Origin of the sequence: Parapedobacter sp. 2B3, from assembly GCF_041925275.1 — a bacterium.
GTDB classification, from domain to species: domain Bacteria; phylum Bacteroidota; class Bacteroidia; order Sphingobacteriales; family Sphingobacteriaceae; genus Parapedobacter; species Parapedobacter pyrenivorans_A.
Genome location: NZ_JBHEUZ010000017.1, coordinates 57672 through 112373 on the forward strand (window position 1 = coordinate 57672; position 54702 = coordinate 112373).

Here is a 54702-nt window from a genome sequence, read left to right on the forward strand (position 1 = left end):
AATCAGCACTTCCGTCGCCGTCGGTATCTTTCAGGAAAATAAAGTCGGGCGCCTGGGTGACGTACACCCCGCCATCGCCCAGCTCGAAACCCAGGGGGAGGTACAGACTATCGGCAAATACCGTGTGCTTATCGGCCCTGCCGTCGCCATCCGTGTCTTCCAGTACGATGATCTTGTCGTTGGGTGGGTTGCCGGGCGTATAATGCGGATAGGATGGCATGGTAGCCACCCATAGGCGACCCTGTGCATCGAACGCAATCGACACCGGGTTGGCCAACGGGAAGTCCACTTCGGAGGCAAACAGCTCAATCTGGTAGCCATCCTGCAACACGAACTGCGATTTGGCGACCTCCAGGTCTTTCGGGGTAGTGGCGGGCACGGCCGCATGTAGGCCTTGCGCATGGCCGAAGGATACTACCCGCTCCAGGGCTTGCTTGTCGACGGTCGTCTTTTCACCGGCGCCAGCCCATACGAGGCTATCCAGCAGCACGACCATACGGTCAATCTCCTGCAGTTCGGTGGGGAGCGCCCCGCCCCCCGCCCAGTCGCGCCGACGACCGTAGATGTACTCGCCATTCTGCGCCTTATGGCGGTAAAAAAAATGTTGGTTCTTGGTAGCCACAAGCTCCTGCAACCCGGCCGCGTGCGCATCGGCCGGCCAACGGGCAACGGGCAGGTCCAGTGCACTGGCCATGAGCTCACTGGCGATGCGATACCCGCGGTCCGTGAGATAGATACCATTGCTCGTCAGCGAATCGCTGCCCGCTTCCATCAGCTTCTTAGTGGGTGTATAAAGATCGATGAACGGGATGTCGAGCGACTGTGCCACTTGGTGCATGCCGCGGGTATACGCTTTCAGCGACTTATTGTGTTCGGTTGGGTCGAGCAGGAAACCACCCAGTGCCTCATGGGCAACGGGCGATACAAGGATAATCTGCGGGGGCGTCTTGCCGTCATAGCTGTGCCCCTGCAGGTCGGAGAGGAAGGCCCGCAGGTCGTCCTTAAATGCCGCCAGGCTATCCGGTCCTTTGAACGATTCGTTCATGCCGAAGCAGGCGATGATTACGTTGGCACCCTGTTGATGCAGGTGCTCCTGCAGTGTACCAAAATTCAACGGACGCGGACGGAGGTTCACTTCGTCGGCACTCCATCCCAGGTTACGCACCCGTAGGTGATGTTCCGGGAAACTCCGGTGTAGGAGCGTCTCGAAATAATTGCTTCGCTGCAGACCTTCGGCAAACGAATTGCCCACAACAACGATGCTACTTCCGGGAGCAGGTTTGAAAGGCCAAACTTCCGTCTGCTTCCGGCAGGATAAAACAAAAGTGATGACCGCTAATACTAAGCCGCCGTATAAGATTTTATTCATTGTCGCACACCGATAATAATAGTAAATAATCCAAGCTAAATGGCCAAAAAGGCCTACGGGGCGGTGCCCATACTGTCGATACCAAAGAAAGTAAAACGATTGGATTTCCGCGTCCTGTGCTTACCTGAAGTAAGCAAACTCAGCCCAACTTAGTTATTTGAAATAGCCGCTAAAGGGTTGTCGCCATGGCCGGATCGCTGACGCCATGTTTACCCGTCTCTACCCGTCCGGCAAAACGGCATGAAAACCCATCTGCCGCTTGCACCGTAAAGTCATACCAGTTCGCGCTATTTTTCAACGGTATATGCTTCTTCAGCCGCCGCCCCGCCGCAACGGTTAACGTCTCCGATGCAGGGTACCCGTAAGCGTTGGCGATGAGCTTTACCGCTAGCGATGTTTGCAATGGATGTTTCAACTGTATGGAAATCCCCCCTTTGCGTTGATCGTAATCCAATTGTACCTCCGGTTCAACCGCATGGATGTTTCCGGCAAACTTGCGGAAATAACCATTGGGCCCATACACTTCGAGATCATATGCGCCACCCGTTTCGGCGGCATCCCACTCGTCGGCCAGTGATTTAGCGGCCTCTACCGTGTATCGGCGCGGTATCTGCTCAAGCCGGTTCAGATCATATACGTGATAAACCGCCCCCTTCGCTCCTTTATTTTCGAAAACCAGTCGCACCTGCCGTTCTTCGCGTAGGTAGTGAAGTGTGCAATGCAAGGCATAGGGTAGCGCCCGCGATAACCGGGTTCCTTTTTCCTGATAGAGCTGCGATGGCTTTTCGGGGGCGACCGCTTTGGGTAACGTCTTCGAAGCAGCATCGATGGCTTCAAATCCAGACGTATCTGGCATAACGGGAAATTTCGGGTCATTGGGCGTGACAAAATCAAATGCCGATGTGAGATCACTACTTACGGCACGGTGCCAGGGCGATATGGCCGGCACCGTTACGCCAAACCGTTTCTCGATAAATTGCGCCACCGAGGTGTGGTCGGCTACGGCCGAGTCTACCCATCCCCCTTTACTCCAGGGCGACAGGATATACATCGGCACCCGGGGTCCCATACCCCACGGCCGCAGGTTGCCGGAGATGGTGTCCCGCTTGTCAATGTAGACACGATTGGTCTCCGTATCCGCCAAGTTATCCTTGTCGTTGTGGAAATACATACCTGCCAGCTCCATTGTTGACTTACCCGCAAGGGTGTTATCGAGGTTGTAAGAAGGCACAGCGGGCGCCGGCAGGTGATCAAAAAGGCCATCATTCTCATCAAATGTTAGAAAGAATACGGTCTTACTCCACACCTCGGGGTTGGCCGTGATGGCCGCGAGCACCTCGTGCGTGAAATCAGCCGCCCGGTAAGGGCTAGACGGTGCTCCCGGGTGTTCTGAATTGCTTTGGGAGGGCAACACCCAACTCACTTGTGGCAAAGTACCGTTTTTCACATCATTGGTAAGGTCCTCTATCGACCAATGCCTCATGCCGTTTTCATAAATCGGCGATCCCGGTTTCGCGTTCCGGAAACTCTCAAATGCCAGACAACCATGCATGGCCCCCGTCCAATTATCGTTGGGGTCCTGGTAAATACGCCAGCTGATGCCCGCCTTTTGCAATACGTCCGGTATGGTGGGCCAGGTGAAGGCACTTCCCTGATAAGTATAGCCCGGTTCGGGCATATGGCCCTTAATCCAGCAACGCAGGTTTACCGGTTCCGAATCGGCATCGGTACAGTTGATACCCGCCGCCCGCATTTCAGGATCGTGCACCGATCCCGACCAAAACACGATCCGGTTGGGGTCGGTGCCTGTGGCTATGGAGCAATGATACGCATCGCAGATGGTGAAATATTCGGCCATGGCATATTGGAACGGGATCTCTTCGCGTGTATAATAGGCCATGGAATAAGGGGTTTTGAACAGCGGCCAAAACCCGTATTTACCCTGGTTCCAGGCAGCCTGCGTATCCGGAAAATTGTGTGGGGTTCCATTGATTAACGCGGCATTGGAAGTGTTTTTATTCGCCCGGTAAGGCGGTACAACCTGCTTCCCATCCGATTGGTGGAATGCCCGATGGCCGCTTGCCAGCGGGATAGGGAAACGGTCGCCAAACCCACGCACACCGCGCATAGTTCCGAAATAATGATCGAACGACCGGTTTTCCTGCATGAGGATAACGATGTGCTCCACGTCATTGATAGACCGGGTTGCATTATGCGCTTCCACTGCCAAGGCCCGTTGCAGCAGTGGCTCCCACAGTGCACCGGTAAGCCCGGCAGTAGCTGATAGCTTGATGAAATCTCTCCGATGTAATTTTCCCATGGTTATTCTCGCGTCAATGGTTCATATACTGTTCGATATACGGATATAGGTGGTTGGCGTACCGCATAAATCCTAAATCGGTGAAATGGACGCCGTCCACCGTGGCTTCATTGTCGGTGCCGAGCATCCCCAATGCCGGAACAATGTGGATGTGCTGCTCACCACTGGCGATTAGCCGATGGAACACGGTGTGTAGCGCGGCATTCTTATCGGCTATGGTCTGCCGTACGCGGCGGTCGAACGCTGCCTGCGGATAGAGTGGGTTTTCCACAAACAATATGGTGGTGTGGGGGGCCTTCTGCCGCACAATACGATAAAATTTTTCCAATCGCTCTTCAATCAGTTCCACGCCTACGTTGGGCATAAAATCGAGCACGATCAACGAAGCCTCCCGATGGCCGATAAGCTCCGCTATTTCGTAGTCGAGCTTTGCATTGCCACTAAACCCGAGATTGACGAACTCGCGATTAAACCGACGGCTCAATATATTAAGGTGGGCCATCCCTGGGCGGGAAGCACATCCGCCCTGCTGGATGCTGGTGCCGTAACATACTACAGGCTTATCAGCAACCGGAAGGCCTGCCAAGGGCGGAGCGATGGTAGCCGACGAATCAGCGCCGAGCTGCAAATCCACCACACCATCGTATAACGGAAAATAAAGCATGAATTCCTTGAAAGTGGTATCCATGTTGGCAACGATCCTGGCCTCATTGGTTAGGCTGTTTACCTGCGGGCGGGCGGAATTGACGAATACCCATTTTCCCTCATCCAGGCAATACAGATCAAACCCTTTGATGCCGGTTTCTGTCATATGGTTCATCATGCGGTTTTGGTACAGCGTCCATTTCAACCCCATGGCGGTGGTGTTCGACCGGAACCGCAGGTACAATCCGGCCGTATTTTTACCGAGTCCCCACACCGGTTCGCGCGACTGCGTTTTCAGCGCTGCGGGCAACCGCTCATAGCGGGTCTCGGTTTGGTCGGTCATCTTTCCGAACAAGGGCAGTGACTCGACGCTATGGTACTTTAGTTGGCCTAATACAGGTAGCCAGCATCCTAAGAAGCCGATGATGGAGGCTAGTTTAACGACGTTCATAATCAGTTGATGTGTCTACTCGCCCTCAAAAATGGCAAAAAATGGTGACTATCCGGCCAACGTACCCGGAAAATCGTCTATCTTCTCGCAGCACACCTGCTCCATCACCTGTTTCAGTTGGGCTTTCAGCAATGCAATGGTATGGTCTCCCCCACGCTTACCCAGCGCGGCAACGCCATACATAAATGGCCTTCCCATGAATGTAAAATCCGCTCCACAGGCCAATGAACGGCCAATATCCGGACCAGAGCGCAGCCCGCTATCGATCATTACCTTTATCCGGTCGCCATATGTATCAGCCAAACCCTTCAATGGCTTGATGGTTGACTCTCCAGCATCAATCTGCCGACCGCCGTGGTTGGATACAATCACGCCATCTGCCCCCAAACCTATGCTCGCTTCCATGTCTTCATCACATACGACCCCTTTGATGACCAGTTTGCCTTTCCACAGGTCCCGGATGGCTTTCACCTTATCAACATCGACCCTGCCGGTAAAAGTGGCGTTCATGAACTTACCTAGTTGACTAAGGTTGAGGCTCTTGTCCATATAAGGCTTCAACGTAGCAAACTCGGGTATGCCCACCCGGAGGGTCTCAAATGCCCACGTAGGCCGTATGGCCGCCTGGAGGAAGTTGTTGATCGTCATCTTGGGCGGCATGGAAAGGCCCGCCTTGATTTCGCGATAGCGCAATCCGAACGAAGGCACATCGACCAATACCACCAAAACCGGGCATTGCACGGCCTCGAGACGGCGAAGGATATCGTCGCGCAGCCTGTTTTCGGTGGGATGGTATAACTGGAACCAAAACCGGGACTCCGACACTTCCGCAATGCGTTCGATGCTGCTCGTAGATACGGTGCTCAAGGTGTAGGGCACGTTGTGCTTCAATGCGGCCTTGGCCAATATTTCCGGAGCATTGGGCCACATCAGGCCTTGTAGGCCGATAGGCGATATGCCGAAGGGTGCATCGTAGACGTGGCCGAATAATTCTGTCCGCATATCGACCCCGTGATGCTTTTTGAGATACCGGGGGATCAGCTGGATATCACGGAAATCAGCCTCGTTGCGCCACAGATTCAGCTCATCGTTGCATCCCCCTTCGAGGTAGTCGAACGCAAACTTGGGAATACGTTTTTTTGCTTTCCTTTTCAGGTCTTGTACCGATGGATATTGGGGATTGTATTTCAATAGCTCAGGATTCATTGCTGTTCTTTGTTTTCATTCGAATGTGCGTAAAAACGCAGTTCTATCAGATCATTTGGCAACGGTTGCTTATTCCATGCAGCGTGGATGGCCAAAGCGGCCCCTACCGCGGTGGCTTGTGCCATGGAAGCGGCAAAAACCTCCATCTCCGGAAAAGCGTTGGCCAGCAAATTCATGAAGATAGCGTTCTTGCTGAATCCACCATCCACAAAAATACGCTTTACTTCGGAACCCTTTATCGCCAGTCCGGTGGAAATCACCTGCAGGTCGATCAAGTCCATGATCAATCGATGGTAGGCTTCCTCATAGGAGGCGTAATCTGACAGGCTGCGTTGGGCGAAAGCAGACACCTTGCTGCCGATAGGTGCCGGACCGGAAGTCTCCTGACGGAGCTTGGCCACAGTACGGGGGTTGTATGCCATATTGCGGTAGCGGCTGGTAGGCTGGCCAAAATGCTCCGCAATGCGCTTCACCTGTTGCTCGTGTTCATAACCGGCAAAAAGGCGCGACGCTTTCACGGGGGTACCCTGGTAATGCATATAGCAAAGGCAATCGGCCTCCAATTCTACCTTGGTGAGCGGTGTATGGTTAAACGGATTGAGACTGATGCACCACGTACCCGTCGATATCAGCACAAACGGCTCGTGGAAACTCACCAAGTAAGGTATCAGGGCAGCCGAGCTATCGTGCAGCCCTACCCCCACGCCATATCCGTTGCCCGGAAACGAGGCTGGGAAAATGTCGTCACCCGCAACGATGGGTGCCAGCTTCTCATCGAGCGCCTCGCTACGCACCCATTCGTGGTATTCGTCCTTGCCGAAGTCCCAAAGCTGTGTGTGGCAGCCAATGCTCGTCATGTCAGAGTACATGCGGCCCGACACCAGGAAACTCAGGTATTGTGGTAGATGTAGGGCGTAACGGATCCGTTCGAACAGCGCCGGCTTCTCATACTTGATCCGATAGAGTTGCATACCCGAGTTGAGGCTTCCCAGTACGGGCGAGGCAGTGGAATACGCCATTTTCTCCTCGCCGCCGTAAGTTTCGTAAAAATGCCGCTGCAATTGTTCCGGATAAGGTTTCAGGTAGTTATATAGCGGGGCGAGCGGTTTCCCGTTCTCGTCCACATACACCAAACTGGCGCCATATGCCGCAAAATTAATGGCCCGCACGTCAAACTCGGGCCTCCGGAACACTTCGTGCAAGGAATCGAACACCGATAACCGCAGGCTTTCCAAGTTTTCACAGGGGTCGCCATCCTCGTCCTCCGTCTCGGTAAACCGCGCCGACCGCTCGAACACGATTTTATAACGCTCATCGAACAGAAAGAGCTTTTTGTTGGTCTTCCCAACGTCAAATATCGCTATGACTTGTTTCTTCATCTATAACCCCGTCGCTACCGTCTTTGCTCCTCTTTCCTTGACCAATTCGCCGCGCACGTTCAATTCCCTGTAGAGTTCAATCGGATTCAAGGCCGCTCCAGCACGCAGGCGCGCCTCGGCAACCAATGGGCGCACGTCGGTGCGGAATGCCTGTTGCAGCACTTCTTGTGCGCGGGCAACGTCATTTGTCGCCTGCGCTTCGTGTAGCGCATCGCGATCGATAAGCAACGCCTGTGCGTAAGCGATCAAAATCGCCTCGACTGATTGGATTAAATCTTCTAACGGATCTTTCAGATTGTGCGAGGCATCGATCATCCATCCCAAATCCTTCGCATGGTCCATACCGCGTGCATCCATTCCTTCTACCAATTCGCTGAATATCAGGAACAGTTGGTAAGGTTTGATGCTACCGGTGGTGAGGTCGTCATCCCCGTATTTGGAATCATTGAAGTGGAAGCCTCCTAGTTTACCTTCCATCAACAGCAAGGATACAATCTGCTCAATATTGGCGTTGGGCAGGTGGTGGCCCAAATCGACCAAGGTATAGGCTTTGTCGCCCAATTTGCTGGCATAAAGCAATGACTGCCCCCAGTCGCCCACCGTCGTCGAATAGAAGTTGGGTTCAAATGCCTTGTACTCCACAAATATCTTCCAGTCGGCGGGCAGCGCCGCGTATACCTCCTGCAAGCTTTCGAGGGTGTTTTGGAAAGCCTGGCGGAAGTTTAGTTGACCCGGGAAACTTGAACCGTCAGCCAGCCATACCGTCAATGACTTCGACCCCAGCTCTACACCGTGTTTGATGACCTCGATGTTATGGTCGACGGCCTGCTTGCGCACGGCGCGGTCTACGTGCTGCATGGAACCGAATTTGTAACTGTGCGCTTGGCCGGGCTGGTCCTGGAAGGTGTTGGAATTCATGGCGTCAAACGCCAATCCATGTTGGTCGGCGAGGGTACGTATCGCTTCGTAGTCTTCGGGAATATCCCATGGGATATGCAATGAAATGGCACCGCTCGACCGATTTAGGGCATGCAACAACCCGATATCGGCTATTTTCTCTTCCAAGTTACGCGGTTCGCCACCTCCGGAAAAACGGCCGAAACGTGTACCTCCTGTCCCTAAAGCCCAACTCGGGATGGCCACCTGGAAATCAACCAATTTGCTTACGATGTCCGGCGCATTGGGCAGTTCTTCTGCCAACCGCTCAAAACGGCGTTGCTGCGCCTTTATCAATCGTTGGTTATGCGTTGCTACTTGATTTTTATCGATATTCATAATAGTTCCTTAACAAAAGTAAGCAGAATTGTCAACCAATCACCTAGGGAGTCAATTGAGCTGACAATACTGCGAAAAAAAGATAATTACCTTACAAATGCCATCGCTACGCCCCCATCGACATTCAGCACGTTGCCGGTCGACTTATTCAACAGACCACTCGCAAAGGCAAAGCACGCATTGGCGATGTCATCTGGTAGGATGATTTCGTTAAGCAGCGTACGCTTCGCATAGTAAGCGGGAAGTTCCGCCACCGTGACGCCGTATGCTTTGGCACGGCCTTCCGCCCATCCGCCAGCCCAGATATTACTGTCGCTGATCACGGCATCCGGGTTCACCACGTTCACGCGGATGCGGTCGATTCCGAGTTCGGCTGCATTCAACCGGCTCAAGTGCAACTGGGCGGCCTTAGCCGAGCCATAGCCCGCGTTGTTGGGGCCGCTTACCAGTGCGTTCTTACTAACGATATTGATGATATCGCCGCCGATTGCCTGCTTCTTCAATACAGCCACTGCTGCTTGCGTAACCAAGAATTGGCCCTTTACCAACACATCATACAGCAAATCCCAATCCTTTTGCGTGTGGTCCCCGATCGATTTCGATATGGAAAGACCCGCGTTATTCACCACGATATCGACACCACCGAACGCAAGCGCCGCGGTGTCAAACGCTTGTTGTATCTGGTCTGCATGGGTTACATCCAGCAACGCCGTGGCATAGGCATCTTTGCCGAATGCGCCTTGAAATTCCTTACCTGCTTCTTCCAACCGCTCCGCATTGAGGTCGTTGAGCACCACAACAGCTCCCTCCTGCACAAACTTTTTGGCAATGGCTTTGCCGATACCGCCCGCGCTCCCTGTTATCAGGGCAATCTTGCCAGAGAGGGGCTTGGGTTTGGGCATACGCTGCAATTTCGCTTCTTCCAACAGCCAATACTCGATGTCAAACGCTTCCTGCCGGGGCAACGAGGTATATTCGGAGATAGCCTCGGCACCCTTCATCACGTTGATGGCATTGGTATAAAATTCGGCAGCCACGCGTGCCGTCTGCTTGTCTTTTGAAAACGAAAACATACCGATGCCCGGATAAAGGATAATCACCGGATTGGGATCACGCATGGCGGGGCTATTGGGATGCTTACAGGTCTCGTAGTACGCTTTGTACATGGACCGGTAAGCTTCAAACGCCGGTGCAAGCTGTATTTTCAGCGCTTCAGCGTCCGACAGGTCGGCATCGGGTGCCAAATCAAGAACCAGCGGACTGATCTTCGTGCGTAGAAAGTGATCGGGGCAACTGGTACCTAGCGGCGCCAAGCGGCCGAGGTCGTTGGAGTTGATAAATTCCAGCACCCGCGGGTCATCGGTGAAATGTCCTACCATACTGCGTTCGGACGAACAGAACCCGCGAAGGATCGGAGCCAATGCTGCGGCCTGCTTTTTCCGGTTGTCGGCATCGACATCCGCAATCTTGGCACCGCCGAAGACGGGCCGCTGCTTGCCGTAGTTGGCCTCCAGGTATTCGGCACAACGCTCGATGACCGTCAATGTATTCACATAGCTCTCGTATGCCGTATCGCCCCACGTAAACAAGCCGTGCGACCCGAGCATGATGCCCCGGATACCTGGACTATCATCCAGGCATTGCTTTAGTTGCAACCCCAAGTCGAATCCCGGCCGCTGCCATTCAACCCAACCGATTTCGCCATTAAACAGTTCTTGGGTGATGCGCTTGCCATCTTTGGCGGCAGCAATAGCGATCGCCGCATCGGGGTGGAGGTGGTCGATGTGCTTAAACGGGAGGAAACCATGCAGGGGCGTGTCTATGGATGGAGCCTTTGACTGTAAATCATAAATACAGTGGTTGAAAAGCTCCACCATCTCATCCTCATGGTCGATGCCGCGGTATACCTGCTTGAGGCTCCGTAAGCGGTCCACATACAAGGCCGCAAGGCCGCTGCGCGTGAGTGTACCAATATCACCACCCGAACCCTTGATCCACATCACCTCGGTATCGGCTCCCGTAAGCGGGTCTTTGGCAACAGCCTTACAGGAAGTATTGCCGCCACCGTAGTTCGTCAGACGTAAATCCGCGCCCAGTAGGTTGGATCGGTAGAGCAAAAGCGCCACCTCGTCTCCCTCCAATTCAGCGGCCTCCGCGTGATCCCATAAATAACTTACATGTTTGAATGCGTCTTTCTCAATGATATTTGACATCTTACTTATTGTTTATTCGTTTTTTGAATGATTCTTTTCTTGCTCTTGTGTTTTCTTCTTACCCTACGGGCGTCAGGCTTATCATCTATAACCGGAACCTACGACTTACGACTCCAATGTCCTCGCAAACCCCACCAATATGATGGATAGGATAATGGTGGCGATACCACCTATAATGGTCGCATACGTTTTCTTACCGACCCCTTTCCATTCGCGCAAAATGACACCCCACGCGTTGGCGATGAGGATGATGAACGCCATGTGCAGTATCCACGAGCTTGGTCCATTGCCCAAGCGGCTTTCGCCCATTCCGTAAAAGAAAAACTGCAAGTACCACGTGGTTCCGGCCAATGCGCAGAACAAGATATTGCGCGCGATGGGTGTCTTGGTATTGACATAATCGCCGAACGTTTTGTTGCGTGCGTTCAGGAACATGCACCAAAGGAAATTAGTGGTAAGCCCGCCCCAAAGGACAACTACATAGGTCACATTATTCTGGAAAAGAAATTCCCCCTGCCCGGGATTGGCTGCTTTCCAAAGGTCGTTGGCTACATTGGCCATCGGCTTACCCGCCTCCAACCCAAAATTGAAACAAGCACTGAGTACGCCCGATACGATACCAACGATCAACCCCAGCCCGAATTTATAGTCCTTATTCCCGCTGGCATCGGCTGTACCCACCGTCAGCTCCTTTTCTTTCAGCACGCCCGCCTTACCGCAGAGATAGATACCAAAGATACAGACTGCAAGACCGATCAATACCGTCCGGCCCGATGTCGTGGTGAAAAACAAATCAATGGTTTCTTTTCCTTCACTGCCGGCAAAATAGTAATAAATAGAAGGCACCAGCGAACCGAATACCATCGTAAGGCCCAGGATGATACTACTACCTAATGACACGCCCAGGTACCGCACACCCAATCCGTAGGTGAGGCCACCGACGCCCCAAAGAAGGCCAAACAGGAACGAGTAGCCCAAGGTGCTGCTGTCTGCTTGCCTAATGATATCGGCAAACCCCGGAATGGTAATGTAAGCCGCCAACGGCGGTACGATCAACCACGAAAATAGCCCCCCCACAATCCAGAAGCTCTCCCAGGCCCAACCTTTTACCTTCTTATAAGGCACGTAAAAGCTACCGGAAGCGAAACCGCCAACAAAATGAAAAAAAACGCCTGCTAGTGCTTGCATATCAATACGGTTAAATTTATGGTCATTTAGTTATAAAAACAGCGCAAGATAGAAAAGATGAAAATACGAACTGTTATGGGCTGTCATGTTTAAGATCGGCGGACCACTTTTTTGCCTTCGGATTTCCATTTAGACAATAAAACCCGTAATATCGTGTTCTTAAAATTAAAAAACAATACAACTGACGAACATGAGAAACTTTACATTGCTAGTTATCCTGATGGCTGTTTTTTCAATTGGAAACGTTTTTGGCCAAGCTACGGCAACGCGCGTGCCACCGAAGGGCTCGCTCACCAGCGGCACCCTCGATAGCCAATTCGTTTACCTTTATGCGATTTCACGGACGCAGAATGGCATTGAGCATGTTCGCCGGCCCAACCTGGAGCAGATTCGGAAAAATGTGGCCGACACGATCCGTGCACTCACGAAGGAAATAACGGATTTGAAGTCAAAAGACGGCAATCAACAGGCCATGGTGGATGCCATGACCGATTCGCTGGTGCTCGTGCGGCAGGAGCTCCAGACCGCCCAACAGGAGAAAGACAGCTTTTCCTTTATCGGCATTTCACTTAAAAAGGCTACCTATAGCCTCATTATGTGGGGAATTGTACTGCTGCTGGCTGCGGCGCTGGCCGTTTTTATTTACCGCTTCAACCAAAGCCACGTGGTTACACGGGATACCAAGAAAGCCATCGGGGATCTGCAAGACGAATTTGAACAACACCGCAAAAAAGCCATGGAAAAAGAACAGAAACTGAAGCGCCAATTGCAAGACGAAATCAATAAGCGGATGTGACCGTAAACAACCGAATATTTGTTTGAATTTATATTTGCTTTTAATTCTTTAAAGCGTATTTTTGCAGACCAAAATCGAGGCGCCTGATTTGCCTTTATTAGATTGGTTTATAAAATTTTAGTTCCTGATAGTATGTCCAATATTGGAAAAATAGCCCAAATCATCGGCCCGGTGGTCGACGTCAGTTTCTCCGAAAATGCCAAGCTCCCCAAGATCTACGATGCGTTGGAAATCGAGAAAGAGAATGGTCAGCGTATTGTTTTAGAGGTGCAGCAGCACCTCGGTGAAGAGCGCGTGCGCACCATCGCCATGGATGCCACCGAAGGCCTCACCCGTGGGATGAAGGTGGTAGACACAGGGGCTCCCATCAAAATGCCTGTCGGCGAAAGCATCAAAGGGCGGGTATTCAATGTGGTGGGTGACGCGATTGACGGGATCCAGGAACTTGACAAATCAAGTGGCCGCAGTATCCACAACGACCCACCGAAATTCGAGGACCTTTCTACAGAAACTGAAGTATTGCTTACGGGCATCAAGGTGATTGATTTGTTGGAGCCTTATGCAAAAGGTGGTAAAATCGGCCTCTTTGGCGGTGCCGGTGTTGGGAAAACCGTACTCATCCAGGAATTGATCAATAATATCGCCAAGGCATACGCCGGCCTTTCCGTATTTGCCGGTGTCGGCGAGCGTACCCGTGAAGGTAACGACCTGCTCCGCGAAATGCTTGAATCGGGCATCATCAAATACGGTGATGAATTCCTCGAGGGCATGGAAAAGGGCGAATGGCCATTGGAAAAAGTGAACACCGAAGAAATGAAGGACTCTAAAGCGACCTTCGTATTCGGACAAATGAACGAGCCTCCCGGTGCACGTGCCCGGGTAGCCCTTTCGGGGCTAACCATCGCCGAATACTTCCGCGATGGCGACGGCGAAGGTGCAGGCCGCGACATCCTATTCTTTATCGACAATATTTTCCGTTTTACACAAGCAGGTTCTGAAGTGTCGGCACTTTTGGGCCGGATGCCATCAGCGGTTGGTTATCAGCCTACGTTGGCGACCGAAATGGGCCTTATGCAAGAGCGTATCACGTCCACCAAGCGCGGCTCAATCACATCGGTACAGGCCGTATACGTGCCGGCCGATGACTTGACGGACCCCGCGCCGGCAACAACGTTTGCCCACTTGGATGCCACTACGGTACTTTCCCGTAAAATCGCTGAGTTGGGTATCTACCCCGCCGTGGATCCGCTGGACTCTACCTCGCGGATATTAAGCCCGGCTATTTTGGGCGAAGAGCACTACAATACCGCACAACGGGTGAAGGAAATCCTTCAGCGTTACAAAGAATTGCAAGACATTATCGCCATCCTTGGTATGGATGAACTGTCTGAAGAGGATAAGTTAACCGTACATCGCGCCCGCCGTGTACAGCGTTTCCTGTCACAGCCATTCCACGTGGCAGAGCAATTCACTGGTTTAAAAGGCGTATTGGTAGACATCAAAGATACCATCAAAGGGTTCAACATGATCATCGATGGCGAGGTAGATGAGTATCCCGAAGCGGCCTTCAACTTGGTGGGTTCCATCGACGACGCAATCGAAAAAGGCAAGAAACTGTTGGCAGAAGCTGTATAAACGTAAATCGACGTGAAACTTACCATCATTACCCCAGACCAGCCGGTTTTTGAAGGCGATATCATATCGGTGACCGTACCGGGTACCGCAGGTGCTTTCGAAGTACTGGAAAACCACGCGCCAATTGTTTCTACATTAGAGCGCGGCAAGGTCATCGTACGCACCGGGAAAGGGGAAGAGGTCATTGATATTATCGGCGGAGTCGTGGAAGTGATCCACAACAACGTCACCGTACTCGCCGAAGGGATATCAGAAAAGCCAAAAGCCAGCAATTAAAACGCAAGAGAAAACATAGCAGGAGCCCCCCGGTACGTACGTTACCGGGGGGCTTGTTTTTTGGCAACTCTTCCCGGTGCCGCACCGATTTTACGCAGAATTTCGGTACGTATTGACAAGCACGAAAAAATTGTACTGAATACCGAAATTGGATTTGGTATATATATGTCAAATATAAATATCAATAATACAAAACAAAACAAAATAATATTTTGATTTGTCTAACAATATAAAATTATGTTCTGTTTCAAAAAACACACAGTTTACTATTGCCAATAATAAATAAAGGTCATACCTTGATGAAGTTAAAAGTCAAGCGTAGTAATTGATAGAATTTGGTTGGGAAGTAATGGAGTACTTCGATAAAAATGCATGGGTTTATTTGGACGGCCAGTTCGTCAAAGCCGAAGCCGCAAGCACCGATCTGTTCGGCCAATCGGTTCACTACGGATTTTCGGCTATCGAGGGTATCCGGGCGTACAATACGCACAACGGCACACGCCTGTTCAGGGCCGAGCAGCATTATGAGCGCCTCCGTCGCTCCTGCGAGGAAGTCGGCATTGGCTTCCGATGGGAAACCGACGTACTGGTAGACAAGACCTACGAACTGCTCGAACGGAACAACCTGCGGAGTGCCTACATCCGCCCATTGGTTACCAGTGGGCCCAACATGTACCTTACCCCGGCGAGCAATTCGAGCATCGTCATTACCGCATGGGAATGGGGACCTTTCTTAGGCACTGACCTGATCCGAACCACGCTATCGCCCTACCGGCGGCCTTCGCCATACTCCGTACCGATGGCGGCTAAGGTAGCTGGCCAATACGTCGCTTCCATCCTAGCGACCACCGAGGCCACCAAGCGCGGTTTTGACGAGGCCATCCTATTGGACCACGAGGGGTATGTAGCACAGGCATCGAGCAACAACCTGTTCATTGAAAAAGGCACCACCCTATACACGCCGGCCGCGGGCCATATCTTCCCCGGTATTACGAGGCAGGCGGTCATCGAGCTCGCGGGTATATTCAATATCGACGTGGTGGAAAAACAATTGACACCCGATGAACTGAAAGCGGCTGATAGTGCGTTCCTAACCGGTACGGCTACCGGCATCGTGGGTATTGCAGCGGTAGACGAGGTAACATTCCCTGAAACATGGAGCGACACGCTGGGCGCTACGATACAACGTGCTTACAAGAATTTAACATTAGAGAAAGAGAATTACGAAGTGATTATATAATTATGCTAACTAATCAAACAACAGAACTAAACAAATACAGTAAAGTATTTACGCAGGATAAAACCCAGCCTGCTGCCCAAGCGATGCTCTATGGCATCGGGCTAACGGACGACGACATGCAGAAGGCGCAGGTTGGCATCGGTAGCATGGGCTACGATGGGAATACCTGCAACATGCACCTCAACGACCTAGCCCAAGTGGTAAAGGAAGGCGTTTGGGGGAACGATTTGGTGGGCCTTGTTTTCAACACCATTGGGGTGAGCGACGGCATGAGCAACGGCACGGATGGCATGCGGTACTCGTTGGTGAGCCGCGACATCATCGCTGACAGCATCGAGGCGATCTGTGGTGGCCAGTATTACGACGGCGTCATCACCATCCCCGGCTGCGACAAAAATATGCCCGGCTCCATCATGGCCATGGCACGGCTCGACCGCCCATCCATCATGGTATATGGGGGCACCATCGCACCGGGCCACTACAAAGGGCAGGACCTGAACATCGTATCGGCCTTCGAGGCATTGGGGCAAAAGATCGCGGGCGAGCTCACCGACGAGGATTTCCTGGGCATTGTTAAGCACACCTGCCCGGGTGCAGGGGCCTGTGGGGGCATGTATACCGCCAACACCATGGCGGCGGCCATCGAGGCACTGGGCATGAGCCTCCCCTACTCGTCTTCCAACCCGGCGGTAAGCGAGGAAAAGAAACAAGAATGCCGCGAGGCTGGCAAGTACATCCGTATCCTGCTCGAACGCGACATCAAACCATCGGACATCATGACGCGCGAAGCGTTCGAAAACGCACTGCGGGTCATCATCGTTCTCGGTGGGAGCACCAACGCCGTGCTCCATTTCATCGCCATCGGCAAAAGCGTGGGCATCAACATCACCCAAGACGATTTCCAGCAGATGAGTGATAAGACACCCGTACTTGCCGATTTCAAGCCGAGCGGTAAGTACCTTATGCAAGACCTGCACAACTATGGCGGCGTACCGGCGGTAATGAAATACCTGCTCAACGAAGGATTGCTGCATGGCGATTGCCTCACCGTAACCGGACAGACGTTGGCCGAGAACCTATCGAACGTGACTCCCATCAATGAAATAGACCAACAAATCGTGCATACGCTCGACCGGCCCATCAAACCGACGGGCCACCTTCAGATCCTGTACGGCAACCTGGCCGAAAAAGGCAGTGTAGCCAAGATTTCGGGCAAGGAAGGGGAACGTTTCGAAGGACCGGCCCGTGTGTTTGACGGCGAAAAGGACCTGATTGCCGGGCTGGCGTCAAAACGGGTGCGGCCGGGGGATGTGATCGTCATCAAAAACGAAGGCCCCAAGGGAGCGCCGGGCATGCCCGAAATGCTGAAACCGACATCGGCCATCATCGGGGCGGGACTCGGCAAAAGCGTGGCGCTGATTACCGATGGCCGCTTCAGCGGCGGTACCCATGGGTTTGTGGTGGGCCACATTACGCCCGAAGCTTACGAAGGCGGCCTAATCGGCCTGGTGGAGGATGACGATACCATCGTTATCGATGCGGTCAGCAATACCATCAACCTACTGGTGGCAGACAATGTCATCGCTGAGCGCCGGGCAAAATGGGAAAAACCCAGCCTGAAAGTAACAAAAGGGGTATTATATAAATATGCAAAGACAGTGGCCGACGCAGCATCGGGTTGCGTAACGGATGAATGTTGATTGTAAGTCGTTAGTCATAAGTCGTTAGTACGGAAGCAAAAAACAAAAAACTATGAACACGTTGGAAATCACGAAAGACAATTCCCAGAGCGATTCGAACCGCAACGTCGAAACCATCCAATTGAGTGGTTCACAGGCCGTGCTCGAAGCGCTGCTGGCAGAAGGTGTGGATACCATATTTGGCTACCCCGGCGGTGCGATCATGCCCATCTATGATGCGCTATACGATTACAGCGAAAAGCTGAAGCATATCCTGGTACGCCACGAGCAAGGCGGCATCCATGCCGCGCAGGGTTATGCCCGTACGTCTGGCCGTGTGGGGGTTGTTTTCGCTACCAGCGGCCCGGGTGCCACCAACCTGGTGACCGGCCTTGCCGATGCCATGATCGATAGTAACCCCGTCGTCTGCATCACCGGCCAAGTATTTGCACACCTGTTGGGCACCGATGCTTTCCAAGAAACCGACGTGATCAACATCACCGCCCCGGTTACCAAATGGAATTACCAGGTTACAGACGCCTGCGAAATACCCACTGCACTGGCCAAGGCCTTCCACGTAGCCCGTACCGGCCGGCCCGGCCCGGTCCTGATCGATATCACGAAGAATGCCCAGATCCAGTTGTTCGACTATGCCGGCTACCAGGTGTGCAATCATATCCGTAGCTACCGCCCCAAGCCCATCGTGCGCCGGGAATATGTGCAGCAAGCCGCTGAACTGATCAACGCGGCCCAAAAGCCGTTTATCCTGTTTGGCCAGGGCGTCATCCTCGGCAAGGCGGAGAACGAATTTAAGGCATTCATCGAAAAAGCAGGTATCCCCGCAGCGGCTACCGTGATGGGGCTCAGTGCGCTGGAAACCGACCACCCACTACATGTCGGTATGCTGGGCATGCATGGCAACTATGCTCCCAACGTACTCACCAACGATTGCGATGTGCTCATCGCGATCGGTATGCGCTTTGATGACCGTGTAACGGGCAGGTTAGACAAATATGCCAAACAGGCCAAAGTGGTTCACCTCGACATCGATCCCGCCGAAATCGATAAAAACGTTAAAGCGACCGTGCCGGTTTGGGGCGATTGCAAAGAAACCTTACCGTTGCTTACCGAACTGGTAACCCAGCGTGAGCACAAAGAGTGGTTAACGCGTTTCCGCGAGTTGGAACAGGAGGAGATCAAGGAAGTCATCCACAACGAGCTCAACCCCACCACGGATATCATGACCATGGGCGAAGTCATCAAGACGGTCAATGAGCTGACCGGTGGTGATGCGGTCATCGTTACCGACGTAGGCCAGCACCAGATGGTGGCCTGCCGCTATGCGAAATTCAACCAGTCCAAAAGCAACGTTACTTCCGGCGGACTGGGCACGATGGGATTCGGGCTCCCCGCTGCTATCGGCGCTTGGTACGGTGCACCCGACCGCACGGTGGTCGCCGTCATCGGCGACGGCGGTATCCAGATGACCATCCAGGAGTTCGGTACCATCATGCAGTTCGGTGCCAAGGTAAAAATCCTCGTCCTCAACAATGAATTTCTAGGGATGGTACGCCAGTGGCAGCAGCTCTTCCACGATAAGCGGTACTCGTTTGTAAACATTACCAGCCCCGATTTCGTCACCGTAGCGAAAGGTTACGGCATACCGGGCCGCAGCATCAATGACCGTACGAACCTGAAACAGGCATTGCAGGAAATGATCGATTACGATGGATCGTACTTCCTCGAGGTGATGGTAGGCAAGGAAAACAACGTGTTCCCCATGGTGCCCCAAGGTAGCAGCGTAAGTGAAATCAGGTTGAAATAATTGAATTTTCGACGCTGGGTTTTTAACTTTTGATTTACTAAAACATGGAAAAGCAAGAATATACCATCACCTTATATACGGAAAACAGCATCGGGATGATCGGCCGTATATCCATTATCTTCTCGCGGCGCAAAATCAACATCGAGAGCCTCAACACGTCACCATCGGAAGCCGAAGGCATCCACCGGTTTACCATCGTCATCAACGAAACGGAAGAGGTGGTACGCAAGTTATGCCGGCAGATCGAAAAACAGGTAGAAGTGCTGAAAGCGTACTACAACACCAACGACGAGGTGATTTGGCAGGAGCAGGCGCTATATAAAGTACCTACCGATGTGGTTACCGAGAAAGCGCCCGTGGAACGGCTTTTGCGCCAATACGGTGCCAGTGCGGTGGTGATACGCAACGACTATACGGTGTTTGAGACCGCCGGGCACCGTGAAGAAATCGATGCCCTAACGGAAGCATTGGCCGAATATAACCTCATCGAGTTTGTGCGGAGCGCCCGCATTGCGATCATCAAGGACAGCGAAGGCTTCCATAAAAAACTCAAAGAATTTGAAGAAGCAGAGCCTGCCAGTGAGGTAGTCGAAAACAAGTACCTCAACAAGCAGGATAAGGTATTTACGATGTAGCATGATGGAAAGTGTATTCAAATTTATCATCGACAGCCGCAAGGCTTTCGCCGAATTGGTAGATGGGCTGTCCGCAGACGAATTGAACCAGGTTCCTGATGGCTTCAACAACAACATCATCTGGAACTTTGGGCATATCGTGGTCAGTACACCGCTGTTGTGTTATGTACGCACCGGCATCTGGCCGGATGCCGCCAAGATCAAGTATGTGGAAGCCTACAAAAAAGGGACGAAACCCACCTATGAGGTCAATGCATCCGAGCTCGCTGATCTGAAAGGGTTGGCCATCTCAACCATCCACACGTTGGAAGAAGACTATAAAAACGGGTTGTTCAAGCAAATGGAGCCTTTCAGCACCATAACGTTCGGTGCCGTGATCAATACGATCGAAGAGCTATTGGCTACCACCGTTGGCCATGACAACACGCATTACGGCTATGCCATCGCACAAAGAAGAATCATCAAAAACAGCAAATAAAAACAAAGAAGTCAAACGATAAAAACAATGGCAAATTATTTCAACACCCTACCCCTCAGAGAACAATTGAACCAATTAGGCGTTGCCGAATTTATGGATATCAGCGAATTTGCTGACGGCGTTAGCGCTTTGAAAGGTAAAAAAATCGTTATCGTGGGCTGTGGTGCGCAGGGCCTCAACCAAGGGCTTAATTTAAGAGACAGCGGACTGGATGTTTCGTATGCCCTCCGGAAGGAAGCCATCGAACAAAAACGCGACTCGTGGAAGAATGCTACCGACAACCACTTTACGGTAGGTACTTACGAAGAGCTGATCCCCACGGCAGACCTGGTTAGCAACCTGACGCCCGACAAGCAGCACTCATCGGTAATCGACGCCGTGATGCCGCTGATGAAAGAGGGTGCTACCTTATCCTATTCCCACGGTTTCAATATTGTGGAAGTAGGAAAGCAGATCCGTAAAGACATTACCGTCATCATGATCGCTCCCAAATGCCCCGGCTCGGAAGTAAGGGCAGAATACCTGCGTGGCTTTGGCGTACCCACACTCATCGCCGTCCACCCCGAAAACGACCCCCAAGGAAAAGGGCTTGCCGAAGCAAAAGCTTACTGCGTGGGAACCGGCGGCCATAAAGCAGGCGTATTGCGTTCTTCCTTCGTAGCGGAGGTCAAATCTGACTTGATGGGCGAACAAACCATTTTATGCGGGCTGCTGCAGACCGGATCCATCCTTTCATTCGATAAAATGGTCGAAAAAGGCATCGATCCGGGCTACGCCTCCAAATTGGTACAATACGGCGTTGAGGTCATTACCGAAGCGTTGAAACAAGGCGGGATTACCGCGATGATGGACCGCCTTAGCAATGTGGCCAAAATAAAAGCCTTCGAGGTTTCCGAAGAACTGAAAACAATCATGCGGCCTTTATTCCAAAAACACCAGGACGACATCATGAGCGGCGAATTTAGCCGCACGATGATGGAAGACTGGGCGAATGGTGACAAGCAACTGCTGGGCTGGCGTGCCGCCACCGGCGAGACCGCCTTTGAAAAAACACCTGCCGGCGACGTGAAGATCAGTGAGCAAGCATATTTTGACAATGCCGTGTTTATGGTTTCCTATATCAAAGCAGGCGTTGAACTCGCTTTTGAAACCATGGTCGAAGCAGGCATCAAACCAGAATCGGCATATTATGAATCGTTACATGAAACGCCGTTGATTGCCAACACCATCGCCCGTAAAAAACTGTTCGAGATGAACCGCGTTATTTCCGATACCGCTGAATACGGGTGTTACCTGTTTGACCATGCATGTAAGCCGTTGTTGGCCGACTTCATGAAAACCGTGGATACGGACATCATTGGCCGGGATTTCAACGAAGGGAAAGACCTCGCGGTCGACAACCAGGCATTGATTGCTGTGAACGAGGCCATACGCACCCATCCCGTTGAAAAAGTGGGTGCTGTATTGCGCAAAGCCATGACGGCCATGAAGGCGATAAAAACAGTGTAGAAAGCCCCCTTCCAAGCCGGCAGACACTGTGACCGCCGGGGCCGGCTTGGATGGCTTTATCCACCAAAAAAGGGCATAATTGCATATCATTCGCATTTTGCATAAATTTGTAACGTACTATAATGACTGACCCCGTCGTCCATATCGACCAATTGAACCTGCAATATGCGGGATGTGTGGTATTGGATCGATTGGACTGGCAAATCCACCGTGGAGAACACTGGCTCGTCGGGGGCAAAAGCGGCTCGGGCAAAAGTACGCTTGCAAAAGCCTTGGCTGGTCTTGAAAAAACAAGCGGCACCGTCAAAATAAACGTTGACCACGGGTCTCCGCTGCCTCCGCGTGTCTTGTATGTATCCAATTGGTATGCGTTTACCAACCTCGAAGGAGATCGCAATTTTTATTACCAACAGCGATATAACAAGCAACAAAAGGACGACACGCTAACCGTATACGCCGAGTTAGCGGCCTATGCCGAGTCCGAGAACCTGTCATTTGCAGACCTCGAGCAGTACCTCACCCTGTTTGAATTTACCGACCTGAAGGGCACCCAATTGATCGAGCTCTCTAGCGGTGAGCACAAGAAGTTGCAATTGATCAAAGCTTTGTGGCTCAAACCCCAGCTACTGATTGTTGACGAACCTTATACCGGATTGGACAAAGCGTCGCGTGGAAAGCTGAACGGTTTTTTTGACGAGCTTGCCGAAGGAGGGGCGCATCTCGTACTCGTTACGAATGAAGCCGATTTGCCACGCTGCATCAACCGGTTTGCTGAAATCAGTCAAGGCAAGATAAGGCAGGTGGACTCGCCAAACGCGTTTTCGACGGACTTGGGCCGTACGCGCCAACCACTACCCCTATTCCTTAGGGAGGCTCCCGTGTCGCCCTCCGATAGCATGGTAAAAATGGAAGACATCCATGTACGGTATGGCGAGAAGGTGGTATTGAAAGGAATCAATTGGACCGTCCTTGCAGGTGAGAAGTGGTTGCTACAGGGGCACAACGGTTCCGGAAAATCGACCCTGCTAAGCTTACTAACGGGCGACCATCCGCAAGCGTATGCCAATCGCATCAGCCTCTTCGGCCAACCACGTGGTAGTGGCGAGAGCATCTGGGAAATCAAAGAACGTATCGGCATTATCTCGCCAGAATTGCATTGGTATTTTGATAAAACCGCCCGTGTATGGCAAGCAATCGCTTCCGGCTTTTACGACAGTATCGGTTTGTTCAGACAGGTGAGTTACGAGAAACAGCAGAAAATCAATGAGCTATTAGCCTTCTTTGAACTCACCGAGGTCAAAGACCGGCTAATTACCACGCTGCCCCTGGGAAAACAACGCTTGGTATTGCTGGCCCGTACCATTATCAAAAACCCGCCGCTGCTGATCCTGGATGAACCGTGCCAAGGGCTCGACCACACGCAGACCGCGCTTTTCAACGCCGTGGTGGATGAACTCTGCAATTTCGGGAAAACGCTGATCTATGTGGGCCATTACGAAACACAACTACCCAATTGTTTGGAAAAGAAAATGATACTAGAAAAGGGCGAAGTACAGGTAATAGAAGAGATGAACGAACTTGCTTGTTAAGCAGGTACCAACACACATAACAAAAAAACAGCTTACTATGTTGCACGATCCTAACCGCATATATGTTTTTGACACCACCCTCCGGGATGGGGAGCAGGTGCCGGGCTCGCAGTTGACCACCCCTGAGAAACTCATCATTGCCGAAGCATTGGAAACCCTGGGTGTGGATGTTATCGAAGCCGGATTCCCGATTTCGAGCCCGGGCGACTTCAACAGCGTCGTAGAGATTTCCAAATTGGTGACCGACCCCACCGTTTGCGCACTCACACGTGCCGTGAAAGGCGATATCGACTGCGCCGCGGACGCACTGAAGTACGCGAAGCACCCCCGTATCCACACCGGCATCGGCTCGTCCGATATGCACATCAAATATAAATTCAACAGTACACGGGAAGCGATTCTGGAACGGGCTGTCGAGGCGGTGAAATACGCTAAAAGCTTCGTCGAAGACATCGAATTTTATGCGGAAGACGCCGGCCGGGCAGACAACGAATACCTCGCCCGTATGATCGAGGCGGTGATTGCCGCTGGCGCAACCGTGGTAAACATACCGGATACCAACGGCTATTGTCTCCCCGAGCAATACGGTGCTAAAATCAAGTACCTCAAGGAGCATGTAAAAAATATCGACCAAGCCATTATTTCTGTCCACTGCCACAATGACCTCGGACTGGCAACAGCCAACAGCTTGGCTGGTTTACAAAATGGTGCCCGTCAAGTAGAATGTACCATCAACGGCATCGGTGAGCGCGCGGGCAACACCTCGCTCGAAGAGATCGTTATGGCATTGAAAGTGCACCAATCCCTTGATCTGCATACGAACATCAACACGAAACAACTGTACCCGCTAAGTGGCACGGTAAGCCGGATGATGCGCATGCCGGTACAACCCAACAAAGCAATCGTAGGGAAAAATGCCTTCGCGCATAGCTCTGGCATACACCAGGACGGGGTACTCAAGCACCGTGAAAATTACGAGATCATGAACCCGGAGGATGTCGGTATCGACCAATCGGAGATTATATTGACCGCCCGGAGCGGCAGACATGCGCTAAAGCACCATCTGGTGCGCCTGGGATATGCCAGCGACCGGATTGACCTCGACCAGGTTTACCAGCGCTTCTTGGAACTCGCCGATGCGAAAAAGGAATTGAACGACGACGACCTGCTCCAACTGATGGGTGCGAAGGCGGAAGAAAATTTCAAGAATGGCTTAGCCATCAATGCATTGCAGGTGACAACCGGCGACCAGGACACCCCGATAGCAACCATCAAACTTGGTCATAACGGCGAAGAATACACAGCCACGTCAACCGGTAACGGCCCGGTAAGTGCAACTATTAAAGCCATCGAGGAGATCACGGGCAAACACATCGAAATCAAGGAATTTAACATCCACTCGATTCATGGCGGCAGCGACGACGTCAGTAAAGTGGATATGCGCGTAGTGTATGAAGACAAATCTTACATGGGCTACGGGTTCAGTACGGATATCGTTCGAGCTTCGGCAAATGCGTACCTCGATGCGTTGAATAAGTTTATTTAGCTATTAGTCGTAAGTCATTAGTCGCTAGTGAGGAAGTTTGGAAGCAAACGGCAAAAAAGCAAACAGCAAAAAAACAACAACTATAAAAATGAGTAAGACATTATTTGACAAAGTGTGGGATGCACACGTCGTGCATAAGATCGAAGGGGGGCCAGATGTGTTGTTTATTGATCGGCATTTAATCCACGAGGTGACCAGCCCGGTTGCATTTCTGGGGCTCAGGAACCGGGGTATCAGTGTACTGTATCCGGAGCGTACCTTTGCGACGGCCGACCACAACACACCGACAATAAATCAAGACAAACCCGTGGCAGACCCCTTATCTGCCAACCAACTGAAGGCGTTGGAAGAAAACACGAAGGCATATGGTATCCGGCATTGGGGCTTAGGCCACTACAAGAATGGTATCGTCCACGTAATCGGTCCGGAAAACGGCATTACGCAGCCCGGTGCCACCATCGTGTGCGGCGATTCACACACCTCTACCCACGGTGCCTTCGGTGCCATCGCTTTCGGTATCGGCACTTCCGAAGTGGAGATGGTGCTTTCTACCCAGTGCATCATGCAGCCGAAACCCAAAAAAATGCGCATCACCATCAACGGCGAGTTGGGCCGTGGCGTGTTGCCCAAAGATGTGGCCCTTTTCATTATCTCTAAACTCACGACGTCGGGTGCTACCGGCTATTTCGTCGAATATGCCGGCTCGGTATTCGAGCAGATGAGTATGGAAGGCCGCATGACCGTGTGTAACCTCAGCATCGAGATGGGGGCCCGCGGTGGAATGATTGCCCCCGACCAAACTACGTTTGACTACATCGAAGGCCGTGAATTTAGCCCGAAAGGTGCAGACTGGGACAAAGCGATGGCCTATTGGAAAACGCTGAAAAGCGATGCCGACGCCCAATTCGACAAGGAACTAACGTTTGATGGTGCGGACATCGAACCGATGATTACCTATGGTACCAATCCGGGCATGGGCATTGGAATTACCCAAGATATCCCCGATGCCAAGCAGGTAGAAGAGGCAAAAGCCACCTTTGAAAAATCACTCGGTTACATGGGTTTCCATGAGGGCGAAGCGATGGTGGGCAAGAAAATAGATTACGTATTCTTAGGTAGTTGCACCAACGGCCGCATTGAAGACTTCCGCGCCTTTGCATCCTTGGTTAAAGGTAAACGGAAGGCCGAAGATGTCACGGTGTGGCTGGTGCCCGGCTCGCACGTTGTGGAAAAACAGATCCGTGAAGAGGGCATCCTCGATACGCTCACCGAAGCCGGCTTTACCTTGCGGCAACCCGGTTGTTCGGCATGCTTGGCAATGAACGACGATAAAATACCCGCCGGAAAATACGCGGTGAGTACGTCAAACCGCAACTTCGAAGGCCGGCAGGGCCCCGGCGCCCGTACCTTGCTAGCCAGCCCCCTAGTAGCGGCGGCGGCGGCTGTAACCGGCAGAGTAACCGATCCGCGAACACTTCTGAAGTAAAAAATCAAAATTAAAAAGTGAAAATTGACATACGACTTTTAACTTTTGACTTTTGACTTTTAACTTTTAACTTTTGACTTTACCCAAATGGCATACGACAGTTTCAACATATTGACAAGTACGGCAGTTCCACTCCCCATCGAGAATGTGGACACCGACCAGATTATCCCAGCGCGGTTCCTCAAGGCAACCGAGCGGAAAGGCTTCGGCGATAACCTTTTCCGCGACTGGCGGTACCATCCCGATAATACACCGAAAGCGGATTTCGTGCTAAACGACCCCACATACACCGGTAAAATCCTCGTCGGTGGCAAAAACTTCGGCTCGGGCTCGTCCCGCGAACACGCCGCCTGGGCCATTTACGACCACGGTTTCCGGTGCGTGATATCCAGCTTCTTTGCAGATATATTCCGCAACAACTGCCTGAATATCGGCGTACTGCCCGTACAGGTAAGTGCGACCTTCCTAGAGAAGGTGTTTGCCGCGGTTTATGCCGATCCAGCAACCGAGTTGGAGGTTAACCTGCCCGAGCAGACCGTTACGATACTGGCCACCGGCGAAAAGGAGTCTTTCGATATCAATAGCTATAAGAAAAGCAACATGACAAACGGCTTCGATGATATCGATTACTTGCTTAACATCAAATCCGATATCCAAGAGTTTTCCAAGACACTCCCATTATAACCACATGGCCAGCAGGACAATTGAAATCATGGACACGACGCTACGCGATGGCGAACAAACATCGGGGGTGTCGTTCTCGGTTTCAGAAAAACTGACCATCGCACAGCTGCTGCTGGAGGAACTGCGGGTAAATCGGGTGGAAATTGCCTCGGCCCGCGTTTCACAGGGCGAATTTGATGCGGTGAAAGCCGTTGCGACCTGGGCTGCCAACAACGGCCACCTGGAGCGCGTGGAGGTACTCTCATTCGTAGACGGTGGCCGGTCGCTTACGTGGATGCGGGAGGCGGGTATCAACGTACAGAACTTGCTCACCAAGGGCTCGCTGAACCATCTCACGCACCAGTTGCGGAAAACCCCGCAGCAGCATTTCGGGGAAATAGCCGCTGTGATTGAATCGGCGGCCGACCATGGCATCCGCACCAACGTATATCTCGAAGATTGGAGCAATGGCATGCGCCACTCGCCCGATTATGTGCTGCAATACCTTGATTTCCTGGCATCACAGCCAATCGACCGGATCATGTTGCCCGACACACTAGGTATCCTTTCGCCAAACGAAACGTATGCATTCGTTTCTTCCATACGGGCTAGGTATCCCCGGGTACATCTCGATTTCCATGCGCACAACGATTACGACCTCGGTACGGCAAACGTACTGGAAGCTGTAAAGGCCGGCATCAATGGCTTGCACCTCACTGTAAACGGCATGGGCGAACGGGCTGGCAATGCACCGTTGGCGAGTGCCGTGGCCGCGATCAATGACCTGCTGCCCGATGCCGAGGTACGCATTAAGGAATCAGCCATTTACACGGTAAGCAAGCTCGTGGAAAACTTTTCGGGTGTGCGTATACCCGCCAACAAACCGGTGGTGGGTGATAACGTCTTTACACAGACCGCGGGTATCCATGCCGATGGCGACAACAAGAATAACCTATATTTCAACGATCTGCTGCCCGAACGATTCGGCCGCAAGCGCAAATACGCGCTGGGGAAAACCTCTGGCAAGGCAAACATCGAAAAAAACCTGCAAGAGCTTGGCCTCAAACTGAATGAGGAAGACCTGAAAAAGGTGACCCAACGGGTTATCGAACTAGGCGATAAAAAGGAGACCGTAACCACCGAGGACCTGCCGTACATCATTTCCGATGTGCTGACCACCGGCACCCAGGAACAACAGATCCTGGTGGAATCTTATGTACTCACGCATGCCAAGGGCCTACGCCCTTCAGCGACCATCGCCGTGCGGGTAAACGGCAAATTGTTTGAAGAACATGCACAGGGGGATGGCCAGTTCGATGCTTTCATGAATGCACTGACGATGGCTTATTCAAAAAATGACATCCGTCTGCCGGCCTTGGTAGACTATAACGTGCGTATCGCGCCGGGAAGCAGCTCGGATGCACTCTGCGAAACCACCATTACCTGGCAAACGGAGAAGCGGACATTTTCGACCCGGGGATTGGACTCGGACCAAACTGTATCGGCCATCAAGGCAACCCAGAAAATGCTGAACATCCTTCCGGACAGCAAGCACAAGACAATAGACACAAGGCATAAGCCCCTTGATATTAGACAGTAGATTGATTTTTAACTTTATAAGATGGAACTAAATATAGCGCAATTGCCCGGCGATGGAATCGGGCCGGAAGTGGTTGCACAAGCGGTAAAAGTGATTGATGCGGTTGCCGAGAAATTCGGACACCGAGTAAACTGGACATCCGGTTTGACCGGGGCCGCGGCCATCGACGCCGTAGGCGACCCCTATCCGGAGGCCACCCACGAAATCTGTATGGCTGCCGATGCCGTGCTCTTTGGAGCCATTGGCCACCCCCGTTATGACAACGACCCCAAAGCGCCGGTGCGCCCCGAACAGGGCCTATTGAAAATGCGCAAGAAACTCGGTCTGTTCGCGAATGTACGGCCTACGTTTACGTTCCCCTCGCTGATTGACAACTCGCCTTTGAAAAGGGAACGCATCGAAGGGACAGACCTCATCATTCTCCGGGAGCTTACCGGTGGTATTTACTTCGGCGAGCGCGGACGGAAGGACGATGGCAATACGGCCTTCGATACCTGTACCTATACCCGCGAAGAAGTACAGCGCTTGGCGAAGTTGGGCTTTGAAATGGCCATGGCCCGCCGTAAGAAACTATGCTGCGTGGATAAGGCAAACGTACTGGAAAGCTCCCGCCTATGGCGCGAAACCGTGCAGGATATGGAAAAAGATTTCCCCGAAGTGGAGGTAAGCTATGAGTTTGTGGATGCCGTTGCCATGCGCTTGGTACAATGGCCCAGTGCTTATGATGTATTGATTACCGAAAACCTCTTCGGCGACATCCTCACCGATGAGGCGTCTGTTATCTCGGGCTCCATGGGATTGATGCCCTCGGCCTCCATTGGCGTACATACGTCGTTATTCGAACCCATACACGGGTCTTACCCACAGGCGGCAGGCAAAGACATCGCCAATCCGCTGGCTACCGTCCTATCGGCAGCCATGCTGCTGGAAGACGTGTTCGGTCTTAGCGATGAAGCCGCACTCATCCGGGCCATCGTCAACAAATCGTTGGCCGAAGGCGTGGTCACCGAAGACCTTTCCGGAAAAAACAAAGCGTATAAAACCAGCGAGGTGGGTGATTGGCTAGCGGCCCAGGTAAAGGTAGCCGAAGCAGCCGAAACACCGGCTTCATGAAGCGCCGTACCGAAGCGGCAGCCGAACGTTTGGCGGGGGTGGTAACGCACACCCCGCTCCAGTACAGCCAACGGCTTTCTGAAAAATATGCTGCCACGGTGTACCTCAAGCGGGAGGACCTACAGGTGGTCCGCTCGTACAAACTGCGCGGCGCATACAACAAAATCAGCAAACTCACGGATGCGGAACGCTCCAAAGGTGTGGTATGTGCCAGTGCCGGCAACCATGCACAGGGCGTAGCGTTTTCATGTAAACGCCTTGGCATAAACGGGGTCATCTTCATGCCCGGCCCCACCCCCCGGCAAAAGATCAGCCAAACGGAGATGTTCGGTGGAGACCGCATAGAAATCGTCCTTACCGGCGATACCTTCGACGACTGCCAACAGGCGGCAACCGCATACGGGGCCGAACACGGCCTCACCTTTATCCATCCTTTTGACGATCCCGACATCATGGAGGGCCAAGGCACCGTGGGCGTTGAGATACTGTACGACCAGCCCGATACCGATGTGGTTATCGTACCCATAGGCGGTGGCGGCTTGGTATCGGGAATAGGGAACTATTTCAAGGAAACGAAGCCGGAAATTGTCGTTGTTGGCGTAGAACCCGAGGGTGCCCCCTCCATGAAAGCCGCGCTGGCGCATGGCGGGCCGATAACACTAAACGAAATCAACCGTTTCGTAGACGGGGCTGCGGTAAAACGCATCGGCGACCTTACGTATCGGTACGCACGTGAATTGCTGGCCGATGTACTGCTGGTGCCCGAGGGGAAAATCTGTACTACTATCCTCGAACTGTACAACAAAGATGCCATCGTGGCCGAGCCCGCGGGTGCGCTCGCGGTGGCGGCACTCGACGCCTATGCCGACCAAATCAGGGGCAAAAAAGTAGCATGTATCGTGAGTGGCGGCAACAACGATATCGACCGCATGGCAGAGATCAAGGAACTTTCCCTGCTGTATGAGGGACTTAAGCACTACTTCATCGTGCGATTCCCCCAGCGACCCGGAGCGCTCAAGCTGTTCGTGAATGACGTGCTGGGTCCGCATGACGACATCACCCGTTTTGAATTTATCAAGAAAACGCAGCGCGAACGGGGACCCGCCTTGGTGGGAATCGAGTTGAAAGATGCGGCAGATTACGCGGCGCTGGTAGACCGCATGCGCAAACACCGCTTCGATTTCAAGGAAGTAAACAGCGATCCGACATTGTTTGAATACCTGATTTGATCGGGCAATGATTGCGGTTGGCCAATCGTGTTAATATATCAATAAACATACCGAAAACACCCAACAATTATCCACAACAACGATTGTTGAAACCAACGAAATAAACACAAAACACTATAAAACAACCTATTACACCTACCCTGCCTCACAATAATTATCCACAATGTGTATAATTCCACATCTGTTGATAACAATTCCTACCTAGCTGGAATTAAATAGCTGATATTTGTTCAAGGCTACAACTTACCAACCTTACGGCAAGAAATGATTGGAAGCTCCCCACGAAAACGGTAGGCTTCCGGTGAATGTTGAACATAAAATTTTATAGCGTATGACACGGATTATTAAGTTCGAAAAAAACGATTGTGCACCCTGCAACCAAGTGTCGGAGTTTCTCGACCGCAGGGGTATTTCCTATGAAAAAGTAAATCCGTTTGACAAACCGGAACTAGCCATCCAATACAAGGTCCGTACCGTGCCTACGGTCATCGTATTGAACCAGGATGAGGAAACCCAGCGTATCATCGGGTTCAAGCCGGAAGAGCTGTCGGCTTTGACCGTGCAATAACCCGCCGAGCAAAACGGAGCCTACAACAGGCACACGCAGTACAGCACCATCATCATAAAAAAGACCCCCTCGGTATGTGGGGGTTTGGCATCTAAAAAGGTTCGCAACATGGAGCGGATATATTACGACAGCAAAACGGGCAACGTAGAACGGTTTATGCACAAAGTGGCCGAAGCGACCGGGTGGGAAACACAGAAAATCCAACCCGATACGGTGGCTGTGCAAGAGGGCCACTTGGTAACATTCACCACCCGGTTCGGGGAAATCCCTGAAACCACCAGGAACTTCCTGCAACAGGCAAGTCCGTATATCCTATCCGTGTCGTCGAGCGGGAACCGAAATTGGGGACAGAATTTCGCCGTTGCCGGAAACAAGATTGCCACCGAATACGGTATCCCGCTGGCATTGAAATTTGAACTATCGGGAACCAACGAAGACATCAACGAATTTATCGCCATCATCAAATCAAGGAGAAACCATGGTAACAAACGAGGTAGCAAAGAGCTGGATATTGCTCAATAACGAAATCATGATCAAGAACGACGAGGAATTTAGCCTGCACAAGGACAAAGAGGCTGTGCGCGCTTATTTCCTCGAGTACGTCAATAAAAACACGGTCTTCTTTTACACCCTTAAAGAGAAAATAGACTACCTCATCGAAAACGACTACTACATCAATTTCTATGAGTGGTTTACCTTTGAGGAGATGGAGCGGGTATACGATTTCATCGCTTCCAAAAAATTCCGCTTCGCCTCGTTCATGAGTGCGTTCAAGTTTTTCCAAAGCTATGCCCTGCGCGATGATTCAGGAGAGAAGTTCCTGGAGCGCTACGAGGACCGCGTTGCTGCCGTATCGCTGTTCCTTGCCCGCCACGGCGGGGTAGAGCAGGCGCTCGAATATGCCGAGCTGCTGATCAACCAGGAATACCAGCCTGCAACGCCTACGTTTCTCAACGCCGGCAAAAAGCGCTCGGGCGAATTGGTATCCTGCTTCCTCGATGAAATCGGCGACAACCTCAATGGCATCGGCTACGCAATAGATTCGGCGATGAAGCTGTCTTCCATCGGTGGCGGCGTATCGTTCAATATTTCAAAAATCCGCGCCCGTGGTGAAGCCATCAAAGGTGTGGATGGGCGTGCCGGTGGCGTGTTACCCATCATGAAAATCCTGGAAGACACCTTCTCTTATGCCAACCAATTGGGCCAACGGCCCGGAGCCGGGGCGGTGTACCTCAACATCTTCCACTCGGACATCGAAGAGTTCCTTGATTGCAAGAAAATCAATGTGGATGAGAAGGTCCGCATCAAGTCGCTCTCTATCGGTGTAATCGTGCCCGATAAGTTCATGGAACTGGCTACCAAGGATGAGCCTTGCTACCTGATCTATCCGCACACGGTGATGCAGGAATACGGCCAACCGCTGGATAACTTGGATATGGACGAAATGTACGATGAGCTCGTTACCAATCCGAAAATAAAGAAACGCAAAATCAATGCCCGCCACCTGTTGGTCAAAATTGCCCAAACGCAGAAGGAAAGCGGCTACCCGTACATTTTCTTTAAAGAAAATGCCAATAAGCAACACGCATTGAACGGCATTGGCAAGGTCAAATTTTCCAACCTCTGTACAGAGATCATGCAGGTATCCGAGGTGTCTGACATCAATATCTACGGACAGGAAGATACGATCCGATACGGTATTTCGTGCAACCTCGGTTCGCTCAATATCGCTACCGTAATGGAAAATAAACGGATCAAGCAATCCGTAAAAACCGCTATGCGTGCGCTCACCATGGTAACCGACGTAACCGACATCGCCATGGTACCTTCCATCCAGAAGGCCAACCGCGAACTACACAGCGTGGGCTTGGGTGCAATGAACCTGCACGGCTTCCTCGCAAAGAATTTCATCATGTATGAAAGCGAAGAAGCATTGGATTTCGCCAATGTGTTTTTCATGATGGTCAATTATTATTCGTTGCAGGCATCCATGGAGATTGCCCGCGAACGGAAGCAAACCTTCGAAGGTTTCGAAAAAACGGCGTATGCCGATGGGACATATTTCGACAAATACACCACCCGCGATTACTTCCCTACCACCATCAAGGTGACCGAATTGTTCGCCGGTGTCGATATCCCGTCTATAGAAGATTGGAAAGTATTGAAGCAGGAGGTACAGGAGCACGGCATATACCATGCCTACCGGATAGCCATTGCCCCCAACCAGTCGACCTCATACATCATGAATGCCACCGCATCGGTCATGCCGATTGTCGATACCATCGAAGTGCGGGAATACGGTGATAGCACCACCTATTACCCCATGCCGTACCTCACCAACGACAACTACTTCTATTACAAATCGGCATACGACATGGACCAGATGAAGGTATTACGGCTGATTTCCGTTATCCAGCGGCATGTGGACCAAGGTATATCCACCATCCTGCACACCAACTCCAAGGATAATACCCGTGATTTGGCCAAATACTACATCTTTGGACACAAAATGGGACTGAAATCGTTGTATTACACGCGCACGCGGAAATCATCGATCAGCGAGTGTGTGTCGTGCTCGGCATAGGGAAAGAATGGAATGCAGATGACACGGATCAAGCGGATTCCCACCGATGGACGATTGATCTGCGCGTATCCGTAACATCTGCGTCATCAGTGTTCAATTATAAAAAATTAATTACGAATGAAACAATATAAAGCCGTCAACTGGAACGACCCCGAAAATGATTACGCGCTGATGTTCTGGGAACAGAACATCAAGCAATTCTGGATAGATACCGAATACATTCCTTCTAAAGATATCGATAGTTGGAAGGCCCTCTCCCCCGAGATGCGGGAGTGTTACAAAAAGGCATTGGGTGGCCTTACCCTGCTTGATACCCTTCAAAGCCACACAGGCATGCCTAAGATCATGGACCATATCGATTCGTTGCAAAACAAATCGGTACTGGCATACATGTGCATGATGGAAGCTATCCACGCGAAGTCATACTCAACCATCTTTACAACAGTAGCCACCTCGCGCGACATTGAAGACATCTTCCAATGGGTACAGAACAACAAGTACCTACAGTTCAAAGCATCGACCATCGACAAGTACTATAGTAAACTGGGCGACACCGACATCAGCAAGGAAGACCTCTTCATGGGCTTATGTGCATCGGTATTCCTCGAGTCGTTCCTGTTCTACAGTGGTTTTTTCATCCCGCTGTGGCTCTGCGGGCAGGGGCATATGGTGGCCAGCGCAGATATCATCAAGAAAATCATCGCCGATGAGTCCATCCATGGTGTGTTCGTAGGGCTGTTGGCACAAGATGTGTACAAAACGCTACCCCATCCCGAAAAGGCCAAAGAAAAGCTCGTTGAGCTGCTCAACGAGCTGTATGAAAATGAACTCAAGTATACCGAAGAAATCTACACCGAGGTAGGCCTCACCGCTGAGGTGAAGGAGTACGTACGTTACAACGCGAACAAGGCATTGATGAACCTGGGCTTTGACCCGCTGTTTGAAGTGAAGCGCGTAAACCCAATCGTGTTGAATGGGCTTAGCGTGGAAACCACCCAGCATGATTTCTTCTCGAAGAAGTCCACCAACTACGAAAAAGCCACGGAAATCGTGCATCTCCGCGACGAAGATTTCGTGATGGATACATCGATAGCCATATAATTAAAAATAAGCGCAACTAAAAAGGGTACGTCGATCGACGTACCCTTTTTGCTTAAACCAACTCATCGTTGTTATTAAACGGTTGGCAAATCCCAGCCTTGGCGATACTGCCGTTTCACGAATTGGTTGACCTCATCGAAATTGGTCACCTTCATGTTTTCGTTATCCCAGATCAACTTGAGGTTTCGTCCGGGGTATTTGTTATCAATACGCAAGTCTGAGCCGCGGATAGCCAAATTGGCCATAAGTAGCGCTTCGGTAAGCGGACCAGCGATGGCGAACGGCGAACTCACTTCTTTGTTGCCATGTCCGGCAATACACGCCTCTACCCATTGTGCATAGTGGCCACCGGACCCATTGGGCACCCGTTCGTATTTAACAGGCAGTTGGTGCTTCTCGGTTAGCGATGTAGGCAACAACCTGGGGTTCTCCGCGTAGCAGCCGGCCATCATCTTACCTTTTGTACCGACAAAGAGGATACCGTTGCCACCGTCGCCGAATACCTCGTTCGGCCCCAGTTCTTCCGGGCGTTGCGGTTGTATACCGCCGTCCATCCAATGGATTTTCACATCGCCGGTTGTTTTTTCCGATTTCGGAAAAGTAAGTACTGCGTAGCTTGACGGCGGGCAGCTTTCGGGAAAATAGCCCCGCTTGAACTCATCTACATAGACGCTGCCAACACTGGCCTGTACATCTTTCACATACTGGAGACCCAGAATACTGAACGGCGCTTCCATGATATGGCACCCCATATCGCCGAGCGCACCTGTGCCGTAATCCCACCAACCACGCCAGTTGAACGGAACCAATTTATCGATGTAATCCTTTTGGGGGGCTGTACCCAACCAAAGGTCCCAGTCGAGTTCCTTGGGTACCTCTGCTTTCCGGGCTGGCCACTGGATACCTTGCGGCCACACCGGCCGGTCTGTCCACGTATAAATGGTATGCACATCGCCGATGAGCCCGGCATCAAACCATTCACGCATGATACGGACACCATCGCCCGATGCCCCTTGGTTACCCATCTGGGTTACCACCTTATATTTTTTTGCTGCCTGCGTCAATGCACGGGCTTCAAATACATCGTGCGTAAGTGGCTTCTGCACATATACGTGCTTGCCCAGCTGCATAGCAGCCAACGCCTGTATCGCATGGTTGTGATCGGGAGTAGATACCGAAACCGCATCAATATGGCGGTGTTCTTTATCGAGCATCTCCCGGTAATCCTTGTAATATTTGGCTTTGGGGAACCGCTTCACCGACCCCGCCGCGCGACGGTCATCCACATCGCAGAGAAAGGCGATTTCGGCCTTACCGCTCTTATGGAAGTTATTTAAATCCGAATCTCCCTTACCACCTACACCTATGCCCGCTACGACCAATTTGTCGCTGGGAGCGATAAAACCTGTACCGCCCAATACATGGCGGGGTACCACCATAAAGCCCGCGGCGGCAGCGGCCCCGGTTTTAATAAAATCCCTTCGGGTTGCGCCTGCTTTTACTTGATTACTCTTTTTCATTTAAAAGTTAATTAAATTGTTTTAGCGTATTTCTGCTTCCATGCACCCTGCGTACAGCAAGTCGCACGCTGCTAATATAATAAAATTGCCAGCAAGTTATGTAACAACTTGCTGGCAGTTAGTCGCTAATTACCGTATCCCGGGTTTGGATCCAATGATGGGTTCCGCTGTATTTCCTCATCCGGTATGGGGAACAACAGGTGGTCTTCGGAGTACGTAGCGCCAAAGTTATTTTGGTGACCGATGACATCGACAAAGTCTATCTCACCATTATCCCCCGTTACCGGGAATTGCCGTGTCCGTTGGATATCGAACCAGACATGGAACTCAAACAGTAGTTCACGCAATCGCTCCTTCCATACTTCCTCCACGAACTGTTGGGGGGTGAGGCCTGCCAAATCGGCCTTTACCTGGGCCGTTGTTTGTTTCCAATAAGCCCGGCTTCTTACCTGTGCGAGATAATCCACCGCTTCAGCCGTAACACCTTCGGACTGGGCTATGGCCTCGGCAGCCACCAGCAGTATATTAGCATAGGTCATAATTGGCAGATCTTTCCCCGATGTTGCAGTTTCCAACGATGCCTCTTCGTCAAACCAGATATGAGGCGCCGTATTGAAATTGGCCACTGAACCATCGGCCCTCGTCAGCGACGAATGGAAATACTGCTTTTCCTGTATACGTAAGTCCGCATCGCTATCATAGGCACGCAGCAGAGCCGCTGTGGGCCGATAGGCATTATTGAAAATCGCATATGCCAATTCTGGGGCCATGCTCACCGGAAATGCATACTGCGTATAGCCGGAGCGGAAGTCCGAAATATCCGCCATAAACTCGTAATAATAAATCTGCTCGTTGGGAAGATTATCAGCTATCCGAGCTTTATTGTAAGCACTATTGGCCAACACCACTTCGCCTTGCGCATTTCGCTCATGTTGGGTGAGATTATACACACCGCTGGAAATCACATCGCGGGCTTCGCTGGCGGCATCGGCATATCGATCTGCCTGCAACGGGTAGCCGCTCATGGTAAGGTAGACCTCTGCGAGCAGTGACTGTGCCGCACCGTGCGTTATCCGGTTCCCATTACCGCTCATCGTTGTCTCAGCAAGCCTACCATCTTGGGCGGCAAACGTCAGGTCTTCAATAATAAGCGCATACACATCAGCAATGGAAGCACGTTCAACATATAAATTTTCCAGACTTTCGTACGGCTCAGTAATCAGCGGCACGCCTCCGAAAAAGCGAACGAGATAGTAGTAATTCATCGCCCTGAAAAAACGGGCCTCCGCAAGTAATTTATCAGCTTCCGATTCGGCCAGCCCAGGTGTCGTAGGGATATACTTGATGGCGTTGTTCGCACGAGATATCCCGAGGTACATATCGCGCCAGAAACCACCAAGGTATCCTGACATATTAACACTGTTCAAAGTAAGCTCTTGGGCATGCTGTACATGGACTTCCTGCCCTTTATAATCGTTGTCTACCAACCCGGACATATAAGGGCCGAACATCAGCCTCGATCCGGCGTAAACACTAGCGCCAAACAACGAGGGTACGCCAGACCGATATAACCCATTCACCGCATTATACGCGTGATCCGAATTTTTGAAAAACTGGTTCGGCGCGATTTCATCTTTTGGCATTTCCGTAAGAAAATCCGAACAGGAGGTCGCCAGTACTCCTGCTGTAACCATAATTGCTATTAACTTTTTCATCGTCTATCGTTTTTTTGGTTAGAACTGGAAACTGGTACCTATCGTAAAAGTCCGCGGGTTGGGATACTGGAAGAAGAAAATATTCTGCCCCCATTGATCTCCGCCCCAAGACGTTGCCTCCGGATCATACCCTTTAAATTCCTTTGAGTCAATAAGGAATGCATTCTGTACACTGGCATAAACCCGCAGGCCCTTCAAGTTTAGCCTGTCCAGCGACACGCTCCCGAAATTATAACCGAGTGAGATAAGGTTACCGCGTAAATACGAGCCATCGGCTACCCAGTGGTCATCAACTTCACTATTCTGGCCGGAGTAAGCCCCGTTCCGGATTTGTTGTACCATGGTGTTCTGGTTCGTTTCCGTCCAACTGTCGTACAATGTAGTCGCGAGGCCATTCGATAGCCCGGTGCGGTCTTCCATAGAGTGGGTAAATTGTTGCAGGATGTCCACTCCCCAGACGAATTGCAGGTCGACGGTAAGATCGAAGTTCTTATAACTTATGTTATTCACGAAGCTCCCTACCCAATCGGGAAGGCCGTTCCCGATGATGGTCCGTTCAGCACTCCGTTTAGCGACCCCCGGAATGGCACCTATCGCCGCAGCCTCGTCAGCTTCGTCGGTACCCCACGTGCCTAATCGGCGGTAACCCCAGTACGAACTTAGCGGCTCGCCCACCCGCAATATCGTTTGGCTTCCCGACACCCAGTTCGGTCCGGGGAAAATATCCTCGTCATTCTCACCCAACTCCTCGATGCGGTTTTTGTTGAAACTGAAATTGAGTGTGGTTTGCCAGTTAAACACATCATTCGCTACGGGCACACCGCTTAACAGCACTTCTACCCCCCTGTTGGATACCGAACCGATATTGTCGCGTACGCCAGTGAAACCCGTAGAATAAGGTACCGGCTTATCGAGCAGCAGGTCCGTCGTAAGCTTATAGTAATAATCAAACGCCACCGTAAGGCGGCGGTTATACATCGCCAAATCAAAGCCCACATCGAACTGGTTGGTCTTCTCCCACTCCAAATTGGCATTGGGCAAGCGATTGATGTAACTATACGCTACCCGGCTTCCGTTGATCAGCGTCGTTCCGGTGGATATTGTCCCGAGCGATTGATACGTCGGGATCTCGGTATTACCGGTTACCCCGTAACTTGAACGGATTTTAAGTTCGTCCAAGGCTTGTATATCATTCAGGAATGACTCTTCCGACAACACCCAGCCCAATCCGGCCGAGGGGAAGATGCCGTACTTGTTGTTCTCACCGAACCGCGAAGAGCCATCGATCCTACCCGTCAGCGTCACCAAATACCGATCTTTGTAGCTATAGCTACCACGCAAAAAATAAGAGTTCATCGCCCACTTGTCGTACGAAGACGCCGGTGCCCCCGGTTGGCTAGCCGATTGGATGGCATTAAAGCGGAAGAAGTTATCCGCAAACCCTTCCGCAGAAATCGAATTATTTGCGTAGATACGTTCCTGCCAGCTCAACCCCAACACGGAGTTAATACGGTGGTCTCCGATTTCCTTATTGTAGTTCAGGTAGGTTTCCTCTTGCCAGTAAAAAGACCGCTGGTTCTCGAGGTAAGCGCGGCCCAACGGTTGCGAAATGTTAATTAAATCAGTCGGGCTGTACTCTTGAATATTGGTGTCGTGCTTATCAAAACCAAATTGCGTGCGCAGATCCAGCCCGGGTAGAATATGGAAAGTAAGGTATGCATTGCCAAACAACTGCTGCCGCTTACGGAGCCTGTCTTGGGTCTCGAGTACGTGCACCGGATTCGGGATCGCTTCCAATCCGAATGGGTCGGTAATCATGCTACTATTCGACCATGTCCCGTCCGGGAACTTCACTGGGAAGATCGGCACCATCTCGAGCATCGATCGACGCGGCATTTGATGGCCACCGCCTTCTTCAAACTCATTTTCCTTCGTGTAATTTGCCAGCAGATTAACGCCTAAAGACAGCCAATCTTTCGGCTGGGCATCATAGGCTATTTTACCATTTATACGCTCTACATCGTTACGGAGCATGATTCCCTGCATGTTGGCGTAGTTAATAAAAGCACCAAACGAAGAATTGTCAGCCTTGGTCTGTACGGCAAATTGGTGGTTATGTGACAACGCCGTGCGAGTTGCTTCTTCCTGCCAATCGGTATCGTATAATGGATTCCCTGCTGCATCGAAGAGCCTCGGGTCATCTCGGGTAAGTGCCGGGATATCGTCCGTGCTGTATTTGGAATGGTTGGCAAAACCACGTTCAATAACTTCCAACCATTCGGCAGAATTAAGCACATCGATTTTGCGGGGCAGCGTACCCACATTCACGAAGCCGTCATAGCTAACGACCGTCCCGCTGACTTTCGCACCCCGTTTCGTAGTAATAAGGATAACGCCATTTGCCCCCCTAGCACCATAAATTGCTGTAGATGAAGCATCCTTCAATACTTCCATCCGCTCAATATCATTGGGATTAAGAAATTGCATACTCTCCATCGCTACCCCATCAACAACAAATAATGGATTTGAAGAGGAATTGATCGTACCCAGGCCCCTGATAAGGATACGCGGACTCCCTGATGGGGAACCTGAATTGAGGAACACGTTAACACCGGCAACGCGTCCTTTCATCCCCTGCAGTGCGTTGTTAACAGGAGCCTGCAGTAGGTCCTCCGCCGACAGTACGCCTATCGACCCTGTCAGGTCGGATTTCCGCTGCGTACCGTAGCCCACCACCACAACCTCTTCCAGACTTTCTGCATCTTCCTGCAACCGTACATTAATAGTGGCCGTTTGCCCCACCGCGATTTCCTGGGACGTATAGCCCAAATAGGAAAACACCAGGACCTCGCCCGCTTCGGCAGCAATCGCATACTGCCCCGCATCATTGGTAGCCGCACCACGCGAGGTACCCTTTACGGCCACCGATACCCCCGTGAGGGGTGTGCCGGTTGTGCTGGTTACCGTACCGGTAATGGTTTGCTGCACCGCAGGCGCCACCACGTACCCTGCCGTATACCCATTGTTTCCCGCAACTGCCGGCCCCGCCAGCAAAGCGGCGGCTAGCGGGAGCAATGTCAATGGCATCCTCCCGCGTCGTGTTTTACTTAATTGTTGGTTCATCGTTTTGTTTTATTGGTACATCATTCATTCTCGGTTCAATACCAGTCGCACCAGCCCCTTCAATCGATTCCCTTGGGAATAAATCTACGCCGGGCCCGGGCTTCCAGTCCGCAAGGATGTGGTCAATAGCCAATGGTAACCTAACTCAACAGAGTAAGCTAAAATATTTTAGCTAACGGGCGAATAAAAATTTCTAGACATGCTTACAAATGCTTTAACAGGCGAAAGACTTTATTTGTTTGTTTTTCCGTTGGTTTGTTTTCGTGCAACGTTTGCTCCGACAACGGGGCCAAGGTATGTAATAATGGAAGGAGTTGCAAAAAAATCGGCATAGGGCATTTTCCCGATTGCAGTGGAATTTAGCTAAGTTTGCGCCAAATGAAACAGTTATGAAGATTGTCGCCATCGGCCGTAACTATCCCGATCACGCCAAAGAGCTGCACAATGCAGTGCCGGAACAGCCGGTTATTTTTCTCAAACCCGATACGGCATTGTTGAAAGACAACCACAATTTCTATTACCCGGCCTTTTCCGGAAACATCCACCACGAAGTGGAGGTCGTGCTCCGCATCTGTAAAGAAGGGAAGCACATCGGCGCGAAATTTGCACCGACGTATTACGATGCCGTAGGACTTGGAATCGATTTCACGGCACGGGATATCCAGCAGCAACAAAAGGACAAATCGCTGCCATGGGAACTCGCCAAGGCGTTCGACGGGTCAGCGCCAGTAAGTGCGCTGTACCCCAAAGATACATTCGGCGACTTACATAACCTCGGTTTCCGGCTGGATAAAAACGGGGTTACGGTACAGCGGGGCAATACCGCCGAAATGATTTTCTCCTTCGAGGATATCCTGGTGTTCGTGTCGCAATACATCACCCTGCGCAAGGGCGACCTTATTTTCACGGGTACGCCCGCCGGCGTCGGGCCGGTGGCTATCGATGATTACCTGGAAGGTTTTATCGGCACCGAACGGCTATTTCATTTTCACGTGAAATAACAATTTATACATGAAGGTTTTCTGCATCTGCACAAGCTTATTTTTCACCGCCCTTACGGCCGTGGCGCAGCCCCTCATCAAAACCCGCACGTATCCGGCGGGCTATTTCGGGAGCCCACTGGCCATCCCGCCGCAGGCATCGGGGACATTCGGCGAATTACGTTCGACACATTTACATGCTGGCGACGATTACCGTACCCAACAGCGGACAGGACTGCCCGTCGTGGCAGTGGCAGATGGCTATGTGTCGCGCGTGCGTGTGCAGATGGGTGGCGGCGGCAACTCTGTGTACATCAACCACCCTAACGGGTTTACCAGCGTATACCTGCACATGCAGGAATTCAACGCCCAGCTGATGGCCATCGTTAAAGCCAAGCAATATGAACTGCAACGCTTCGATGTGGATATCCCGTTGGATTCCACAACCTTATTACTGAAAAAAGGCGACAGAATCGGACTGTCGGGAAACTCGGGTAGTTCCGAAGGCCCACACCTCCACTTCGAACTACGCGATACCGAAACGGAAGCACCGCTCAATCCGCAGCTCTTCGGATTGAAATTCCCCGATGACATTCCGCCCACCATCCGCGGAATCACCGTGTACGATCTCGAAGATCGCCCATTCAGCGAACATACACCACGGAGGCATCTCTCGTTGACCGATCAGCAAACCATCCATGTAAATGGCCGGTTTGGCATCGGCATCAATACCACCGATCGGCACAACGGCACAACCTTCAACAATGGGGTCTACTCCATCGAGCTTTTCTTAGACGATAAACCGATCAGCACCGTCCTTTTCGAAGAACTGTCGTTTGCCACTTCGCGGGCTATCCACTCTTATATCGACTACCCCTATTATATCCTCAAACGGACACGGGTACAAAAAAGCTTCAGGGACCCCAATAACCCCATCAACATTTTCCATTTCCTCGAAGGCGATGGCAGCATCACGCTGATGGATAACCTCGAACACACCCTGAGGTATCGGGTGCGCGATGCACATGGGAATACCAGCACCCACACACTGAAGGTAAAAAACGATCCATCATACACGCCCGATAAGCAGCGCACCACTGGTACGGCCATGTTTCGCTACGATCGCGAAAACCGCTTCGCTGCAGACCATATCGAAATCATCATCCCCGAAGGCGCCCTATACGATCACTTGCATTTCAACTACCACCAGGGAGCCCGTCCGAAAGACGGCTACTCGATGGTGCAACATGTACATAACCGGCTCACCCCGCTCTTCGAGAGCTATGAGCTCAAAATCAGACCCGACAGCACGCTGACCGATGCCTTGAAATCCAAAGCGATTATTGTAGATGATCGGCGGAACTCGCATGGCGGCAACTTCAACGATGGCTGGGTGCGTACCAAAACCCGCTCTTTCGGCAGTTTCCACATCGCCGTGGATACCGTACCGCCAACCATCCAGCCGCAGAATATCAGTCCGGGCAAAGACATGGGCGCAGTAAGCCGTGTAAACGTTAAAATTTCCGACAACCTATCGGGCATACAATCCTTCAACGGCTATATAGACGGCAAGTGGGTGCTGATGGAGTACGACCCGAAATCACGTTCGCTATGGCACGTATTCGAAAGCAGTTTGCCCACCGGAAAGCATACTTTCCGGCTGGAAGTGGTCGACTGGAAAGATAACGAGCAGGTTTATGAGGCCCCATTTTTAAAATAACACATCGAAAATCCGCAAAATATGGCAACACTGAAAGTGGGCGACAAGGCCCCGGCAATCACAGCGACAGACCAACATGGTAAAACGGTGTCCTTGAATGATTTCAAGGGCAAAAAGGTCATCCTTTATTTTTATCCCAAAGACAATACCCCGGGCTGTACCACCGAGGCCTGCAACTACCGCGACAATTACCAGTCGCTGCTAGCGGATGGCTTTGAAGTCATCGGCGTCAGCGTCAACTCGGAGCGCTCCCACCGCAATTTCGCCAGCAAATATAATTTACCGTTTACCCTACTCGTTGACACCGACCAGCGGATCGTGAACGATTATGGCGTTTGGGCCCAAAAGTCGCTGTTCGGAAAAAAGTATATGGGTACGCTGCGCACCACCTTCGTTATCGACGAAAACGGCACCATCACGCACATTATAGACAAGGTCGACAATAAGCGGGCGTCCCAGCAGGTAAGGGAATTGCTCGGTTAATTTGCTTACATGTCTGTTGCCAAGCGCCTGCTCTTTGCCGCCCTCGGTCCTATCCTGCTCATTATAGCGGCCTGTTGGAGCTATTGGGCGTACCGGCAATACCGGGCTAACCTGGCACCGATTCCCCGCAACGCCACATCGGTGGTCCGCATCCACATAGACGGTCTCATCCGGGACATCGCTTGGAACTGGTGGTGGAATAATGGGGCCTACCGCGACACAACGGAACATCGCTCGACCATATTCAGCCTAAAGCAATGGAAGCAGCCGGGCATACGGATACCTGCCAACCTCTTCCTCTATCAAGTGGACCATGTACTGTCCGACCAATTTCCGGATGTCTATTTCGGATCAGTGGTGGTGGATGATCCGACGGCGTTTACCGCTAGGCTGCAAGACGACCTCGGCATGGAAATCCACACGAACCACCAAGGCACCGTAGCATCATCAGAGCGTACCCTCGTCGTTATCCAACCGAAACGCGCCTTGTTTGCGCTGTCGCTCCGGAAACCCAAAGCCGATCTCGTTCTCCTCACCGATGTACTGACCAGCGTGTTGCAGCGATATGGCGGCAACGTTGCCGTTAGCAAAAGTGATTTCCGGGAAATCATGCGCGACGGTGGTCAGGTAAGTGCGCGCGGCGAACACCGGTTCTCCATCGATTTTAAAAAGGGTGTGGCAACCTTTAATGGCCGGTACGAAATGGACTACATGCCCGCCCGACTGGAAGGCACACCCCGTTTCGCCGATTCCAATGCGGTAAGCCTGTGGGTGCAGGATAACTTAACAGCCTTCTTATCAGGCAGGCAATTCGATATCGGCGACCACACACTACAGGGTGATAGTCTACTAAGCCACTATAAAGGTCGCGCCGTCTTGGAGTGGAAAGGAACCATTACCCAGCAAGACACGATGATCAACTACGATTACGACGATAATTTCGACCCCGTGGAAACACTTGAGGTCATCGACAAACCCGTTCCGGAAATTTATTGTTCCCTAGGGGCGGATACCGCACTTATCGGCTACCTACAAGCGCAGGGCGTGCTCGAGATACCGGACAACACCGTCAATCGCGGCGTACTTCCGTTATTCCGCGTCGGCGTCAGCGCGTTGCCCCCGGATTACGTGCAGTTCCATACGGCGAGCGAACCGCTTGCACCACCTGTGCCGTCCGGCCAAGGGCGGGACCTCCTCTACCTTCGCGTCGATTTCAATAAGCTACTTATATCCGACTTCCTGCCGGTCGTGGCTCCCCACTTGCAAGCATTCGATGTGCTCGAACTATCGGGCAAACCCGCAACCGACAACCGCGCAGTGATCAACGGAACGCTCCGCATGAAAAACCCCCAATTACATAGCTTGGTCCAGTTATTGGAAACATACGAAGGTAGATGACCACGGGGAGGCTATTTACCAATAGCGGCGTCGATGGCAGTCCTACGGGCAATATGGGCAAACGATACAACCTTGTGTTCCTGTTCCAATACGTCGTAAACAAGCAACACCTTTTCCCATATCCGGTCCCGTTCGGCATCCACCCCACGCGTCTCGGCCGCGGTATCCAGAAAATCGGCCAAAAGGCTCAGTTCCTCAGGCAGAAAGTCTGCTTTATCCAAGTGCTGGCGGAAAACGTTGGCCGGTGTCTCCAGCAGGTCAGTAATCGATGTCCCGAAATATTCGCCCAGTACCCCTTCCAGGGTCGATAAGGCTTCCGTACCTTGTTCTTCCACGATAAGCCGTTTCACCTTCGCGAGGGTGTGGCTCAATTGCTGCATCTGTGCAGTTAATGAATCTCTTTTCAGCATGGTTTAATCCAATCCTCCTTCCATCACATAGCCGAGCATATATTCCTGGAATTTTTCATAATATACTTTAAATGGCTCCTTACGGTGCGGCGCATCCAGTTCCAGGAATAATATCCCTTGGTCTTGGAAATCAAACGGCCGGATGGTCATGTTATCTTTAAATGAAACCCCTTTGTTTCCCTGCAGCTTATATACCGCTTCCTTGGCGCACCAGCAGGCATAGAGTTTCCCGATGTGGTCCCTGCCGATAGCCGCAAGCTCATCGGCTTTCATGAACTTATCGGCAATACGGACAATCTTCGGCTTTACCAGTTCCAAGTCGATGCCCACCTCGCCGTTATCGCTCATCATTACCGCAGCGTAGTCAAACGAGTGTGTCAGTGAGATACGTTGCGGGAAATTAACCAAGAAAGGTTTGCCGTTTTCGTCCGACGGGCAGTCGATGAAACCCGACGTATCCAACATGGTCCGCAATAAGACGCGTGTGGCCAGCCAGTGCAATGTACGTTTGCCCTTATTCAATCGGCTCAGGATTGCCCTTTCGCGATCGTCCAACTGGATTCGACTGATCAGGTCTTCGGCAGACTCCTCGATCCGCCAGATCGCAAACCGTACGTTATTATCCAACTCCCGTAAATATGCCAATGCCATACAGCCAAACTTAGATAAATTATTGGTACGAAAAAACAATTACGACATCAATAATTTATCGTTCTCTCCGGCTGCCGATAAAAAGTAACACGTACAGCGGAAAAATAGTTATTTATTACCAATTCCTTAAAAATCTGATTCATTAGTGTATTTTTGCCACGAGCTTATACAAGAAATGATTTTATCTGACAAACGTATTTTAGAGGAGCTGAAAAGCGGCTCCATCGTTATCGAGCCTTTCCGCAGGGAGTGTCTCGGCACCAATTCGTACGATGTGCACCTGGGCAAATACCTGGCCACCTACAAAGACCGCGTACTGGATGCAAAGCAGCACAACGAGATTACACACTTTGAAATCCCGAAGGCCGGTTTCGTGCTGGAGCCCAACACGCTTTATCTCGGCGTAACACTTGAATATACCGAAACGCATAACCATGTTCCTTTCCTCGAAGGGAAATCGAGCACGGGCAGGCTGGGTATTGATATCCATGCTACTGCCGGCAAGGGCGACGTGGGATTCTGCAACACCTGGACACTGGAGATTTCTGTCGCACAGCCTGTACGGATCTATGCCGGCATGCCGATTGGCCAGCTGATCTATTTTCACGTGGAAGGCGATATCGAAGTCTTCTACAATACGAAGGGCAACGCGAAGTACAACAATAAAACCACCCGCCCCGTGGAGAGCATGATGTGGAAGAATGAGTTTTAATCCCCCCCGAACTCCATTAAGTAACCTTTGAGGAATTCATCGATATCGCCATCAAGCACCGCCTGCGTATTGGAGGTCTCTATGTTGGTGCGCAGGTCTTTCACCAGCTTATAGGGGTGCAGCACATAGTTCCTGATCTGCGAGCCCCACTCGATTTTCTTCTTGCTTCCCTCTATCGCCGCGGTAGCTTCCTGCCGCTTGCGCATCTCGATCTCGTACAGCTGCGATTTCAGTAGGCGCAATGCATTGTCTTTGTTCTGCAATTGCGAGCGCGATTCCTGGTTTTTGATGATGATTCCCGTAGGTTTGTGGTGGAGGCGTACGGCCGTTTCCACCTTATTGACGTTCTGGCCACCCGCGCCACCCGAGCGGAAAGTATCCCAGTCGATTTCCGAATCCTTCACGTCGATTTCGATGTTGTCATCCACCAGCGGATACACGTACACGGAAGCAAAAGACGTGTGCCGCTTAGCGTTCGAATCAAACGGCGAAATCCGCACCAGTCGGTGCACGCCATTTTCCCCTTTGAGGTATCCGTAGGCAAAATCGCCCGAAAATTGCAGGGTAACGGTTTTGATGCCCGCCACATCGCCTTCCTGGTAATCCTGCTCGGTCACTTTGTAGCCGTTGCTTTCGCCCCACATGATGTACATCCGCATCAGCATGCCCGCCCAGTCGCAACTCTCCGTACCGCCGGCTCCTGCCGTTATCTGCAACACGGCATCCAGTTGGTCCTCCTCCGCACTGAGCATATTTTTAAATTCCAGTGCTTCCACTTCGCTCAACGCAATGGCATATTGCTCCTGTGCCTCATCCTCGGAGGCATCGCCGGCCTGAAAGAATTCGAACATCACGGCGGTATCGTCCACAGCCGCGGCGACCTCATCAAAGTGGTCGGTCCATATTTTCTTGCTCTTTATGGATTGCAGGACTTTTTCGGCCGCCTTGGAATCGTCCCAGAAACCGGGTTCCAACGTAGCAGCCTGCTCACCTTCTATCTCGTTCTTGCGGGTATCGATGTCAAAGGTGCCTCCTCAGGGAAGCTGTTCGATCCCTCAAGTCCTGTATCTGTTCTTTGGTCATGCCGCAAAGGTATGTATTTTTGGCTTTTTTAGTTTATCTTTTTCACGCAAAGGTCGCCCAAGACACCTCTTTATTGCGTTGCGCGAGCACTCCCGTTGGTCTACAGAAACCCATCAAGGCGCCACCAGCTGCATCAGAATACCACACAGATAACCGGCATACGTACCGATCGCGTAGCTGAATACGGAAATGAAGACACCCACGGGTACCAATGACGGGTGGAATGCGCCGGCAGTAACCGATGCGGATGCCACACCACCGATATTGCCCATACTGCCGATGGCGAAAAAGAAGAAGGGTGCCTTAACGAGTTTGGCCACAATAAACAGCAGCAAGGCGTGGAAGGCCAGCCAGGTGAGGCCCACCAGAAAAAGTGCCGGATTATCCAGTATTGCAAACACATCCATCTGCATCCCGATGGTGGCGATCAGCACGTAGAGGAAAACCGTTGCCAAGCGCGAGGCACCCACCGTTTCCATTTGCCGGGCTCGGGTAAACGACAGCCCCACGCCCATCAGCGTCGCGAGCAAAATCAACCAGAAAAAGCTGGAAGTTAAACTGAATTTATCGAGCTGCGGCGCGTGTGTGGCGATGTATTCCGCGATGACACCCGACAGCAGATGTGCTATCCCTGTTACGCCGAAGGCAATGCCCAGCATGATGATGTAATCTTTGGTTTCGGCTGCTTTCGTGGTTTGGCCGCCATAGGCTTCCATCCGTTCGGTGAGCTCCTTCACCTCGCTGCCCTCGGCTTTGAAATAGGCGTCAAACTGCCGCTGCTTGCTAGCACCGTACAACAACACGGCCATCCACCCATAGGCGACAAACACATCCACGGCCACGGTCGCAGCGAAAATTTCGGGTGCCGGCTCGAATATGCGGAACAGGGCCGCTTGGTTGGCGCCACCACCTATCCACGAGCCGGCCAGCGTGGCCAGCCCTTTCCATACCTCGCCCGATACGACCTCGGGGGCAAACAACGAGAATAGCCATACCGCAAACGGACCACCAAGGATGATCCCTATCATCCCTGTAAAAAATAATAATCCTGCCTTTTTGCGGAGCTTCCACACCTCCCGGAAATTGATATTCAACGTAAAAAGTACCAAGCAAGCCGGAAGCAGGTAATTGGAACTCATGCCGTACAGTTCGGAATCGCTGCCCGAAATGACATCGAACGAATTGAACAACCCCGGCACAAAATAACAAAGCAACAGCGGCGGCAGAATGGTATAAAACTTACGGAGCCCTGCATGTTTACTATTGGATGTATAGAAAATCACGGCCAGGATGACCATCAGCAGCCCGAATACGGCAGCATCGTCAGTAATCAGCGCGGAAGCGTTTGCAGTGTTGTCCATGGTCGTTAATTGGTGGATCAAACTTCGTTGGTACGCGCCAAAGGTAAAAAAAAGGATGCAGCTTCAACAGTGATTATCGACTTTCCTTTAATGCAACAACCGTTTCGACCGGACGCACCTTATAGCCTTTCTCTTGCAATAAATGCAATACACCCGTCGGAAAAGGTAGATGGGCAGCGCCAACCATCAGGAATATCGTATGGTCGTGCATCATGCTATCCGCTTTCAGTGCCATATTTCGGTTCCGCATCACCATGATGGAGTCTTTATACACGTCCGGGGGAAGAGAGCACCGGTAACCGGATGTTCGACGGACCATAATATACTGTTGTCAAACCGCTGCTGTGCAGTACACCCACAACTAAGGCAAAAAAACGCCATTATTACCGTGACTATATGGGTACGACCGGCTGCCGCTACCGGATCAATCGCATTCGGAATATGCTTCATTAGAAAGGTATTAATGCGTCTTTACTGTTGCAAGTTCAACCGGATAGGCAAGGTGTACGCCACCCGCACGGGCTGGCCGTTTTGAACCCCCGGCAACCATTTGTCACTGTGCTGCAATACGCGGATGGCGGCTTCACCAGTGCCATATTTTAAATCCCGGAGAATTTTCATATCCGTAAGGCTGCCGTCGCGCTCTACCACAAACGAAACCTGTACGACGCCGTTTACACCGGCATCTATTGCATCTTGGGGGTAATCATAGTTTTTAGCAACATATTGCATGAATTCCCGCATACCTCCCGGTGGCTTAGGGTCGATCTCAACCGACTGGAACACAAGATTTTTTGGCTCCTCTTCCGGTTCGTTTTTCGCTACCTGTACCTCCACCACCTTCGGTTCGGGGTACTGCTCCTTTTCGGACGTAGCATTCGCTTTGTCGTTTTTGCGCGTAGCGGGTTGTACCATTGGCGGTGGCGGCAATTTGGGGGGAGCCGCTATAATATTGACCTCGCCCAACGGCGTATATTCTTCGGAAACGGGCGGTGGCGGTGGAGGCATATCTGCTGGTTCAACGCCATGGATCCGGAAATTGATGGAAACCATATACTTCCCTTCTGGGGCCACGCGTTCCACGTTCTCCCTTTGAAGCGCCTTAATTACCTCCGCTTCTTGCCCGCTACCGAATTCATTGAGAAACCGAATGTTCTCGATATGGCCAGCTTGCCCTTTTTCAAAAGTAAACGCCAATATGCCCTGTTTGCCATTGCGCAAGGCCTCATCCCCATAGGCAACAAATTTACTCAGCTCCTTCTTGAATGCATCGGCATCGGTTGCGGCCGATGTCCCGGCTGCGGTTTCATCCGTTCCCCTTTTTTCTTGATTGTTACATGCAATCGAAAAAATGAGCATACCGGCAACCACCGGCAATAGTGCCGCGTAGCGCCAACTATGGCGTCGGGGCGACTTATCGCGCAGCAACATGGTCACTCGGTGTTTCAGCAATTTCCTGTTTGAAAAAGAGTTGACCAAAACGGGACCGCTTACACCCATCGCGCGCGATACCAATAGCTCCGCGTAAGCAAACTGATCGTTGGCAGCGGTCCGCCCATCAGCGATGTATTCATGCTGCAGCCGCAAGGCCCGCTCATAAAGGTATACCACCGGATTGAACCAGTTGAGGATCTTCACCACCTGCATCACCATGATATCGGCACTGTGCCACTGCCGCGCATGCACCTGTTCGTGGTGGGCAATCTGATGACTCCCATAAGCCTTGTGGTCAATGCGTATCATGCCGAAAAAGGAAAATGCCTGACCTGCCGCGCCGCCCCGCAGTGCACGGATGGCTCCAAATGCCTGTAACAGCACGAAAAATGCGGCGATGCCACAACCCACCATATATAGCATGGGAAGGTAAGGAGTTGACGATGCGGGAGACTGGGCAACATCTACCTCACCGACAACCGAACCAGATGCCGAACCACCCAATTCGACCATGGGCAACTGATATTGGTACACCACACTATCATCGAAACCAGCATATTCGGCAAGTGGCAAGGTAAACGCCAATAACAAGCTCGTAAGCAAGTAAACCCTGTTCCCTTGGAAAAATGTTTCCCGGCGCAAAAAGAGGTAATAAAAGCCGTAGAAAACACAGAGATATAGGTTGGCTAGCACTAAATACATCATAACGTTAAGTTTTAATCGTGAACGATTGGGTTACGCCGTTACTTTTTTTTCTTCTTCGCGTCTTCAAGCAGCTTCAGCAATTCATCGGCGTCCTTCAGATCGAGCTTCTGCTCTTCGAGGAAAAAAGAAAGCATATTCCTCGCCGAATTATCGAAATAGCCGTGGAGTAGCTTACCCGCTGCAAACGTGCGATAATCTTCTTTCGAAACAACCGGATAGTACCGATGGCTTTTTCCGAATGCCTCATGCCCCACGAAACCCTTGGTTTCCAATATCCGCACAATGGTGGATACCGTATTGTAAGCAGGCTTGGGGTCGGGCAACCGCTCGATGATGTCTTTTACAAAACCTTTTTCCAGGTTCCATAGCTCCTGCATGATCTGCTCTTCCGCACGCGTCAGTTCCTTGAGTTCTTTCATCTTATACCGTTTTTTGTTAAGTCCTTCATATTGTATGACCAAAGGTACAAACTAATTTATTAGTTTTACGATTAATTCTTTAGTTTTTTTTAAAAGGACCCCGAAAGCCCGAAGTATCCCAATCTTTTTACGTTCGGATGAACATCCCATCGGGAAATTTATCCGTACTTTGGGGGCAACAAATCGACGGGAATACATGAAAATCGGTATCGTATGTTATCCCACCTTTGGTGGAAGCGGTGTAGTCGCTACGGAACTGGGCAAGGCATTGGCCGCCATTGGGCACCAGATACATTTTATCACTTACAGCCAGCCTGCACGGTTGGATTTCTTTTCGGAAAACCTCTATTACCATGAGGTAACGATATCCAAATACCCATTGTTTGACTTCCCACCTTACGAACTTGCGTTGGCGAGCAAGCTGGTGGATGTGGTACGGTTTGAAAAGCTGGACGTACTGCATGTGCATTATGCCATCCCCCACGCTTCCGCGGCGTTCATGGCCAAGCAGATACTGGCCACCTATGGCATCGACATACCCGTGGTCACCACATTGCACGGTACAGACATCACGCTGGTGGGCAAAGATGCCAGCTACAGTCCGGTCGTGACCTTTTCGATCAACCAGTCGGACGGGGTTACCGCCGTTTCCGAAAACCTGAAAGCGGAAACGTTGGACCATTTCGACATTACGCGCGAAATCCGTGTTATCCCCAACTTTATCGACCTCGGTCGTTTCAACCTTCAGCCACGGCAACATTTCAAGCAGGCTATCGCCCCGGGCGACGAGCGTGTACTGGTGCACACCTCCAACTTCCGCAAGGTGAAGCGCACCACCGACGTGATCCGTATCTTCAAGAAAGTGCAGGAAAAGATTCCAAGCAAGCTATTGATGGTGGGCGACGGGCCCGAACGTACAGCCGCCGAGCAGCTGTCGCGCGAACTGGGCGTGGCCAACGACATCCGTTTTCTGGGTAAACAAGATGCCGTTGAAGAAATCCTTTCGGTATCCGATCTATTCCTCATCCCCTCCGGCTCGGAAAGCTTCGGCCTGGCTGCGCTGGAAGCCATGGCCTGTAAGGTACCCGTGATCTCTTCAAACACGGGCGGGCTGCCCGAACTGAATATCGACGGGGTAACCGGATTCCTCGCTGAGACAGGTGATGTGGATGCCATGGCGGCCCATGCTATCTATATCCTCGAAGACTGTGATCGGTTGCTGCAGTTCAAGGAGGCCGCGTTGAATCGGGCGAAGGATTTCCAGCTGGCCAACATCATGCCGCTGTACGAACAGTATTACCAGGAAGTCATCGCGGGTGCACGACAGATTTCCGTCAAGCGGCATTTTTAGCGTATTCGACGATTTTATACCATCTATTGCTTTTGTAGG

General features: G+C 51.6%; 44 protein-coding genes (1 of these 44 cut by a window edge). 26 read left to right on the forward strand and 18 right to left on the reverse strand.

The annotated features are described in order from the left end of the window. From ACEVG1_RS17105 to rhaT, 8 genes are all read right to left on the reverse strand, one after another. Positions 1–1369 carry the 5' portion of a PVC-type heme-binding CxxCH protein gene (locus tag ACEVG1_RS17105; protein ID WP_374744942.1) on the reverse strand. Its footprint begins 1886 nt before the window's first position, so only the first 1369 of its 3255 coding nucleotides appear in the window; its start codon is at positions 1367–1369; its stop codon lies beyond the left edge, outside the window. Positions 1370–1538: 169 nt separating this feature from the next. Continuing rightward, positions 1539–3689 carry a phosphocholine-specific phospholipase C gene (locus tag ACEVG1_RS17110; protein ID WP_374744943.1) on the reverse strand — a complete coding sequence of 717 codons (2151 nt, stop codon included), beginning with the start codon at positions 3687–3689 and terminating at the stop codon, positions 1539–1541. A gap of 13 nt (positions 3690–3702) precedes the next feature. Next, positions 3703–4785 carry an SGNH/GDSL hydrolase family protein gene (locus ACEVG1_RS17115; protein ID WP_374744944.1) on the reverse strand — a complete coding sequence of 361 codons (1083 nt, stop codon included), beginning with the start codon at positions 4783–4785 and terminating at the stop codon, positions 3703–3705. Between the two features lie 48 nt (positions 4786–4833). After that, complete coding sequence (locus ACEVG1_RS17120) at positions 4834–5991, reverse strand: alpha-hydroxy-acid oxidizing protein (protein WP_374744945.1); 1158 nt, start codon at positions 5989–5991, stop codon at positions 4834–4836. Continuing rightward, complete coding sequence (locus tag ACEVG1_RS17125) at positions 5988–7370, reverse strand: FGGY-family carbohydrate kinase (RefSeq protein ID WP_374744946.1); 1383 nt, start codon at positions 7368–7370, stop codon at positions 5988–5990. The genes ACEVG1_RS17120 and ACEVG1_RS17125 overlap by 4 nt, the downstream gene beginning before the upstream one ends. Further along, a complete protein-coding gene (locus tag ACEVG1_RS17130) occupies positions 7371–8645 on the reverse strand; it encodes a TIM barrel protein (protein ID WP_374744947.1) in 1275 nt (424 codons plus the stop codon). Between the two features lie 86 nt (positions 8646–8731). Next, positions 8732–10858, reverse strand: coding sequence for a bifunctional aldolase/short-chain dehydrogenase (locus ACEVG1_RS17135; RefSeq protein WP_374744948.1), 2127 nt, complete (start codon positions 10856–10858; stop codon positions 8732–8734). A gap of 105 nt (positions 10859–10963) precedes the next feature. Continuing rightward, positions 10964–12046, reverse strand: a complete 1083-nt coding sequence (gene rhaT / locus ACEVG1_RS17140; RefSeq protein WP_374744949.1) for an L-rhamnose/proton symporter RhaT — start codon at positions 12044–12046, stop codon at positions 10964–10966. Between the two features lie 190 nt (positions 12047–12236). On the opposite strand from rhaT, the gene ACEVG1_RS17145 reads away from it, so the two are divergent. From ACEVG1_RS17145 to nrdF, 20 genes are all read left to right on the forward strand, one after another. Further along, a complete protein-coding gene (locus tag ACEVG1_RS17145; RefSeq protein WP_374744950.1) occupies positions 12237–12842 on the forward strand; it encodes a hypothetical protein in 606 nt (201 codons plus the stop codon). A gap of 132 nt (positions 12843–12974) precedes the next feature. Next, positions 12975–14477, forward strand: a complete 1503-nt coding sequence (gene atpD / locus ACEVG1_RS17150) for a F0F1 ATP synthase subunit beta (RefSeq protein ID WP_374744951.1) — start codon at positions 12975–12977, stop codon at positions 14475–14477. Positions 14478–14489: 12 nt separating this feature from the next. Beyond that, on the forward strand, positions 14490–14753 hold the full coding sequence (atpC, locus tag ACEVG1_RS17155; protein ID WP_374744952.1) for an ATP synthase F1 subunit epsilon: 264 nt from the start codon (positions 14490–14492) through the stop codon (positions 14751–14753). A gap of 325 nt (positions 14754–15078) precedes the next feature. Next, positions 15079–15993: a branched-chain-amino-acid transaminase gene (gene ilvE / locus ACEVG1_RS17160; protein ID WP_374744953.1), complete on the forward strand. Its 915-nt coding sequence runs from the start codon at positions 15079–15081 to the stop codon at positions 15991–15993. A gap of 2 nt (positions 15994–15995) precedes the next feature. Beyond that, positions 15996–17693, forward strand: coding sequence for a dihydroxy-acid dehydratase (gene ilvD, locus ACEVG1_RS17165; protein ID WP_374744954.1), 1698 nt, complete (start codon positions 15996–15998; stop codon positions 17691–17693). Between the two features lie 52 nt (positions 17694–17745). Next, a complete protein-coding gene (ilvB, locus tag ACEVG1_RS17170) occupies positions 17746–19497 on the forward strand; it encodes a biosynthetic-type acetolactate synthase large subunit (RefSeq protein ID WP_374744955.1) in 1752 nt (583 codons plus the stop codon). 44 nt (positions 19498–19541) lie between these two features. After that, positions 19542–20132 (forward strand): acetolactate synthase small subunit, encoded by a 591-nt coding sequence (ilvN, locus tag ACEVG1_RS17175; RefSeq protein WP_374744956.1) that lies wholly within the window; start codon positions 19542–19544, stop codon positions 20130–20132. 1 nt (position 20133) lies between these two features. Continuing rightward, positions 20134–20610, forward strand: coding sequence for a DinB family protein (locus tag ACEVG1_RS17180; protein WP_374744957.1), 477 nt, complete (start codon positions 20134–20136; stop codon positions 20608–20610). A gap of 27 nt (positions 20611–20637) precedes the next feature. Continuing rightward, the gene (ilvC, locus tag ACEVG1_RS17185; protein WP_374744958.1) at positions 20638–22119 is read left to right on the forward strand and encodes a ketol-acid reductoisomerase; all 1482 of its coding nucleotides are present in this window, start codon (positions 20638–20640) and stop codon (positions 22117–22119) included. Between the two features lie 122 nt (positions 22120–22241). Next, positions 22242–23708, forward strand: coding sequence for an ATP-binding cassette domain-containing protein (locus tag ACEVG1_RS17190; protein WP_374744959.1), 1467 nt, complete (start codon positions 22242–22244; stop codon positions 23706–23708). 37 nt (positions 23709–23745) lie between these two features. Beyond that, positions 23746–25254, forward strand: a complete 1509-nt coding sequence (locus tag ACEVG1_RS17195; RefSeq protein WP_374744960.1) for a 2-isopropylmalate synthase — start codon at positions 23746–23748, stop codon at positions 25252–25254. A gap of 88 nt (positions 25255–25342) precedes the next feature. Continuing rightward, entirely contained in the window at positions 25343–26740 is a 1398-nt protein-coding gene (gene leuC / locus ACEVG1_RS17200) for a 3-isopropylmalate dehydratase large subunit (RefSeq protein WP_374744961.1), read from the forward strand. An 87-nt stretch (positions 26741–26827) separates the two neighbouring features. Next, the gene (gene leuD, locus ACEVG1_RS17205) at positions 26828–27424 is read left to right on the forward strand and encodes a 3-isopropylmalate dehydratase small subunit (protein WP_374744962.1); all 597 of its coding nucleotides are present in this window, start codon (positions 26828–26830) and stop codon (positions 27422–27424) included. Positions 27425–27428: 4 nt separating this feature from the next. After that, positions 27429–29003 carry an alpha-isopropylmalate synthase regulatory domain-containing protein gene (locus tag ACEVG1_RS17210; protein WP_374744963.1) on the forward strand — a complete coding sequence of 525 codons (1575 nt, stop codon included), beginning with the start codon at positions 27429–27431 and terminating at the stop codon, positions 29001–29003. Positions 29004–29024: 21 nt separating this feature from the next. Then, the gene (gene leuB, locus ACEVG1_RS17215) at positions 29025–30116 is read left to right on the forward strand and encodes a 3-isopropylmalate dehydrogenase (protein WP_374744964.1); all 1092 of its coding nucleotides are present in this window, start codon (positions 29025–29027) and stop codon (positions 30114–30116) included. Next, entirely contained in the window at positions 30113–31345 is a 1233-nt protein-coding gene (gene ilvA, locus ACEVG1_RS17220; protein WP_374744965.1) for a threonine ammonia-lyase IlvA, read from the forward strand. Before leuB ends, ilvA begins: the two co-directional genes overlap by 4 nt. A gap of 331 nt (positions 31346–31676) precedes the next feature. Beyond that, positions 31677–31913, forward strand: coding sequence for a glutaredoxin family protein (locus ACEVG1_RS17225; protein WP_374744966.1), 237 nt, complete (start codon positions 31677–31679; stop codon positions 31911–31913). Between the two features lie 108 nt (positions 31914–32021). Continuing rightward, positions 32022–32435 (forward strand): class Ib ribonucleoside-diphosphate reductase assembly flavoprotein NrdI, encoded by a 414-nt coding sequence (nrdI, locus tag ACEVG1_RS17230; RefSeq protein WP_374744967.1) that lies wholly within the window; start codon positions 32022–32024, stop codon positions 32433–32435. Then, complete coding sequence (gene nrdE, locus ACEVG1_RS17235) at positions 32392–34497, forward strand: class 1b ribonucleoside-diphosphate reductase subunit alpha (RefSeq protein ID WP_374744968.1); 2106 nt, start codon at positions 32392–32394, stop codon at positions 34495–34497. Before nrdI ends, nrdE begins: the two co-directional genes overlap by 44 nt. Positions 34498–34614: 117 nt before the next feature. Beyond that, a complete protein-coding gene (gene nrdF / locus ACEVG1_RS17240) occupies positions 34615–35598 on the forward strand; it encodes a class 1b ribonucleoside-diphosphate reductase subunit beta (RefSeq protein ID WP_374744969.1) in 984 nt (327 codons plus the stop codon). 74 nt (positions 35599–35672) lie between these two features. Here the strand turns inward: nrdF and ACEVG1_RS17245 are convergent, their stop codons facing one another. The 3 genes from ACEVG1_RS17245 to ACEVG1_RS17255 all read right to left on the reverse strand — a co-directional run bounded on the left by ACEVG1_RS17245 (position 35673) and on the right by ACEVG1_RS17255 (position 41956). Next, a complete protein-coding gene (locus ACEVG1_RS17245; protein WP_374744970.1) occupies positions 35673–37118 on the reverse strand; it encodes a Gfo/Idh/MocA family protein in 1446 nt (481 codons plus the stop codon). Between the two features lie 125 nt (positions 37119–37243). After that, the gene (locus ACEVG1_RS17250; RefSeq protein ID WP_374744971.1) at positions 37244–38833 is read right to left on the reverse strand and encodes a RagB/SusD family nutrient uptake outer membrane protein; all 1590 of its coding nucleotides are present in this window, start codon (positions 38831–38833) and stop codon (positions 37244–37246) included. An 18-nt stretch (positions 38834–38851) separates the two neighbouring features. Continuing rightward, complete coding sequence (locus ACEVG1_RS17255) at positions 38852–41956, reverse strand: SusC/RagA family TonB-linked outer membrane protein (protein WP_374744972.1); 3105 nt, start codon at positions 41954–41956, stop codon at positions 38852–38854. Positions 41957–42345: 389 nt separating this feature from the next. Here ACEVG1_RS17255 and ACEVG1_RS17260 point away from each other — a divergent pair, with 389 nt between their 5' ends. From ACEVG1_RS17260 to ACEVG1_RS17275, 4 genes are read left to right on the forward strand one after another with little or no spacing between them, the layout of a single operon-like run. Further along, positions 42346–42957: a fumarylacetoacetate hydrolase family protein gene (locus ACEVG1_RS17260; RefSeq protein WP_374744973.1), complete on the forward strand. Its 612-nt coding sequence runs from the start codon at positions 42346–42348 to the stop codon at positions 42955–42957. Positions 42958–42967: 10 nt separating this feature from the next. Then, entirely contained in the window at positions 42968–44656 is a 1689-nt protein-coding gene (locus tag ACEVG1_RS17265) for a M23 family metallopeptidase (RefSeq protein ID WP_374744974.1), read from the forward strand. A 21-nt stretch (positions 44657–44677) separates the two neighbouring features. Continuing rightward, entirely contained in the window at positions 44678–45139 is a 462-nt protein-coding gene (gene bcp / locus ACEVG1_RS17270) for a thioredoxin-dependent thiol peroxidase (RefSeq protein WP_374744975.1), read from the forward strand. A gap of 9 nt (positions 45140–45148) precedes the next feature. Then, positions 45149–46537 carry a hypothetical protein gene (locus ACEVG1_RS17275; RefSeq protein WP_374744976.1) on the forward strand — a complete coding sequence of 463 codons (1389 nt, stop codon included), beginning with the start codon at positions 45149–45151 and terminating at the stop codon, positions 46535–46537. Positions 46538–46548: 11 nt separating this feature from the next. On the opposite strand, the gene ACEVG1_RS17280 is transcribed toward ACEVG1_RS17275, so the two are convergent. Both ACEVG1_RS17280 and ACEVG1_RS17285 read right to left on the reverse strand, forming a co-directional pair. Beyond that, positions 46549–46947 (reverse strand): hypothetical protein, encoded by a 399-nt coding sequence (locus tag ACEVG1_RS17280; RefSeq protein WP_374744977.1) that lies wholly within the window; start codon positions 46945–46947, stop codon positions 46549–46551. Between the two features lie 3 nt (positions 46948–46950). Then, on the reverse strand, positions 46951–47598 hold the full coding sequence (locus ACEVG1_RS17285; RefSeq protein ID WP_374744978.1) for a 4'-phosphopantetheinyl transferase superfamily protein: 648 nt from the start codon (positions 47596–47598) through the stop codon (positions 46951–46953). A 175-nt stretch (positions 47599–47773) separates the two neighbouring features. Here ACEVG1_RS17285 and dcd point away from each other — a divergent pair, with 175 nt between their 5' ends. Further along, entirely contained in the window at positions 47774–48310 is a 537-nt protein-coding gene (gene dcd, locus ACEVG1_RS17290; protein ID WP_374744979.1) for a dCTP deaminase, read from the forward strand. Here the strand turns inward: dcd and prfB are convergent. The 5 genes from prfB to ACEVG1_RS17315 form a co-directional block, all read right to left on the reverse strand. After that, a protein-coding gene (gene prfB, locus ACEVG1_RS17295; RefSeq protein ID WP_374744980.1) for a peptide chain release factor 2 occupies positions 48307–49393 on the reverse strand; the annotation gives its coding sequence in 2 pieces (ribosomal slippage) (positions 48307–49332 and positions 49334–49393; 1086 coding nt in all). The two genes, dcd and prfB, sit on opposite strands and share 4 nt — an antisense overlap. 113 nt (positions 49394–49506) lie before the next feature. Beyond that, positions 49507–50754 (reverse strand): DUF819 domain-containing protein, encoded by a 1248-nt coding sequence (locus ACEVG1_RS17300; protein ID WP_374744981.1) that lies wholly within the window; start codon positions 50752–50754, stop codon positions 49507–49509. 73 nt (positions 50755–50827) lie between these two features. Continuing rightward, positions 50828–51073 carry a TraB/GumN family protein gene (locus ACEVG1_RS17305; RefSeq protein ID WP_374744982.1) on the reverse strand — a complete coding sequence of 82 codons (246 nt, stop codon included), beginning with the start codon at positions 51071–51073 and terminating at the stop codon, positions 50828–50830. 152 nt (positions 51074–51225) lie between these two features. Next, positions 51226–52893, reverse strand: a complete 1668-nt coding sequence (locus tag ACEVG1_RS17310; RefSeq protein ID WP_374744983.1) for an energy transducer TonB — start codon at positions 52891–52893, stop codon at positions 51226–51228. A 38-nt stretch (positions 52894–52931) separates the two neighbouring features. After that, a complete protein-coding gene (locus ACEVG1_RS17315; protein WP_374744984.1) occupies positions 52932–53312 on the reverse strand; it encodes a BlaI/MecI/CopY family transcriptional regulator in 381 nt (126 codons plus the stop codon). A gap of 196 nt (positions 53313–53508) precedes the next feature. Here ACEVG1_RS17315 and bshA point away from each other — a divergent pair, with 196 nt between their 5' ends. Beyond that, entirely contained in the window at positions 53509–54663 is a 1155-nt protein-coding gene (gene bshA / locus ACEVG1_RS17320; RefSeq protein ID WP_374744985.1) for an N-acetyl-alpha-D-glucosaminyl L-malate synthase BshA, read from the forward strand. Positions 54664–54702 lie beyond the last annotated feature (39 nt).

Excerpts from the sequence above, each read along its gene's own strand:
- ACEVG1_RS17255 (WP_374744972.1), bottom strand. The coding sequence starts at position 41,956 with ATGAACCAACAATTAAGTAAAACACGACGCGGGAGGATGCCATTGACA.
- ACEVG1_RS17280 (WP_374744977.1), bottom strand. The coding sequence starts at position 46,947 with ATGCTGAAAAGAGATTCATTAACTGCACAGATGCAGCAATTGAGCCAC.
- ilvN (WP_374744956.1), top strand. The coding sequence starts at position 19,542 with ATGGAAAAGCAAGAATATACCATCACCTTATATACGGAAAACAGCATC.
- leuD (WP_374744962.1), top strand. The coding sequence starts at position 26,828 with ATGGCATACGACAGTTTCAACATATTGACAAGTACGGCAGTTCCACTC.
- bshA (WP_374744985.1), top strand. The coding sequence starts at position 53,509 with ATGAAAATCGGTATCGTATGTTATCCCACCTTTGGTGGAAGCGGTGTA.
- ACEVG1_RS17265 (WP_374744974.1), top strand. The coding sequence starts at position 42,968 with ATGAAGGTTTTCTGCATCTGCACAAGCTTATTTTTCACCGCCCTTACG.
- ACEVG1_RS17300 (WP_374744981.1), bottom strand. The coding sequence starts at position 50,754 with ATGGACAACACTGCAAACGCTTCCGCGCTGATTACTGACGATGCTGCC.
- ACEVG1_RS17250 (WP_374744971.1), bottom strand. The coding sequence starts at position 38,833 with ATGAAAAAGTTAATAGCAATTATGGTTACAGCAGGAGTACTGGCGACC.
- ilvB (WP_374744955.1), top strand. The coding sequence starts at position 17,746 with ATGAACACGTTGGAAATCACGAAAGACAATTCCCAGAGCGATTCGAAC.
- atpD (WP_374744951.1), top strand. The coding sequence starts at position 12,975 with ATGTCCAATATTGGAAAAATAGCCCAAATCATCGGCCCGGTGGTCGAC.
- ACEVG1_RS17275 (WP_374744976.1), top strand. The coding sequence starts at position 45,149 with ATGTCTGTTGCCAAGCGCCTGCTCTTTGCCGCCCTCGGTCCTATCCTG.
- ilvA (WP_374744965.1), top strand. The coding sequence starts at position 30,113 with ATGAAGCGCCGTACCGAAGCGGCAGCCGAACGTTTGGCGGGGGTGGTA.
- ACEVG1_RS17260 (WP_374744973.1), top strand. The coding sequence starts at position 42,346 with ATGAAGATTGTCGCCATCGGCCGTAACTATCCCGATCACGCCAAAGAG.
- ACEVG1_RS17120 (WP_374744945.1), bottom strand. The coding sequence starts at position 5,991 with ATGAATCCTGAGCTATTGAAATACAATCCCCAATATCCATCGGTACAA.
- nrdI (WP_374744967.1), top strand. The coding sequence starts at position 32,022 with ATGGAGCGGATATATTACGACAGCAAAACGGGCAACGTAGAACGGTTT.
- leuB (WP_374744964.1), top strand. The coding sequence starts at position 29,025 with ATGGAACTAAATATAGCGCAATTGCCCGGCGATGGAATCGGGCCGGAA.
- rhaT (WP_374744949.1), bottom strand. The coding sequence starts at position 12,046 with ATGCAAGCACTAGCAGGCGTTTTTTTTCATTTTGTTGGCGGTTTCGCT.
- dcd (WP_374744979.1), top strand. The coding sequence starts at position 47,774 with ATGATTTTATCTGACAAACGTATTTTAGAGGAGCTGAAAAGCGGCTCC.
- ACEVG1_RS17180 (WP_374744957.1), top strand. The coding sequence starts at position 20,134 with ATGATGGAAAGTGTATTCAAATTTATCATCGACAGCCGCAAGGCTTTC.
- ACEVG1_RS17125 (WP_374744946.1), bottom strand. The coding sequence starts at position 7,370 with ATGAAGAAACAAGTCATAGCGATATTTGACGTTGGGAAGACCAACAAA.
- ACEVG1_RS17210 (WP_374744963.1), top strand. The coding sequence starts at position 27,429 with ATGGCCAGCAGGACAATTGAAATCATGGACACGACGCTACGCGATGGC.
- ACEVG1_RS17110 (WP_374744943.1), bottom strand. The coding sequence starts at position 3,689 with ATGGGAAAATTACATCGGAGAGATTTCATCAAGCTATCAGCTACTGCC.
- ACEVG1_RS17245 (WP_374744970.1), bottom strand. The coding sequence starts at position 37,118 with ATGAAAAAGAGTAATCAAGTAAAAGCAGGCGCAACCCGAAGGGATTTT.
- bcp (WP_374744975.1), top strand. The coding sequence starts at position 44,678 with ATGGCAACACTGAAAGTGGGCGACAAGGCCCCGGCAATCACAGCGACA.
- ACEVG1_RS17135 (WP_374744948.1), bottom strand. The coding sequence starts at position 10,858 with ATGTCAAATATCATTGAGAAAGACGCATTCAAACATGTAAGTTATTTA.
- ACEVG1_RS17115 (WP_374744944.1), bottom strand. The coding sequence starts at position 4,785 with ATGAACGTCGTTAAACTAGCCTCCATCATCGGCTTCTTAGGATGCTGG.
- ACEVG1_RS17225 (WP_374744966.1), top strand. The coding sequence starts at position 31,677 with ATGACACGGATTATTAAGTTCGAAAAAAACGATTGTGCACCCTGCAAC.
- ACEVG1_RS17145 (WP_374744950.1), top strand. The coding sequence starts at position 12,237 with ATGAGAAACTTTACATTGCTAGTTATCCTGATGGCTGTTTTTTCAATT.
- ilvC (WP_374744958.1), top strand. The coding sequence starts at position 20,638 with ATGGCAAATTATTTCAACACCCTACCCCTCAGAGAACAATTGAACCAA.
- ACEVG1_RS17195 (WP_374744960.1), top strand. The coding sequence starts at position 23,746 with ATGTTGCACGATCCTAACCGCATATATGTTTTTGACACCACCCTCCGG.
- ACEVG1_RS17190 (WP_374744959.1), top strand. The coding sequence starts at position 22,242 with ATGACTGACCCCGTCGTCCATATCGACCAATTGAACCTGCAATATGCG.
- ACEVG1_RS17285 (WP_374744978.1), bottom strand. The coding sequence starts at position 47,598 with ATGGCATTGGCATATTTACGGGAGTTGGATAATAACGTACGGTTTGCG.
- ilvD (WP_374744954.1), top strand. The coding sequence starts at position 15,996 with ATGCTAACTAATCAAACAACAGAACTAAACAAATACAGTAAAGTATTT.
- nrdE (WP_374744968.1), top strand. The coding sequence starts at position 32,392 with ATGGTAACAAACGAGGTAGCAAAGAGCTGGATATTGCTCAATAACGAA.
- ACEVG1_RS17130 (WP_374744947.1), bottom strand. The coding sequence starts at position 8,645 with ATGAATATCGATAAAAATCAAGTAGCAACGCATAACCAACGATTGATA.
- nrdF (WP_374744969.1), top strand. The coding sequence starts at position 34,615 with ATGAAACAATATAAAGCCGTCAACTGGAACGACCCCGAAAATGATTAC.
- leuC (WP_374744961.1), top strand. The coding sequence starts at position 25,343 with ATGAGTAAGACATTATTTGACAAAGTGTGGGATGCACACGTCGTGCAT.
- ACEVG1_RS17310 (WP_374744983.1), bottom strand. The coding sequence starts at position 52,893 with ATGATGTATTTAGTGCTAGCCAACCTATATCTCTGTGTTTTCTACGGC.
- ACEVG1_RS17305 (WP_374744982.1), bottom strand. The coding sequence starts at position 51,073 with ATGGTCCGTCGAACATCCGGTTACCGGTGCTCTCTTCCCCCGGACGTG.
- ACEVG1_RS17315 (WP_374744984.1), bottom strand. The coding sequence starts at position 53,312 with ATGAAAGAACTCAAGGAACTGACGCGTGCGGAAGAGCAGATCATGCAG.